At 60.9% G+C, this 44,670-nt stretch carries 42 protein-coding genes; 23 read left to right on the top strand and 19 right to left on the bottom strand.

Annotation, left to right across the window (positions count from 1 at the left end; genetic code table 11):
- Positions 1 to 18 precede the first annotated feature (18 nt).
- On the top strand, positions 19 to 1,266 hold the full coding sequence (locus tag ACMKFF_RS03630; RefSeq protein ID WP_419496065.1) for an AAA family ATPase: 1,248 nt from the start codon (positions 19 to 21) through the stop codon (positions 1,264 to 1,266).
- A gap of 15 nt (positions 1,267 to 1,281) precedes the next feature.
- Complete coding sequence (locus ACMKFF_RS03625; protein ID WP_419496064.1) at positions 1,282 to 1,986, top strand: HEPN domain-containing protein; 705 nt, start codon at positions 1,282 to 1,284, stop codon at positions 1,984 to 1,986.
- Between the two features lie 193 nt (positions 1,987 to 2,179).
- On the opposite strand, the gene ACMKFF_RS03620 is transcribed toward ACMKFF_RS03625, so the two are convergent.
- The 6 genes from ACMKFF_RS03620 to ACMKFF_RS03595 form a co-directional block, all read right to left on the bottom strand.
- A complete protein-coding gene (locus ACMKFF_RS03620) occupies positions 2,180 to 3,409 on the bottom strand; it encodes a hypothetical protein (RefSeq protein WP_419496063.1) in 1,230 nt (409 codons plus the stop codon).
- Positions 3,410 to 3,534: 125 nt separating this feature from the next.
- The gene (locus ACMKFF_RS03615) at positions 3,535 to 4,704 is read right to left on the bottom strand and encodes an AraC family transcriptional regulator (protein WP_418464666.1); all 1,170 of its coding nucleotides are present in this window, start codon (positions 4,702 to 4,704) and stop codon (positions 3,535 to 3,537) included.
- A 30-nt stretch (positions 4,705 to 4,734) separates the two neighbouring features.
- Complete coding sequence (locus tag ACMKFF_RS03610; protein ID WP_349136343.1) at positions 4,735 to 5,646, bottom strand: nucleotidyltransferase family protein; 912 nt, start codon at positions 5,644 to 5,646, stop codon at positions 4,735 to 4,737.
- A 255-nt stretch (positions 5,647 to 5,901) separates the two neighbouring features.
- Positions 5,902 to 9,765: an S-layer homology domain-containing protein gene (locus ACMKFF_RS03605; RefSeq protein ID WP_419496062.1), complete on the bottom strand. Its 3,864-nt coding sequence runs from the start codon at positions 9,763 to 9,765 to the stop codon at positions 5,902 to 5,904.
- A gap of 73 nt (positions 9,766 to 9,838) precedes the next feature.
- Entirely contained in the window at positions 9,839 to 10,807 is a 969-nt protein-coding gene (locus ACMKFF_RS03600) for an S-layer homology domain-containing protein (RefSeq protein ID WP_419496061.1), read from the bottom strand.
- A gap of 19 nt (positions 10,808 to 10,826) precedes the next feature.
- Positions 10,827 to 14,585 (bottom strand): S8 family serine peptidase, encoded by a 3,759-nt coding sequence (locus ACMKFF_RS03595; protein ID WP_419496060.1) that lies wholly within the window; start codon positions 14,583 to 14,585, stop codon positions 10,827 to 10,829.
- Between the two features lie 441 nt (positions 14,586 to 15,026).
- Here ACMKFF_RS03595 and ACMKFF_RS03590 point away from each other — a divergent pair, with 441 nt between their 5' ends.
- Positions 15,027 to 16,643 carry a putative manganese-dependent inorganic diphosphatase gene (locus ACMKFF_RS03590; protein ID WP_349136335.1) on the top strand — a complete coding sequence of 539 codons (1,617 nt, stop codon included), beginning with the start codon at positions 15,027 to 15,029 and terminating at the stop codon, positions 16,641 to 16,643.
- 105 nt (positions 16,644 to 16,748) lie between these two features.
- On the opposite strand, the gene ACMKFF_RS03585 is transcribed toward ACMKFF_RS03590, so the two are convergent.
- From ACMKFF_RS03585 to ACMKFF_RS03570, 4 genes are all read right to left on the bottom strand, one after another.
- Complete coding sequence (locus ACMKFF_RS03585) at positions 16,749 to 17,321, bottom strand: NUDIX hydrolase (protein ID WP_419496059.1); 573 nt, start codon at positions 17,319 to 17,321, stop codon at positions 16,749 to 16,751.
- A gap of 62 nt (positions 17,322 to 17,383) precedes the next feature.
- The gene (locus ACMKFF_RS03580; RefSeq protein ID WP_367926541.1) at positions 17,384 to 18,172 is read right to left on the bottom strand and encodes an N-acetylmuramoyl-L-alanine amidase family protein; all 789 of its coding nucleotides are present in this window, start codon (positions 18,170 to 18,172) and stop codon (positions 17,384 to 17,386) included.
- Positions 18,169 to 18,348 carry a hypothetical protein gene (locus ACMKFF_RS03575; protein ID WP_349136330.1) on the bottom strand — a complete coding sequence of 60 codons (180 nt, stop codon included), beginning with the start codon at positions 18,346 to 18,348 and terminating at the stop codon, positions 18,169 to 18,171. The genes ACMKFF_RS03580 and ACMKFF_RS03575 overlap by 4 nt, the downstream gene beginning before the upstream one ends.
- Positions 18,345 to 18,566, bottom strand: coding sequence for a hypothetical protein (locus ACMKFF_RS03570; RefSeq protein ID WP_417324021.1), 222 nt, complete (start codon positions 18,564 to 18,566; stop codon positions 18,345 to 18,347). The genes ACMKFF_RS03575 and ACMKFF_RS03570 overlap by 4 nt, the downstream gene beginning before the upstream one ends.
- Before the next feature lie 175 nt (positions 18,567 to 18,741).
- Between ACMKFF_RS03570 and ACMKFF_RS03565 the strand changes: the two genes are divergently transcribed.
- The 4 genes from ACMKFF_RS03565 to ACMKFF_RS03550 all read left to right on the top strand — a co-directional run bounded on the left by ACMKFF_RS03565 (position 18,742) and on the right by ACMKFF_RS03550 (position 21,732).
- Complete coding sequence (locus tag ACMKFF_RS03565; protein ID WP_418464660.1) at positions 18,742 to 19,311, top strand: TetR/AcrR family transcriptional regulator; 570 nt, start codon at positions 18,742 to 18,744, stop codon at positions 19,309 to 19,311.
- A 132-nt stretch (positions 19,312 to 19,443) separates the two neighbouring features.
- The gene (locus ACMKFF_RS03560; RefSeq protein WP_419496058.1) at positions 19,444 to 20,160 is read left to right on the top strand and encodes a flavodoxin family protein; all 717 of its coding nucleotides are present in this window, start codon (positions 19,444 to 19,446) and stop codon (positions 20,158 to 20,160) included.
- The gene (locus ACMKFF_RS03555; RefSeq protein WP_419496057.1) at positions 20,157 to 20,765 is read left to right on the top strand and encodes a DUF308 domain-containing protein; all 609 of its coding nucleotides are present in this window, start codon (positions 20,157 to 20,159) and stop codon (positions 20,763 to 20,765) included. Before ACMKFF_RS03560 ends, ACMKFF_RS03555 begins: the two co-directional genes overlap by 4 nt.
- Positions 20,746 to 21,732 (top strand): phosphate acyltransferase, encoded by a 987-nt coding sequence (locus ACMKFF_RS03550; RefSeq protein WP_419496056.1) that lies wholly within the window; start codon positions 20,746 to 20,748, stop codon positions 21,730 to 21,732. The genes ACMKFF_RS03555 and ACMKFF_RS03550 overlap by 20 nt, the downstream gene beginning before the upstream one ends.
- A gap of 534 nt (positions 21,733 to 22,266) precedes the next feature.
- Here ACMKFF_RS03550 and ACMKFF_RS03545 read toward each other — a convergent pair.
- The 3 genes from ACMKFF_RS03545 to ACMKFF_RS03535 form a co-directional block, all read right to left on the bottom strand.
- Positions 22,267 to 23,439, bottom strand: a complete 1,173-nt coding sequence (locus ACMKFF_RS03545) for a cation:proton antiporter (protein WP_419496055.1) — start codon at positions 23,437 to 23,439, stop codon at positions 22,267 to 22,269.
- Positions 23,436 to 23,780, bottom strand: coding sequence for a P-II family nitrogen regulator (locus ACMKFF_RS03540; RefSeq protein ID WP_417325057.1), 345 nt, complete (start codon positions 23,778 to 23,780; stop codon positions 23,436 to 23,438). Before ACMKFF_RS03540 ends, ACMKFF_RS03545 begins: the two co-directional genes overlap by 4 nt.
- Before the next feature lie 85 nt (positions 23,781 to 23,865).
- Positions 23,866 to 24,915, bottom strand: a complete 1,050-nt coding sequence (locus tag ACMKFF_RS03535; RefSeq protein WP_419496054.1) for a hypothetical protein — start codon at positions 24,913 to 24,915, stop codon at positions 23,866 to 23,868.
- Between the two features lie 188 nt (positions 24,916 to 25,103).
- On the opposite strand from ACMKFF_RS03535, the gene ACMKFF_RS03530 reads away from it, so the two are divergent.
- The 3 genes from ACMKFF_RS03530 to ACMKFF_RS03520 all read left to right on the top strand — a co-directional run bounded on the left by ACMKFF_RS03530 (position 25,104) and on the right by ACMKFF_RS03520 (position 28,031).
- The gene (locus tag ACMKFF_RS03530; RefSeq protein ID WP_419496053.1) at positions 25,104 to 26,807 is read left to right on the top strand and encodes an S-layer homology domain-containing protein; all 1,704 of its coding nucleotides are present in this window, start codon (positions 25,104 to 25,106) and stop codon (positions 26,805 to 26,807) included.
- 85 nt (positions 26,808 to 26,892) lie between these two features.
- Positions 26,893 to 27,468, top strand: a complete 576-nt coding sequence (locus tag ACMKFF_RS03525; RefSeq protein WP_349134853.1) for a chromate transporter — start codon at positions 26,893 to 26,895, stop codon at positions 27,466 to 27,468.
- 23 nt (positions 27,469 to 27,491) lie between these two features.
- The gene (locus tag ACMKFF_RS03520; protein WP_419496067.1) at positions 27,492 to 28,031 is read left to right on the top strand and encodes a chromate transporter; all 540 of its coding nucleotides are present in this window, start codon (positions 27,492 to 27,494) and stop codon (positions 28,029 to 28,031) included.
- A 331-nt stretch (positions 28,032 to 28,362) separates the two neighbouring features.
- Here ACMKFF_RS03520 and upp read toward each other — a convergent pair whose 3' ends face one another.
- Genes upp through tsaE form a run of 3 tightly spaced genes read right to left on the bottom strand, consistent with a single transcriptional unit; the run spans position 28,363 to position 30,128 of the window.
- A complete protein-coding gene (gene upp / locus ACMKFF_RS03515) occupies positions 28,363 to 28,995 on the bottom strand; it encodes a uracil phosphoribosyltransferase (protein ID WP_349134855.1) in 633 nt (210 codons plus the stop codon).
- Positions 28,988 to 29,710 carry a tRNA (adenosine(37)-N6)-threonylcarbamoyltransferase complex dimerization subunit type 1 TsaB gene (gene tsaB, locus ACMKFF_RS03510; protein ID WP_367928023.1) on the bottom strand — a complete coding sequence of 241 codons (723 nt, stop codon included), beginning with the start codon at positions 29,708 to 29,710 and terminating at the stop codon, positions 28,988 to 28,990. Before tsaB ends, upp begins: the two co-directional genes overlap by 8 nt.
- Complete coding sequence (tsaE, locus tag ACMKFF_RS03505) at positions 29,691 to 30,128, bottom strand: tRNA (adenosine(37)-N6)-threonylcarbamoyltransferase complex ATPase subunit type 1 TsaE (protein ID WP_419496066.1); 438 nt, start codon at positions 30,126 to 30,128, stop codon at positions 29,691 to 29,693. The genes tsaB and tsaE overlap by 20 nt, the downstream gene beginning before the upstream one ends.
- 150 nt (positions 30,129 to 30,278) lie before the next feature.
- On the opposite strand from tsaE, the gene ACMKFF_RS03500 reads away from it, so the two are divergent.
- The 7 genes from ACMKFF_RS03500 to ACMKFF_RS03470 all read left to right on the top strand — a co-directional run bounded on the left by ACMKFF_RS03500 (position 30,279) and on the right by ACMKFF_RS03470 (position 37,659).
- Positions 30,279 to 31,430 carry an FtsW/RodA/SpoVE family cell cycle protein gene (locus ACMKFF_RS03500; protein ID WP_349134857.1) on the top strand — a complete coding sequence of 384 codons (1,152 nt, stop codon included), beginning with the start codon at positions 30,279 to 30,281 and terminating at the stop codon, positions 31,428 to 31,430.
- Between the two features lie 297 nt (positions 31,431 to 31,727).
- A complete protein-coding gene (locus tag ACMKFF_RS03495; protein WP_419496052.1) occupies positions 31,728 to 32,903 on the top strand; it encodes an Ig-like domain-containing protein in 1,176 nt (391 codons plus the stop codon).
- Positions 32,904 to 33,089: 186 nt separating this feature from the next.
- The gene (locus tag ACMKFF_RS03490; protein WP_419496051.1) at positions 33,090 to 33,626 is read left to right on the top strand and encodes an N-acetyltransferase family protein; all 537 of its coding nucleotides are present in this window, start codon (positions 33,090 to 33,092) and stop codon (positions 33,624 to 33,626) included.
- Between the two features lie 2 nt (positions 33,627 to 33,628).
- On the top strand, positions 33,629 to 34,447 hold the full coding sequence (gene nudC, locus ACMKFF_RS03485; RefSeq protein WP_349134860.1) for an NAD(+) diphosphatase: 819 nt from the start codon (positions 33,629 to 33,631) through the stop codon (positions 34,445 to 34,447).
- Between the two features lie 125 nt (positions 34,448 to 34,572).
- Positions 34,573 to 35,655, top strand: coding sequence for a PfkB family carbohydrate kinase (locus tag ACMKFF_RS03480; RefSeq protein WP_419496050.1), 1,083 nt, complete (start codon positions 34,573 to 34,575; stop codon positions 35,653 to 35,655).
- A 41-nt stretch (positions 35,656 to 35,696) separates the two neighbouring features.
- Positions 35,697 to 36,617: a pseudouridine-5'-phosphate glycosidase gene (locus ACMKFF_RS03475; RefSeq protein ID WP_367928029.1), complete on the top strand. Its 921-nt coding sequence runs from the start codon at positions 35,697 to 35,699 to the stop codon at positions 36,615 to 36,617.
- Positions 36,618 to 36,738: 121 nt separating this feature from the next.
- Positions 36,739 to 37,659 carry an arsenic efflux protein gene (locus ACMKFF_RS03470; RefSeq protein WP_419496049.1) on the top strand — a complete coding sequence of 307 codons (921 nt, stop codon included), beginning with the start codon at positions 36,739 to 36,741 and terminating at the stop codon, positions 37,657 to 37,659.
- Between the two features lie 54 nt (positions 37,660 to 37,713).
- Here ACMKFF_RS03470 and ACMKFF_RS03465 read toward each other — a convergent pair whose 3' ends face one another.
- Both ACMKFF_RS03465 and ACMKFF_RS03460 read right to left on the bottom strand, forming a co-directional pair.
- Positions 37,714 to 38,250, bottom strand: a complete 537-nt coding sequence (locus tag ACMKFF_RS03465) for a hypothetical protein (protein WP_419496048.1) — start codon at positions 38,248 to 38,250, stop codon at positions 37,714 to 37,716.
- The gene (locus ACMKFF_RS03460; protein ID WP_419496047.1) at positions 38,243 to 39,709 is read right to left on the bottom strand and encodes a nicotinate phosphoribosyltransferase; all 1,467 of its coding nucleotides are present in this window, start codon (positions 39,707 to 39,709) and stop codon (positions 38,243 to 38,245) included. The genes ACMKFF_RS03465 and ACMKFF_RS03460 overlap by 8 nt, the downstream gene beginning before the upstream one ends.
- Before the next feature lie 232 nt (positions 39,710 to 39,941).
- Here ACMKFF_RS03460 and ACMKFF_RS03455 point away from each other — a divergent pair, with 232 nt between their 5' ends.
- From ACMKFF_RS03455 to ACMKFF_RS03430, 6 genes are read left to right on the top strand one after another with little or no spacing between them, the layout of a single operon-like run.
- Complete coding sequence (locus tag ACMKFF_RS03455; RefSeq protein ID WP_349135846.1) at positions 39,942 to 40,328, top strand: thioesterase family protein; 387 nt, start codon at positions 39,942 to 39,944, stop codon at positions 40,326 to 40,328.
- 13 nt (positions 40,329 to 40,341) lie between these two features.
- Positions 40,342 to 40,842 carry a ribosome maturation factor RimM gene (rimM, locus tag ACMKFF_RS03450; protein WP_349135847.1) on the top strand — a complete coding sequence of 167 codons (501 nt, stop codon included), beginning with the start codon at positions 40,342 to 40,344 and terminating at the stop codon, positions 40,840 to 40,842.
- Positions 40,832 to 41,605, top strand: coding sequence for a tRNA (guanosine(37)-N1)-methyltransferase TrmD (gene trmD, locus ACMKFF_RS03445; protein WP_349135849.1), 774 nt, complete (start codon positions 40,832 to 40,834; stop codon positions 41,603 to 41,605). Before rimM ends, trmD begins: the two co-directional genes overlap by 11 nt.
- Positions 41,559 to 42,275 carry an NAD-dependent protein deacylase gene (locus ACMKFF_RS03440; protein WP_419496046.1) on the top strand — a complete coding sequence of 239 codons (717 nt, stop codon included), beginning with the start codon at positions 41,559 to 41,561 and terminating at the stop codon, positions 42,273 to 42,275. The genes trmD and ACMKFF_RS03440 overlap by 47 nt, the downstream gene beginning before the upstream one ends.
- A 10-nt stretch (positions 42,276 to 42,285) precedes the next feature.
- On the top strand, positions 42,286 to 43,005 hold the full coding sequence (gene tsaA, locus ACMKFF_RS03435) for a tRNA (N6-threonylcarbamoyladenosine(37)-N6)-methyltransferase TrmO (RefSeq protein ID WP_349135852.1): 720 nt from the start codon (positions 42,286 to 42,288) through the stop codon (positions 43,003 to 43,005).
- On the top strand, positions 43,002 to 43,457 hold the full coding sequence (locus tag ACMKFF_RS03430; protein ID WP_367928035.1) for a low molecular weight protein-tyrosine-phosphatase: 456 nt from the start codon (positions 43,002 to 43,004) through the stop codon (positions 43,455 to 43,457). The genes tsaA and ACMKFF_RS03430 overlap by 4 nt, the downstream gene beginning before the upstream one ends.
- A 40-nt stretch (positions 43,458 to 43,497) precedes the next feature.
- Here the strand turns inward: ACMKFF_RS03430 and ACMKFF_RS03425 are convergent, their stop codons facing one another.
- Positions 43,498 to 44,571: a 6-phosphofructokinase gene (locus ACMKFF_RS03425; protein WP_419496045.1), complete on the bottom strand. Its 1,074-nt coding sequence runs from the start codon at positions 44,569 to 44,571 to the stop codon at positions 43,498 to 43,500.
- Between the last annotated feature and the right edge of the window lie 99 nt (positions 44,572 to 44,670).

Here is a 44,670-nt window from a genome sequence, read left to right as displayed (position 1 = left end):
AGTGAAAGGAGAAACACTATGCTGCTTGAATTTGCCTGCTCAAATCACAAGTCCATTCGAAATGAAGTATTATTTTCTGCCATGGCTGGTAAAGATAATACTTTTGAAGAAAAAACGAAAGAAATTCCCGGTGGAAGAGTTTTAAAGTCTGCTATTATTTATGGCGCTAATGGTGCCGGAAAAAGCAATCTTATCGATGCAATCTCTTTTGTTAAAAATCTTGTAGTAAACAGCATCAACCATCAGCCTGGCCAAGGAATACGTCAAATTCCACATAAATTAGATGGTTTCAGTGCAGATAGCACCTACAGAATTCAATTCGTTACCCAAAATATCCGATATGTTTTTGGGTTCTCGCTGCGCAATATGCTTGTATCTGATGAGTACCTCTATTATTTTCCTAATAATCGGCAAACTAAAATATATGAACGAACCGCTAAAAGTTTTAGCGCTGGCTATAAATTCCGTGGGAAATTTAGCGCATGTAAAGATGTTCTTAAACCCAACCGTCTTTTGCTCTCTTGTGCAGCTAATTTTAGCGCCGTGAAAGAAATTGCTGATGCATATAACTTCTTTGGAAACGAGCTTGTTGTGTACCATCCCGCAAATCAGTCCAACTGGATGAACTATTCTCTTTATCAAATGAATACAAACCCAAAGATGAAATCAGCTGTCCTAAATTTCCTATCAGAGCTCGGAACCGGTATTAAAGATATTCATGTCACGGTTGATGAGAAAATGCTAGAATCATCAGAACTTCCGCCATTCCTTTCAGACGAATTTAAAGCGCTACTGCTTCAAAATAGCGTTAATGCAATCACAGCTCGTGTCAATTATGATAAATTTGATATTGACTTGATACAAGAAGAGTCCACTGGAACTCAAAAACTATTTGCAATTTTGTGTCCCATAATAGATATTATGATGAACGGCAAGGTGCTTATCTGTGACGAGTTGGAATCCAGTCTACACGAGTCGCTCGTTTTTGGCTTAGTTAAGCTGTTTATAAATACGCAAACAAATAAGTTTGCGCAAATGTTTTTAACTACTCACGAAACAGGGCTACTAAATCTTGATCTGTTTAGGCGAGACCAGATTTGGTTTGCAGAAATGCGCAAAGAGGATCGTTCAACTGATCTCTATTCTCTCGCTGAGATAAAGAATGTTCGGAAAGAGGATAATTTTGGTAGAGGATATATTTCTGGAAAATATGGTGCAGTTCCTATGCTGAATCTTAATTTTGCAGATATAGTTTCTGAAATGTGAATGAGGGCTAGAGATATGCAAGAGAGAGATTTGTCCCTTACACCCCGAAAAGAAGAATTGCGTAACGCGAGGCCCATCGTGATCCCTATCCAGTTTAGCCTAACCGAAATCAAACAACATTTTGAAAATAGTTTAGAGGCTATAAAAAAGCAATACGAAGTTGCAGACTCGTTAAACAACAGCGGAGATGTTGACGGCTGCAAAATAATCTGGCGTTCTCAAGTGGTTCTAGCCGAAGGTCTGCTGGATTTCTATATTCACGAAATGAGTAAATTCTGTCTTTTTCGGATGTTCACAGGAGAATGGGCATCTTCTGAAAAATACACCTCATTTACGGTCCCAATGGGGAAAGTTGAGGAAGCACTCTCTGCTGCTGAATCCAAAGATTGGTTTTTCTCCTATTTGAACGATCGTTTTAGCAGAGATGTGTTTCTTTCGCAAGAAAGCATGAGAGAGCAGTTAAATCTTATCGGAATCGAATTCGTTGCAACTATGGTGAAAGCTTTCCCACGTGATAAAGAAGAAACCTCAAAAAAGGACGGCGCAAAAATAGTTGCCGAACTGTTTCAGCGGCGCAATATTATTGCCCACCAAAATGATCGAAGTCACGCTTCAGCTGAGCAAAACGACATTACAAAAGAATTTGTTGAGGATTACATATCAAAGATTGAAGCCATTGTAAATGCTATCCATTCATTAGCCGAGGATAAAGAACAATAACAGCAATTCATGAGGGCAGAGTGTACCTTGATCAAGGCATCACTCTGCCTTTCTTTTCAATTATATATTGTACTACGTCAAGTTTTTCGCCATAATCATATTATCACGTCACAATTCTATAGTATAGTTTGTATATTGTTCAATCATTTTTCTATCGATTTCTAATTGTACCTCCATACCCTCTTTGGAATGCTTAAACAGCGTCATAAACCCGGCGGGCCGTCACGGCCGGATTTCCGGCCAGATACTCGCGCTCAAGCAGGTCGAGATAGGCGCCCGGCGTCTTGAGCCCGAGCATGACCGTGCGGCCGATGTCCGTTTTCTCCAGCAGCTTGTTCGTCAGGGAGACGCAGTTGATCGTCGGAATAAAGTACGTTGCATACGGCCCGCGCTGCACGCGCCAGAACCGCACGCCGCCGAGCCTGCGAAGCCGCCCGGCAAAGCAGTCCTCCGGCAGAGCTTCCGGCTGCCAGGGTGACAGCGTCTGCCGGAAGCGCTCCAGCTCCGCGCGCAGCTGCGCGGCCTGTGCAGGCGGCAGGTGGAGGCTGTAGCTGATGACGCGGCGGTGATGCGTGCCGATGCACCACCGGAGATACGGCTCGCGTGGGGCGGAAAAGACGATTCCGGCGCCCGCCGTACGGAGCAGGCGCTGATGGACCGGATCATAGGCGCCGTAGGTCAGCGTCCGGCCGTCAAAGCAGAGCTCGCAGTGGCCGACCAGGCCGATGCCGTGCGCGGACGTCTGGAACAGGAGCTCAAACTCCTCCGTCCCCTGCTGCGGGACCGGGCCCAGCGGAGCGCGCGGCAGCACGTCCGCCGTCCGCTGCGGCAAAAACAGGCTCATCAGATCCGGCAGCGCCACACGGATCGAGCCGAGCACCCGCCGGACGCGATGGCTGCGGATCATCAGGGCAAGGACATCGCAGACAAGCCCCGTGCCGAACACCGTCAGCAGCAGCGCGGCCGTATAGCGAAGCGCAGCGTCCCGCAGCGCCAGAACGAACACGATGAGCACAAACAGGCCCGTGCCGCCCACAGCGGCTGCCATCGCCGGAAAAAAAGCGCCCCAGCGGCGCATTCTGCCATAGAGGATCGCATTGACTGCCTCGACCGTGACCAGCAGCGTCAGATACACCGCAACGACCACGGCAAACAGCCGCACCGACAGCTGCGGCAGGAGCAGCAGGCCCGCGCCCAGCAGCAGCTCGACAGCCGCCAGCAGCACGGACATCCGGCCGGGACGGTTGCCGCGCCGCCGCGCGAGCAGCAGGTACATAAGGCCGCGCAGCGGCAGGAGCAGGCCCGACAGCAGCAGCACGACATGCGCCGCTCCGGCGCGTCCGGCCATCAGCGCGGGGCCGAGGCCGAGCATGCCGATGCCGGACAGCATGGGAAGCAGCAGCAGATACAGCAGAGTCATCATGAGGGTCCTTCCTCCCGGCAGGCGCTGCGCGCGTCAGCTTGTCAAAAAAGGCCTTTCGGGCTTCTTCGCCAAGCTGCTTTCAGAATTGCAAAATCAGTTTTTGACAGTCTGACGCGCTGCGCACGTTACTCCGACTGGATCGACTTTGCGTATTCCGAGGGAGACATGCCGAATTTATCCTTGAATTGGCGGGAAAAATGGTGGATCGTGGAATAATTGAGCTGCGCGGCGATCTGGGAGAAATTCATCGTTCCCTCCCGGATGAGGCGCTTGCTCTCCTCCAGCTTGACCCGGCGGATATACTCGCCGGGCGAAATATTCATCTGCCGGTGGAACAGCGCCGTCAGATGCGACGCGCTCACACCGACCTCGCGCGAAACGATCTCCACGGAGAGCTTATCGCACACATGATCGGCCACATACTGCAGCGTGCGGCTGACGATCTCGTTTTCGTGGTTCAGCGCCACCGGCGTTTTCAGGCGTTTTTTTTCGCTGCCCGTGTCGCGCAGAACGGACAGAAGCAGCAGCTTGAGATAGCTGCGGATAAAATCGCCGCTGTAGGCATCCATATTTTCGGACTCGCGGACGATCTGGCGCAGCTGGGCCGCCTCGGCGGACGACAGGTCGAACACCCGGTCCGGCAGCCGCGCGGCAAACTCGCTCTCCAGATCAAAGCTGACCGTGAGGAAGCGGGCCGTCATGTCCAGGTCCGTATACTGCATATGCCATTGCTGCGGGCCGAACACCATGAGCTGGCCCTGATGCAGCTCGACGCCGTTGCCGTCCACAACGCAGTGCAGCGAGCCGCGGTCGACGTACGTCAGCTCGAACATGGAGTGCTGCTCGCCCTTGAACAGGAAGCCGCTCTCCACCTCGCGATAAAACAGCGTATAGATCTCGCCGACGCGCAGGCGGTCGCCGAGCTTGAGATTCTCGGCCGCCGTCACGGGCTCGAGCACCTCGAGCTGCGCACCCGCAGGCTGTGCCAGCCGGACGGAGCACTCCGTCTGATACGGCAGGATGGCAAACTCCCGCCCCGCAGGCAGGCAGACCGGCTTATCGAGATAAAAATACGCCGTCTCCCCTTCCCTGCGCACGGCAAGCACCGTCATGCCCAGCTCGAAATCCAGATAGACCGGTCCGGCACTCTGGCGGTAAAAGCACAGGCCCTCCGCCGAGAAATACTGCACGGACTCCTGCCACTGTGCCCCGGACGGAAAGCCGCGGTTCGGCAGGCTGTCGCGCAGCACGCGGCCGTAGCCGGAAAAGGTCAGCTTGTTCAGATTTTCAACCAAGGCGGGTCCCCCCTCCCGTTCCGCCGGCTGTTATTCGAACAGCACGGGCGGATAGATACCGGCCGCATGCATGGCGGCCACGGACTCCTGCACGGAGGCAAGGTCCTCGCGATAGGTCACGCCGTGCCAGCTCTCGTCCGTGTGGAGAACGCGCACCGTGGCGCGGTTGGCGGCAAGCTGGTTGTTGGCGACCGTCGGCAGATAGAACTCCGCCTTCAACGGGTTAACGGACACGGACTCCTGCAGGAAGCGTGGGAACTCGGCCGCCAGCTCGTCAAGGATGCGCGGCGTGAAGCCCCAGAAGTTCATGGAGACGGTCGTATCGCCGGACAGCGGGGTGAAATGCTCGCCATCCTCCGTAAAGGCCGCGTCGTCGCCGCGCTTTTCGATGTGCGTGCGCTCCGTGATTCCGGTAAGGTAGCCGTCGCGCAGCTCGCAGACGCCGCGGGCCACGGAGCCGTGCTCCGTCATGGCGTTGTGCAGGCGGTAGCCGACCATGGCATAGGCATTATCGGCATGCTGCCCGGTCAGGAAGCCGCCGATGGCCGTGAACGCGCCGCGGCCGTAAAAATCGTCGGAGTTGATGACGGCGAACGGCCCGTCGATCACGCCGCGCGCGCACAGCACGGCGTGGCCCGTGCCCCAGGGCTTCGTGCGGCCCTCCGGCACGGTAAAGCCCTGCGGCAGGCAGGACGTCAGCTCCTGAAAGACATAGGAGACATCAAAATACGGCTCAACGCCGCGGCCGACCTTCTCGCGGAAGTCGTGCTCGATCTCGTGCTTGATGATAAAAACGACCTTGTCGAACCCGGCAAGGCGCGCGTCATACAGAGAATACTGGATGATGCTGTTGCCCTGCGGATCAATGGGCGTCATCTGCTTCAGGCCGCCGAACCGGCTGCCCATGCCCGCCGCCATCACGACCAGCGTCGGCTTTTTCATGGAAATACTTCCCTTCTGCTGCGTTATTTCGGTTTTCTGCGCGGCATCCGCCGCGGGGCAGGCCGCAGCGCGGCCCGCTCAGTGCGCACTATTATAACAGCTCTTTTCCAAAAGCTCAATGGTTTTTGCAAAAAACGGCGCATATTTCGGCAAATATTTTGCACGTTGGCTTGCATGCGCGGAAGGATCTGGTAAATCTGCACGCAAAAGCGCCCCGGCCGAAGCCGGGGCGCGCGGGGATGTAATGGAGAGTAATCACTCTGCCTTGGCAATGCAGATGGCGTTGTTCTCGGTATCAAGGTAGAACGTCGCCTTCGGATTGGCCGATTTGACCATGGCCAGATCAGCCTCGGTGAGCTTGTATTCGTCCGTGCCGACGACGAGCGGCATGCCCTTAGCCGGGACGCGATTATCCGCGATATACACGGAGATCGTATGTGTCAGGGCGCTGTCGACGACGATGCGGCTCATGAAGACCTTGGCGCTGGAGGGCGTCAGGTACACGTTCAGGTCCGCAGAGAGCTTGTGCACATAGACATTGGAGCCGAGCTTCTGGGAAACGTCGCGCAGATAGATGCCCTCATAGTTCTTGCCGGCTGCAGTCGTGTTGTTGGCAAACGTGCCGCCGTAGAAGTGCAGTGCACCCGGAGACTTCAGGCGGGCGATGGAGCCGGAGCCGTAGGACGTGCTGCTCAGCAGGCAGGCATTGTCCGTGAACGTGCCGCCGTAGACGTTGATCGCAGAGGCGTTGCCCGCATTCGACTGATCCATCAGGAAGATCGCACCGCAGCCCTTGACGGAGTTGTTCGTAAACGTCGCATTCTCGATGTTGATCGTGTGCGTACCGCCGCCGTTCACATGGACCAGCCGGGCCTGATTGTTCGTGAACGTGCCGTTCTTCAGGTTCAGAACGCTGCTGCCGCTCTGACCGTACATGGCGAAAACGGCAGCGCCGCCGGTCTCGCTGTTGCTGGAGCTGTAGGTCTGGCAGTTCGTGACCGTCACGTCCTCGACGTTGACCGTGTTCGTCTTGCCTGCACGGCTGAACGACCACACAAAGACCTGCGAGGAACCACGCATGTTGCGCACGACCGTACCGGCCTTAACGTTCAGCGTGCCGCCTTCATCCACACGGACAAAGGCGCTCGTTGAGCGCGTCTGCGGGGTATACATGCACAGGCCGTCGAGCGTGATATTCTCGAGCGTCAGTTCACCCTCGACCCAGACGGCCGAGCCGGTGCTGCCGTTGAGATAGCGCGAAAGCATGGCGTTCGGAATGCCCTCGAGGGACCAGACCTCACTCGTGCCCGCTTCCAGCGTGCCGCCGTTCATAATGTAGATGATGTTGTCGCCCTTCTCCTTGGCGTTGGCCTTCAGAATCTCCTTGGCGCGGGCGAAGGTGGCGACCGGCGTCTGCGGCGTCAGGCCGTCGTTGGCATCATTGCCGGGGTTCGTGGACATCGTGCTGTCGTTCATGTAGACCTCGGCGCCGATAACCTGCGCGGAAACAACGCAGTAACGGTTGTTCGCTGCGTCGATCTCCGCCTTGTAATACGGGTCGAGAGAGTTGACCAGCTGATAGGCCTTCGTATCCTCGGCTGTGAGCTTATAGGTGCCGTAGCCGATGGCCAGAACGATATCCGTGCCCATGTAGTCGAGGGTCACGCGGACGCCGCCGCCCGTCACATTGCTCAGGGGCTTGGCGATGGCGACCGGGAGCGCTCCTCTCTCGGTGTTCAGATACAGACCGGAGAACGTCAGGGCATCCTTTTCGGCGCCAAAGACGACCTGAGACTTTTCAAGCATGGCGACCTGATCATCGGGGTAGCCTGCACCCGGCGTGTTGTTCTCGATCGTACCGCCGTTGAGGTACCACGTCGAGCTGCCGGAGTTACCGTAGGCAACAAGAGCCGCATAGGTGCCGGAGACGTTGTTGCGGATGATACCGCCGTTGAGATAGCCGACCGCATGCTGGGCAAGGCTGACGGCACAGCCCGTCAGGGATTTGTTGTTCTCGATGATGCCGCCGTTGATCGTCAGGATGCCGGGAGCGTTGGCTTCGCCGCTGCTCACGCCAACGGCGGAGCCGCGGTGCGGGAGGGTCGTGCCGGTGTTCGTTGCCTTGTTGCCGGAGATGAGGCCGCCGTTGATCGTAATATGCGCACCGGCGGAACCGGCGATCGCAGACATATAGCCGCCGTAGTTATTGATGATCTTGGCGCCCTCGTTCATCTCTACCGTGCCGCAGTTAAAGCCGCTGCCGGTGACATAGATCGCGCCGCCGACCATACGGGACGATGCCGCGGAGTTCTGCACCGTCGCGCCGCTGTTCAGGACAAGGCGGCCGCCGGCCTCGATATCGAGGATGTACCAGACCATATTCTGCGTCAGCAGCTCCGGCCACATGGTCGCACCGCCGTCAAGCGTGATGTTCTCGAGCGTCAGCGTTGCGGAAGCGTCCTCGGCCTCCGGCTCGATGACGATCATGCGCTTCGTGAAGGAGCCTGCACGCATGACCTTGCCGCCCTCAAGATCGGCCATGGTCCACGTCGTGTCCTGCGTAATGGTCACGGTGCCGCAGATCAGGATGACGGGGTTCTTGCTCTCTGCGAGCAGCGACTTTGCACGCTCGAAGGTCTTGACGGCGCTCTCCTCGGTCGTGCCGTCGTTCGCATCATCGCCGTCCGTGCCGTCGAGGTAGATATAGTCGGAGCGATCGTCCTCACGCCACTTGGCGTACAGGCTCATATCGCCGCGGCAGCGGTCGATGAAGTCGAACATCTGCGTCAGCTCGGGATCCTTGAACCAGCCGGTGAACAGGTAGCCTTCCTTGCTCGGAGAAGTCGGACGGTCGATGACGGAGCCGTAGCTGTATTCCTGCGTGTAGAGCACGTTTTCGCCGTCATAGTATGTCACAACGTACATGCGAACCTTCCAGGTCGCATAGAGTGTCACGTCCTCACGAACGGGCTGGGTGAAGTCAAACGGTGTGCCGTCCTCCGTCGTCCAGCTGACGAACGTATAGCCGCTGCGCTCCGCCGTGGCGGGCTCAACGGTCTGGCCCCAGGGCACCTGCACCTTTTCGGGTGTGACCGTGGCGACCTGCTTGGAGACGAACGTCACGGTGACGATCATGCCGGTCGTCGTAAACGTGACGGTCACATCCTCGGTGATGTCGCGGAGGATGAACTCGGAGCGCACGCGCTGCAGCGTGCCGGAGGAGGCGGCGACCTGATCGAGATCAAAGCCCTCGCTGTGATCACCGTAGAGGTTGAAGTTCAGCCAGTTCACGCCCGGCTCAAGCGTCACGGACGTGACCTTCTCGCCGTTGACCTTGGCATAGCCGCCCTCGCCCTTGAACGTAACGGTGAAGCCGGTCTCCGGCTCCGTCGGCTCAGTGGGATCGGTCGGCTCCGCAGTCGGTTCCTGCGTCGGCTCCTCGGAGGGCTCCGTCGGCTCGACAGAAGGCTCCGTCGGCTCGGGCTGCTCCGAATAGTCCAGCAGCACGCAGAAGACCTTTGCAGCCTGCGCGCGGGTGGCGGTCTCCTGCGGGCGGAGCGTTCCGTCCTCAAAGCCGCCGAACAGGCCTGCGCCGGCAGCCCAGATCATGCCCTCAACGGCCCAGTCCGAAAGCGCGGAGGCATCGGAGAAGGCGTCGAGCTTGCCGTCCTGCGGGCACTTGTTCCCGAGGAAGCACATGGCGCGATACAGCAGGGCTGCCATCTGCTCGCGGGTCACGGGATCGTTCGGAGCGAACGTCACAGCGCTCGTGCCGTTGACGATGCCGTTAGCCGCAGCCCAGGCAACGGCGCCGGTGTAATACTGCCCGGCGGGGACATCCGTGAACGCCGTTTCAGCATTGTTGTCCGTTTCTGCCTTGGCATAGCGCGCCAGGATCGTTACGAACATGGCGCGGGTGATCGTCTCTTCCGGAGCGAACGTCGTGTCAGAGGTGCCGACCATGAGGCCCTGCTCCGCGACGCGCGCAATATAATCGCTGGCCCAATGCCCGGACGGCACATCCTGATAGACCTCCGCCGCGGCAGCGCCGACAGGCAGAACGCCAAGCAGCATGACCAGAACCAGAAGCAGGGACAGGGCGCGTTTGCGAATACTCATAGATTCTGTCCTTTCTGTTGTGAGTTACAACACGGGATCCGGAGCGGGGGCCGCAGCCCCCGCATGGGGATCATCAAACCTTGGCAGCCAGCCAGACAAGAAGCGTTGCGGCCTCGGCGCGCGTCAGTGTGCCGTTCGGCTGCAGCGTATTGTCGGGGTAACCCTTCATCAGGCCGGAGCCGACGGCCCAGCGCATCGCGGTGATCGCGTAGGCATTGATCTTCGTGCTGTCGGTGAAGCGGCCGAGCTCGGCACGCTCATCCGTCCGGATGCCTGCGATCTTCACGGCGTAGCGATAGAGCATTGTCACGGCCTGCTGGCGCGTCACGCGGGTGTCCGGCTCGAACTTGCCGCCGCCCATGCCGTTGGCAACGCCCTTCTGCATGGCCCAGATGACAGCCTTCTCATAGTAGCTGCCTGCGGGAACGTCGGAATACGGGTTCTCGCCCGTCACGGCCGGAGAGCCGGACATGCGGTACAGCGTCGTGATGAGCATGGCGCGGGTCATGCTGTCGTTCGGGGCAAAGAGATCGGAGGACTCGCCGACCATGAGGCCGCGGCCGTATGCGTCATAGACCGCGTTGAAGAACCAGTCGTCAGCGGAAACGTCGCGGAACACGCCGGGGATCTCGACCGAGACGGAGACCGTCTCCTTCGTCTCCGGAAGGGAAAGCTGCAGCGCATAGACGCCGGGCTTTCCCGTGAGCTTCAGCTCAAGCGCAGCGGTATCCTTCTTCAGGTCCGCATAGCAGGCCCAGGCAAAGCGCAGGGACGTTTTCGTGCTAGACAGGTCGGCAATGCCTTCGCTGCCCAGCAGGGAGCGGGCGCTTGCCAGCGTCAGGCCGGCAGGCATCGTCGCAGTCACGCGGCCGTGGGACGAGCCGCTGCCCGCCTTGACCGTGAGGACGACCGTCGCAGAGCCCTGCGCATTGGCCGTTACGGCTGCAGTCGCGGTGGGAGAGCCTGCAGCTGCCAGCGCTGCCGGGCAGAGCCCGAGCAGCAGGAAGCAGACGAGCAGGCAGGAAATGATTCGTTTCATCATGACTTGCCTCATCCTTTCTTCAGCGTGCCGTCACGGGAAGCGCCTCGATCTGCGCCTCCTGCAGTGCAGGCAGGGAGTCAGTGCTTTCCATGGCGGAGGAGGTGGATGCGGAGGTGACGATCGTCACGCGGTCCGTTCTCAGGCCGACAACGGGCCAGACGTCCGCGTTGAAGCTGCCGAGGTCGGCAGCCGCGCCGGTCTTGAGGTCGAGGACGGCCAGCTCGGACTGCGAGCCGTTCAGGATCGTGGCATAGAGGTAAGCGCCGTCCGTCGCGATGGAGCAGAAGAAGGCTCTGCTTGCCTCGATGCCGAGGTCGGCAACGAGCTGCGGCAGCGTGCAGTGCAGGTTGTCGCCGTCGCCGTAGAAGCCCATGGCCCAGACCTTGCCATCTGCGTCAAGCACCAGACAGTTGTCAGTCACGCCATTCGTCGTGTCGTTGACGGTGTTGAGATAGGTGATGCCGACGAGGTTCGCGGAGAAGAGTGTGGAGAGATTCCAGCCCGCAGTGTAAGCACCGGTTGCGGTGTCGACCGTGACGATGCTTTTGCCACAGGTTGCAAGCATCGTGCCGCCATTGAGCTTCTCGGCGAACGTCATATCGGTATAGCCAACTTCGGAATCGCCGATCTTCGTCAGGCTGTAATCCTTTCCGACCTGATAGAGAGTCGAGTAAAGATTGCCGTCCTTTTCTTCATAGGAGGCGGCGTAAGTAATACCGGCGGTATCGGTCGCTGCGGCCATGATCTGCTGGCGGCTGGCCTGCTCGGTCAGCTTCTTGTAATTCGGGATCGTCTTCGTGTTGAACGTGCTGAACCAGGACTGACTGTCCGCATCCCAGATGACGGCACTGAGGTCATGATCGACCTCCTTGACCGTCACGGTGCAGGTATCCGTGACACTCGGGTCCAGAACGGAGGCTGCCTTGATGGTGCAGGTGCCTGCGCCGACGGCCTTGACGACGCCGTTTTCCACCTTGGCGACGGTCTCATCGGAGCTTGTCCAGGTGCAGTCACGGTTCACGACCGTCCACGGCTTCGCGGAGACCTCCAGCGTGGCGCTGCTGCCCTTGATGAGGTCGAGGCTCTCTTGGCTCAGTGAGATCTCCTGAACTTTTTCGGACGGGCCGAACATGGAGCCGCTCTTGCGCGGGATGAACAGGCCGCACAGCTCTGCCTGATAGAGCTCATCGAGCACGGTAGCTTCGCCGGTCGTCAGGTCATAGGAAATGAAGGTGGTGTAGTACGTCTTCGCGCCGTAGTTGGCGTGATAGAGCTTGCCGGTGTTATGGTCGTAGGTCATGGACTGCAGGAATGCGACCTTCATGCCCGTCGTCTTCGGGAACGGCGTGACCGTGAAGCCCTCGTCCGTCAGGACGAACTTATACAGGCGGGAGTTATAGTCGCTGTAGGTCGCGGCATAGAACGTGCCGTCTGTCGCGCAGGCCAGCGTCATGAAGCTCAGGCCGGCGGACATCGGGATGGTACCGACCATCTCCAGTGTGCCCATAAGCGGGTCGATGGTGAAGTCAAAGGTATACTCGCCCGTGCGGTCGGGATCGTCGCCGAGGTTGACCTTGACCTTGCCGTCGGTCACATCCTTGCTGTCCGTCAGCAGATAGGCCGGGGTCGTCACGGCATGATAGACGTTTGCAAAGCCGGAGCCCTGCTTTCTGGGCGAATATTCCACGCCGTTATCCTGCTTCAGCGGGCTGGACGTGGACATGAGCAGTGCCTGCGACAGGGCGCGAACCGTCATGCCCTCCTGCTCGGCAAGGCCGGTCTCGCGCAGATACTGCGCAACGACTGCCGCCATGCCGGTCACGCTCGGCGCGGACATGGACGTACCGGACATGGAGCCGTAGGTGCCATCCGTCAGGGTGGACCAGATGTTGCCGCCGGGGGCGGTGATCTCAGGCTTCAGGTCGAGGTTGCCGGGAACGCCCCAGGAGGAGAAGTCGCTCGGCACAAAGCCGCCGGGGACATCTGTCACGGTGCGGACCTGATTGGCAACGACCATCTTTCCGCCGTACAGGCCGGTCGTCTCGTCCTTCTCGGAGGCGGCGAGAATGCTCTCGGCGCTGATCATCGGGATGAGGACGGCAGGGTTCTTGTACTCATAGCCCGTCAGGTTCATGTTGAGATTGTTGGCGCTGTCATTATTATAAATGACGGTAGCGGCCGCACCGGCCTTCACGGCATTGTTCGCCTTGACATAGAACGAAACACCGCCGCCGCGGGAGATCAGGACGATCTTGCCGGTGAGGTCGAGGCCCTCAAAGCTCTCGTCCGCGCCGAAGATATCCTCGCCCGTCGTCGGGTCGCCAAGGAAGACGTAGTCATACGTCGTGCCGGACTTGTCCGCCGAGGTATCGAGCGTCGTGAACGCATAGGCGCCGTAGTTCTCGGAGGTATCATTGTAGGACGTGCCGACGCCGTTGAACACCGGCATCACGCCCGTCAGACCGGAGTTGTCAGTCGAGGCAATGGTGAACGCATTGCCGAACGAGCCGGGAGAGCCGACCGTGTCGATCACGGTGTCCTGCGTGAGCTGCATCTTCGTGCCGGTATTGTTGTACTGCGCATAGCTGAACTTGTTGCCGGCGGAGATGGTCACGACGGTGTCCGTGTCCTGGAGGCTGGCAAACAGCTCGTCGTTATCGCTGAACGTATGGCCGGAGACGGACGAGCCGAGCGACAGGTTGACCGTGTCGCAGTCGAGCAGCAGGGCGTCCTCGAGGGCCGCCATATAGTCCGAATCATACGCGCCGCCGCCCTTGCCGAAGACCTTCATCGGCAGGACCTGCGCATCCGGCGCCACACCGGCCACGCCGTTTTTCTGGCGGGCCGCGTGCAGATCGCCGTCGGCGTCCTTCGTCCAGACATAGGTATTCGCGGTGGCGATACCGGCAACGTGCGTGCCGTGGTCGCCCTGCGCGTCGTTGTCATGGGTGACGTCCAGATCCTCATCGATATAGTTGAACGCATAGGGGATCTTGGCCGTGCGGTAGAGCTCATCGGCCGTCAGGCCGCTCATGCGCTCCGATGCATGCAGACGGGGCAGGACCTTCGTGATGTCCTCTTCCGTCATCAGATCATAATCGGAGACCTGCTTGCCGAAGCGGGCCGCGGAGCGCTCGAGGCCATAAAGGAACGCGCTCTCGTCAAAGCTCGGGTGGTCGATATCCAGGCCGGTATCGATGATGGCGACCCGGCTGCCTGCGCCGGTATAGCCGTCGGCCCAGGCGTTATAGGAGCCGATCATCGTGCCCGCCGTAGCCGTGTTGGGCTCGTCGACATCCGGCTCGTACTGATTTTCCACATAGACGCTCTCAACGCCGTCCATGGCGCGGATCGCCTCCACCTCGCCGTAGGGCACACTCGTGGCAACGCCGTTCACGCCGATGGTGAACTGGTAGCGCACGGGAAGCGTCACGCCGAGCTCCGCCGAAATGGCCTTGATCTGCGTGCGCTGCTTCTTCTGCAGGCGGTCACTGTAGGCCAGTGCCGCAGCGTTGCTGCCGAGGTCGCGGGTCGAATAGCCGTGCTCGGTCAGGGAATCGCTGCGGAAGCGGATGATCACACGCACCGTTTCCTCCGGCGCGGGCTCGTCCGCTGCGTCCGTTTCCACATTCTCATTTTCAGGAGAGATGGAAACAGGCGTCTGCTGCAGCTCCAGCTCCTTCGTCTGGTCTGCTGCAAACACTGCGGGAACGCAGCCGAGCAGCAGGCAGAGCGTCAGGAGGACAGCCAATAGCTGCCGAAGCTTCTGTTTTCTCATCGAATCAACCTTCCTTTCTTTTGTTATGACAATACGCCCGGCTTGCCGAAAAGGTCCCGCAGGCCCTTTTCGATAAACCGGACGTTAGGCCATACTTTATTGTAGCAGTGCCGCAAAGTGCAGTCAAAATAAAAATGCGCTAAAATTTGAATACATTTCCTTATGTTTTTTGCTCGTCGTGCATACTTGCAGGAATTCTTTCACAGTTTCCCGCATGATTATCCTTTCACGCGCCGTAATATCAGCATAACCTGCATGATTTCATGCAAGACTGCCATGTGTACTGCTTGCCTACATTTTGCAAATGTTTTCATCATATTCAGACCATCGAAACGGGAAAAAGCCGCATTCCGACATTGACAGAACGCCGAAATCGGGGTAGGATAATACTATAATAGAAAATGAACGGCGGCGCAGCTGCGCTGCCGAAGGAGGCTGCCCATGGATCCCATTTACGTCACCGGCCATCGGAATCCGGATACCGACTCCATCGTCTCCGCCATGGCCTACGCCGCGCTGCGCAATGCACTCGGCGACCGGGAGTACCGCGCCGCCCGTCTCGGCCACGTCAGCGACGAGACGCAGCTCGTGCTCGACCGCTTCGGCTTCCCTGCCCCGGTCTGGATCAAGACCATGCGCACGCAGGTGCGCGACCTCGACTATGACACACCGCCTGCGCTTTCCTCCGGCGTGACCATCAGCCGCGCGTGGGCTGCTCTGTCGACGGACACGTCCATCGCCGCCCTGCCCATCACAAATGAGGACGGCACACTGTTCGGCATGCTCTCCTCCGGCGACATCGCCGCCAGCGACATGCAGTCCATCGAGCATCCGCACATCGACGCCGTTCCGCTGTTCAATGTGCTCAGCGTGCTCGAGGGCCGTATCCTGAACGAAGCGGGCGATCTTGTGGATTCCATCAGCGGCGACGTGTGCATCGCCCTGCCGCAGAGCTGTGACAATCTGCTGTTCTCCGGCAGCGGCAGCATCATCGTCTGCGGCCACCAGCCGGACATGGTGCGTCGCGCCATTGAGCAGCACGCCCGCTGCGTCATCGTCTGTCAGGCCGAGCTGGACGAGCAGCTCCGCAATGCGCCGACGGACACCGTCATCATCTCCACGCCGTTCGATGCCTACCGCGCCGTCCGCCTGCTGTATCAGTCGCTGCCCATCAGCCGCATCTGCCGCACGAAGGACCTCGAGTGCTTCCATCTCGACGACTTTGTCGACGACGTCCGCGAGGGTATGCTGAAAAGCCGCTACCGCTGCTATCCCATTCTGGATGAAAACGACCGCGTCGTCGGCACGCTCTCCCGTTACCATCTGATCCGCCCGAAGCGCAAGCGTGTCGTGCTCGTCGATCACAACGAGGCGGCCCAGTCCGTGCCCGGCCTCGATCAGGCGGAAATTCTGGAGATCATCGATCATCACCGCCTTGCGGACATCCAGACGGGCAATCCCATCTATTTCCGCAACGAGCCGGTCGGCAGCACCACGACCATCATCGCCACGATGTATCAGGAAAAGGGCCTCATGCCCTCGGAAAAGCTCGCAGGCATGATGGCAGCCGCCATCGTCTCGGATACCGTCATGTTCAAGTCCCCCACCTGCACCCAGCGCGACCGCAGTATGGCCGAGCGCATGGCGCGCATCGCCAACGTCTCGCTCGAGGAGCTGGGCCAGCAGATCTTCTCCGCCTCGTGGTCGGATGACAAGACGCCGGAGGAGCTGCTGTTCACGGACTTCAAGGATTTCCACATCGCGGGCCACGATCTCGGCGTCGGCCAGATCACCTGCGTGAATTCCGCGCACATCCTCGAGCGCAAGCAGGAATTTCTGGAAATCATGGGCCAGACCATGCAGGAGCGGCACTACAGCCTGATGCTGCTCATGCTCACGGATGTCCTGCTCGAAGGCACGCAGCTCATCTATCTCGGCGACGAGGAGACGATCCAGCAGGCCTTCTCCAGCGAGGCCAAGAACAACGTCGTGTTTCTGCCGGGCGTCATGTCCCGTAAAAAGCAGATCATTCCCACGCTCTCCGCAATGTGGGGCTAAACCGCACCCGAACGGGGATCGCCGTGCCGCTCGGCAGGCTGTAAGTCACAGAAGCATAAAAAACCGGCAGGGGCCTTTTCGCCTCTGCCGCATTGTTTTCCGTATTTATTTGGGCCAGCCCGCGCAGAGCTTGGCATTGAGCTTGGAATAGATGCGCTCGCGGAACCACGGCTCCGACGAGGCCGCCACGGCCTCATCCAGGCCGAACCAGCCCACGCGGCTGTTCTCATCCGGCTTGCAGCGGATGGGCAGCGCCGGGTCCGCCTCCAGCAGATATGTCACGTTCAGGTGCAGGTGAGACGGCACATAGTGCCCGCGCTTTTCGTGCCCGTCCACAGTCAGGATCTCCACGGAGAATAGCTCCGGGCTGACGGCGCGCACGGTGGAAAGTCCGCTCTCCTCCTGTGCCTCCCGCAGAGCGACAGCCAGAAGATCATGGTCGCCATCGGCATGGCCGCCGAGCCAGGACCAGGAGTCATAGAGATTGTGATAGGCCATGAGCACGCGGCTGCGCTCCGGGCTGACGATCCAGCCGGAGGCCGTCAGGTGGGCCGAGCGGTTCTCCCGCGTCCACAGGTCCTCCCCCTGCCCGAGCCGCCGCAGCAGCTCCGCGCAGTCCGCCTCCTCCTGCTCGTTCCACGGGCGATAGGCCAGCAGCTGTTCCATGATCCGATCCATGCAGTTTCCTCCGCTTTCTGTCTGTTTTCTGCTTCTGATTTTACAGCGGCTTTGGCCCGCTGTCAACTCCCGAACGCACCTGCGCGGTCCAGCAGAACAAGAAGCCGGACGCTGTCCTCCGTCAGATCCAGCACCCGCTCCTCTCCCGTTCCGCTGCGGCCGCGCAGGATGTCCGCCGCGATCAGCTTGTCCAGCACGGTGCGGTAATCGCCCTGCGGCACGTCGGAGAGCAGATGATAGCACACCGTCTCCGCCCGCTGCGGCTCGTCTGCGGTCTTTTTCAGGCCGTAGTGCTCCGCAAGAACAGCTGCCTCCGCAGCTGCCAGCCGTTTGAGATTTTCGTCGTCCAGCAGCCAAGTCGTCATGCGCGTGTTCGTGTGGAAGCTGTGCTCTAGGATCATCCCTGTCACGCCGAAGGCCGCCGTGAAGCGGATGACCCCGTAATAATCGGCGTTGTGCGCGCTGTTCCAGCGGACGCGCGTCTGCGCGGGCTGCAGCGTTCCCATCGTCTTATGGATGCACTCCGCCAGCTCGGCAGCCAGGCCGATTCCCTTCCCGCTGACCGGATAAAAGACGACGGGATAATCCACGCTTTCGCAGACCCCGTTTCCCGCTGCGTTGCTGTGCAGGCTGAGGAACAGATCGCAGTCCTTCGCCGCCAGCGCGCGGGTATAGAGCGGTGGGTCGTCCTGCCGCGCGGCGCGCGTGCAGACCACGGTCACGCCGTAGGCCTCCAGCTCCTGCTGCAGCAGGCGCTGCAGCGTAAACATCCGGTCGCCCTCAAAGTAGCCGCACCGTGCGGGGCTTTGATTCTGGCCGGTCCCATGGCCGGCATCGAGACAAATTTTCATGCTGCATTGCTCCTTTCATGCTGTGTTCCGAAATAAAAGCTGATGACGACCGTAAACACGGTCAGAAATTCCTGCGCCGAGACACACCGCTGCAGCGCAAGCGCGGCAAAGACCCCCGTCAGCGTCACCGTGACGAGCGACTTGACCGTCAGCAAAGCGGATAACCGATCCTTCATGTCTTCCCTCCTTCCAGGCAGTCCATTCTGTGCGAGATCGCCGTGACCCGATCCTCCAGGACCGGGATGCGCTCTCCGAAGCCGTTGTGACGGTCCACTTTTTTCTCGAGCTGCTCGATCCGATAATTTGTCAGCCGGGCCGAGGTCAGGATCCCGCCGAGGGTGCCTGTCAGCGTTCCGGCCAGCGACAGCAGCGCAATGAGAACGTCGTGTTCCATATTGCCGTATACCTCCTTTCACCCATACCGCGCAGCCGGTGAATTCTTAACGGAAAATGTTGTTTTTTCCTGCCGAAGTTGAAAAATTTTAATTCATGTGCTACACTGAATGCTGTCGAATGCAGAAACTTGCCGTCGCAGCCCGAAGCCGCGCGGCACGGAAAGGAGAGTCCCGATGAAACAGCAGATCACAAAACGCGCCATCACCGAGTCGTTCCGGGCGCTTCTGGCCGTCAAGCCGCTGGATAAGATCACCGTCCGCGACATCGTCGAGGACTGCGGGCTGACGCGCAATACCTTTTATTATCATTACGAAGACGTCTACGATCTGCTGAGCGACGTGCTGGAGTCCGAGATCGAGCGGGCGCTGTCCGTCCCCGCAGGCGGGGCCTCATGGGAGACCATGCTGCTCGATATGCTCAGCTTCCTCATCGATTCGCCGCAGATCGGCCGTCATATTTTCCAGTCGAAATGTCAGGATGCCATGCGCGTCTACCTCAGCAAGGTCATCTCTGAGCTGTCGGACCGCTATATCGAGCAAAACGTCCGCGATCTGGACTACAGCCAGCAGGACCGCAAGCTCATCTGCGACATCTGCTGCCACGCCCTCTACGGCCTGCTGGAGGAATGGCTGACAGGCCGCTCCGACGTCGCGCTCGAGGCAGAGCTTCGCCGCGTCGCCCAGCTGTTCGAGGGCACGGTGCGCCATGCGCTGGAATTCAGCGCCGCTCATCCGCGCACCTGAATGCCATACAAATATGCCGGAGTGTATGAATTTTGCACATCGCCCCGGGAATGAATGATGACTTGCAGAGGCTGACCCGCTATGCTATAGGAGTGTTTTTTTGAGCCTCGCAAAACACAGGAGGAGATCAACATGCAGGCTCTGCTGCTCAATGGCAGCCCGCGCGGCGCTGCCAGCAATACGCTGCGACTTTCCCGCGCCTTTCTGCAGGGTACAGGCTGGCCGTTTGAGACGTTTTCTCTGACAGAAAACCGCATCGAGCCCTGCCGGGGCTGCATGGCCTGCTGGCGCAGCGGCGCCCCCTGCACGATCGCGGACGATTTCTCTGCTTTTGTCGGGCAGTTCCGCCGGGCAGACGTGCTGATTGCGAGCTTCCCCCTGTATTATTTTGGTCTTCCCGCTCAGCTCAAAGCCCTGCTGGATCGGACGATCAGCCTGATGGAGCCATACCACGGCCAGACGCCGGAGGGCGGGCACTGTTCGTTCCAGACGCTGCGGGACCCGGCGCTGCGGCGCAAGAAGCTCGTTGTCATCTCTTCATGCGGCTATACGGAGGCCGCGCCCATGTATGAAGCGCTGCTGGCCCAGCTCGACCGGCTGTGCAGCGGCCGGAATTATACGCCCCTGTTTTTCCCGCAGGGCGAGCTGCTCCCGGTAGAAAAGCTGAACGGGCCGCGGGCCCGCCGTCTGCAGGCCTTCGAGGCGGCAGGCCGGGAATATGCCGAAACGGGAACGCTCTCGGAGCAGACGCTTGCCGGGGTGCAGCGGCCGATGGTCGATCCCCGTGTCTATGAAATTCTCGCCCGCGCGCAGTGGCGCGGCGGTGCGGAAAGGAACAAACAGCCATGAAGCAAAACGACAATCTGGTCAAGCTGGCCAAAATCACCAATACGGCCGCCTCGTTTCTGATCTTTCTGGCGGGCCTGATGCTGATCTTCCTGCCCAGCACGGAGGTCACATTCCTGCAGCGGACAGTGCTTGCCGTTTTATTTCTGCTGACCGGCGCCGCCAAAATGATCGGCTACTACTCCAATGATCTCTACCGCCTCGCCTTTCAGTTTGACTTTGCCATTGGCATCCTGTGCGCCCTGCTGGCAGGGCTTCTGGCCTTCCTGCCGCAGCGCGTTCTGCCGACACTTCCGGTGCTGCTGAGCGTCTATGTTATTCTGGATGCCCTGCTGAAGCTGCAGATCGCGATGGATGCCCGCCGCTTCGGCATGGAGAGCTGGATCGCCATTCTCTGCTCCTCCCTGCTGCTCGGCTTCGGCGGCCTGTTCGCCCTTTCGGCGCTGTATTCCAGCTTCCTCACGCCGTCCGTCGCCATCGGCATCGCGCTGGGGCTCGACGGTCTGCAGAATGCCTGGATCACCATGCACACGGTGCGCGTCCGCGCCCGCAAAAAAAATCTTTCCGAAAAGTTTGGACTGGAGAATCATGAAGAAGATCCTGATTGACGTATTCGGCAGCGACCATCCCGAGCAGCTGCTCGAGGGCTGCGCCCGCTGCACGCTGGAGGTCCCGGACGTCATGCTCGTCCTGCCCGGCGAGGAGGCTATGCTCCGTGCGGAGCTGGAAAAATATCCCTGCAATTGGGATGCGCTGGAATTCATGCCCGCATCCGAGATTATCACAAATCACGACGATCCCATCGACGCCGTCATGCACAAGCGCGACTCCACGCTCGTCAAGGGCATGCAGCGCCTGAAGCGCGACCCGGAGCTTGCCGGCATGCTCACCGCCGGGAGCACCGGCGCCGCCCTCGCAGGCGGCGTGGCCTATGCCGGGCGCGTCCGCGGCGTGCGCACGCCCGCACTTGCCACATTCCTGCCGTCCGTCCCCGGCCGCAGGCTGTGCCTTGCCGACTGCGGCGCAAACGTGGACTGCAAGCCCGAGCGCATGGAGCAATTTGCCCTGATGGCCACGGCTCTCATGCAGAGCTGCGGCGTGGAGGAGCCGCGCGTCGGTCTTCTGTCCGTCGGCGTGGAGGAGAGCAAGGGCAGCCACTTTATCCGCGAGGTCTATGACCTGCTCGAGCGCCTGCCGATCCGCTTCACCGGCATGATGGAGGCGCGCGACGCCCTGTCCGGCGAGTACGACGTCATTGTAGCCGAAGGCTTCTCCGGCAATGTGCTGCTGAAGACCGTTGAGGGCACGGGCCTGTTCACGGCCGACCGGCTGCGCGCCAGCACCGATCCCGCCGTCCGCGCCGCGGGCGACACCATTGCCGCCGAGCTGGACTTTGCCTCAAACGGCGCGTCCATGCTGCTCGGCCTGCCAAAGCCCTTCCTGAAGGCACACGGCAGCGCAAACGCCGCCACGATCCCAAACGCCGTCCGCCAGCTCCTGCAGCTGAGCGAGCTGGACTTTCCCGAGCGCCTGCAGGCTCTGCTCGCCCGCACGGCCGAGCTGCAGAAGACCTGAAAATACAGCAAAAGCCCGAGGCTTTCGCCCCGGGCTTTTTGCCCATCGGGGAACCCCTTCGGGCTTTCCCGACGATTGGATCACAGTCCGCTGCGCGCACGGATCATCCGCCGTTGGCAGACGATCCGCACACTGGCGGACTGAGCGGTATTTTCTCCGACGTACACGCCGCCGGAGAAAATGATCTCACTTTCTTCGCCGCCTGCGGGCGGCGAACTCTGCGAGGCTTTTAACGAAACGCCGAATGGCTCTTAGGCGAAAGGTGAAAGCAGAAGCCCGGGGCTTCCGCCCCGGGCTAAGACTGTCGAAAAACCTGCCCAGCCGAAAGTTTCGGAGGGAAGGATCGTGTGAAAGGAAACCGTCAGGGTGTCCTTTCGCGTTCAATAACCCGCCGCAGCGGCAAAATTGCAAAATCATGCTGCATAATTTGATTTTGCAATTCTGAAAGCAGCTTGGCGAAAAAGGCCCGAAGGGACTTTTTTGACAAGCTGAGCCCGGGGCTTCCGCCCCGGGCTTTTGCTGTACCATATTGCTTTAGTTTGTCGTGATCTCTCCGGCCTTTTTGAGCGAGAGCTTCGTCACGGCCGGGCCGATAAGCTCATAGATGAGCGTACCGCAGAGGATAACCGCGCGGATCTGCGGTGCAAAATGCGGCACGATCTTACCGGCTGCCAGCGACAGACCGATGGCCACACCAGCCTGCGGCAGCAGGCACGGGCCAAGGTACTTTTTCACGTTCTTGTCACACTTGCACACGATGCCGCCAAGCGAAGCGCCGAAGGCCTTGCCGGCCACTCGCAGCACGATGTAGATCACGCCGATGAGGCCGACTGTCGGCAGCACAGACAGCTTGAGGTCCGCGCCGGACGCGACGAAGAACAGCAGAAAGATCGGCGGCGTCACACCGTCGCAGATGTCCATGATCTGCGTGACATCCGGAGAGAAGTTCGCCACGACCGCGCCCATGGCCATGCACAGCAGCAGGGATGACAAATCAAACAGGGTAGCGATGCCGATGCCCGCAAACACGAACGCCACGATAAGTGACAGGCGGTTGCCAGCTTTCTTGAAGAAGCGCAGCGGCAGCAGGAAAATAAAGCCGAGCGCTGCCCCCACCACGATTGCGCCACCGATCTCGCGCAGCGGCGACAGCAGGGACGCGCCGAACGACGCGCCCGCGTCCGTCAGGCCCTGCGCCACGGCGACGGCGAGCGAGAACAGGATAAGGGCTGTCGCATCGTCGATGGCGACGACGGACAGCAGCGTCTCCGTCACGGGGCCCTTCGCGCGGTACTGCTTGATGACCATGATGGTCGCAGCCGGAGCCGTGGCTGCCGCGATCGCGCCCAGCACAAGCGAGAACGGCAGCGGCTGTCCCGCGATCAGCAGGCCGAGCACCACAAATACGACCGCAAACAGCGATTCGAGGCACGCGATGACGATCGGCGCAACACCGACACGCTTGAAATAGGACATTTTGAACTCATTGCCGATGGAGAAAGCAATGAAGCCCAGCGCCACATCGGAAATGATATTGATCGTCGTGAGAAAATCCTCCGACAGCAGACCGAAGACGCTCGGCCCGATGAGAAGACCCGCCACAAGATAGCCTGTCACGTTCGGCAGATGCACATGCTTTGCCATGCGCCCGCAGAACATGCCCGCAAAGATCATGATGGCCAGGTCCAGCAGGGTATTGAGATTCATTGGTATTTGCCCAGTCCTTCCACATACGAGATCGGCACCGTGAAGAGGATGCCGCTGTCCGGCTGATCCAGTCCTCCTGTTACCTCATTGACGACGCGGCTGACCGTGCGCACCTTCTCACCGTCCAGCACCATAAAGATCATCTTGTTTTCCTTGTGCGCCGGGTTCATCAGCATCCGCAGGGAGCCGAGGAACCGAAGCTCGTCGTGCCCCTCGAGCTGCTGCGCCATGCCGCGGCTGTCCAGAATGGTCGCGCCGGGGATATGTTCCTTCTCCAGCGCCGTGAGAAGCTTATCCAGACATTCCAGCTTGTTCAGAACGATCACCAATAGCTGCATCATGTTCGCCTCCTGAAATTTTTCCGGACACTATCTTAGCACTGTCTCTCCGAAAAAACAACAGGAAATCACGGATTTTTTCGTTTTTTTACGCCGGAAACAGCTCGTGCAGCGTCCGCTCCGTCAGCGCATCTGCCGCTGCGAAGTCCACATAGGGGCGGCACAGGGCCTCCAGCTCATCATGGATGCGCTTTGCCTCGCGCACATGCTCCGCTGCCTTCCGCAGGAGCGTTCCCGCCGTGTCCCGCGCAAAGTGCAGCGTGTCGCGCGCCGCGGGCGGCAGCGTGCCGTCCAGCTCCAGCGTGCAGCAGCGCTCGCCCGCATAGGGGAAGTCCGGACTGCTCGCCACAAAGGCCGCCCCTGCCCCCGGCACAAGCAGGTGCGCGGGCGCGCCGTCCGGCTGCAGCGGCGTGTAGCAGACAAGGCACGTCTGCCCGAGCTGCAGGGCCTGTTCCAGCACGCGCTGCAGCAGAGCCGGGGCAAGGCCGTAGCTGTCCTCCAGCACATAGACCCGCCCGCACACAGCCGCAGCCGTCTCCGTGCAGAACGACAGCCCCTCCGGCGTTACGGCACTGAGGAACCGCCGCCGGACCTTCCCCTGCCGCCCGGACGGCCGAAGGGCCGTCAGCGCCAGGCAGCCCGCCAGCTCCTCGAGATCACGGCGGCAGCGCGGCTCCTCCCACATGGCCCGCGCCGGAGCCAGCATGCGGTCCGCAGCGGCGAGGCACGCCGTCACGAGCGGATACTGCGCGGCGTTCTCCCGCTTCCGGCGGCGCAGCTCCGGCTCGACGCGTGCGATGCCCGCACGGTCATAAAACGCGCCGAAGTCCACATAGCCCTCCCGCCCGGCGCACAGCGTCGGCTCGAGCACATGGGGCGCCGTGGCATCGACCCAGCCGCGCCCGAGCGACGGCAGCACGACGGCATCAAGGGACTGCGGATCGGACGAGCACAGAAACCGCCATACCTCCAGCCCCCGTGCGGCGGCCTCATCGGCAATGCGCCGGAGAAAGGTCGACTTGCCGCAGCCGGAGCCGCCCTTGATGTAATCCACCGCGCCGCACTCCTCCGCCAGCTCCGAGGCAAAGGTGGAAAAACCCCGCGGTGTGCACGAACCCAGAAAAAATGTTGCCTGCATCAACAGCACCTGCCTTTCTCCCAGATATCTATGCGCGGCGGAGCGAAAATGTTCCTTCCCCAAATTTAGGCTTTATTTCTATATGCAAACATTGACAGGATACATATTTTGTGCTAAAATACCATAAAAATGTGGAAGATCATCGCTTCCCGCATTTTCAGCATCACAGGAAAGAAAGGAAGATCACCATGAAAAAACGTTGTCTCAGCCTGCTGCTCACCCTGTGCCTGCTGGCCGCGCTGGCCGTTCCTGCCTTCGCGCAGGAAGCGGAAAAGCAGCCGACACTGCAGCCCGCCTCGGAGCATCCGTCCGTTCTTCTGAATACCCCGGCCGTTGAGATCCCGGCCGTCCGCGCCGAGATCGAGCCCATGTGCGTGCCGCACGCCAGCATGCGCAGCCTGTCCATCGCCAGGGGCTATGAGGGTTATCTCTATTACAGCCTCTACCGCGGCACCTACTCCGGGACCTACGGTTATTCCATTGAAGTCTACCGCGGCACCAGCATCACGGAAGCCAATTACGTCGGCGGCTATGCCGATGGCTATACCTCCGCAGAGCCGCAGCTGCTTGAGCTCTCGCTGGACAGCGCGCTCACGTCCACGCTCTCTGCCGGTACTTACACCGTTGTGAGCACGGTCCTCGTCGCCGTCAACGGCGAGGCCCGCCCCGTGAGCGGCACGGAGACCAAAACGCAGATCCAGGTCGTCAACAATCCCATCCCGCTGCAGGGCGTGTACATGGAGAGCGTCAAGGACGTCATGTACCTCGATCCCGGTCAGGAGATCACGACGCGCGTGGCCTTCAGCCCCGCCAACACGACGGCCCGCCGCAACTACGAGCTGAGCATCAGCAACGAATCCGTCTTCAGCGCTCTGGATTTCGGCAACGACATCACCATCCGCGCCGAGCAGCCGGGCAGCACGACGTTCTATGTCCTGCTTGGCGGCTACATGGGCGGCTTCCGCCTGATCGTCCGCGGCTACACCGCCTCCATGGCCCAGAAGGAGCAGACTCTGCACGAGGGCTCCTCTGCAAAGCTTTCCTTTACGGTCTCGCCGGATGACGGCCAGACGAAGGCTGTCTGGAGCTCAAACGATCCGCAGATCGTCAGCGTTGCGCAGGACGGCATCATCACCGCACTGCGTGAAGGCTCTACCATTGTAAACGCTTCCCTCACCTTCCCGGACGGCCGCACCGGTCTTGCATCCTGCGCCGTGACCGTCACGCCGCACACCGGCGACGTCCTCTCCGAGCAGGCCCCCACTGCCAGCCGCGACGGCTGGCAGCAGATCAACTGCACCGTCTGCGGTCATGAGGCGACGCACATTCTCTCCCGCCGTTTTCTCGACCTCGACGGCACGCAGTGGTATGCCGACGGCGTGGACGACATCGTCGACCGCGGCCTGATGAACGGCACCGGCCCCGTGACGTTCGAGCCGGACTCCACCATGACCCGCGCCATGCTCGTCACGGTGCTGTGGCGCAGCGCCGGTTCTCCGAACGAGGGCACGAACGGCTTCACGGACGTTCCCGCCGATCAGTGGTACACGCAGGCCGTCGCATGGGCTGCGCAGAACGGCATCGTCAACGGTGTTGGCAACAACAAGTTTGACCCGGACGCCAAGATCACCCGCGAGCAGCTGGCCGCCGTCCTGTACCGCTATGCCGGGAAGGTCGGTATGGACGTCACCGCGCGCGCCGATCTCAAGCTCTTCCCGGATGCCGGCAGCGTCAGCGCCTATGCCACGGACGCCCTGAGCTGGTGCGTAGCCAACGGCATCGTCAACGGCACGCTGGAGCACGGCACGGCCTATCTGGACCCGCAGGGCTCCGCCACACGCGCCCAGGTCGCCACGCTCATGTCCCGCTATCTCAAGCTCACGGAAGCATAACCGAAAAATCACTGAGGCCGTCCAATCGGGCGGCCTCTTGCTTTTTCTGCTGCAATGCCCTATACTGATGCCGGAGGTGGTTCACATGAAAAGCAGGCGGCTTTCCCTGTTTCTGACGTTTCTGAAAATCGGCGCGTTCACGTTCGGTGGTGGCTATGCCATGATCGCGCTGCTGGAGCACGAGCTCATCGAGAAAAAGGGCTGGATCGGGCACGACGAATTTCTCGATATGGCAGCCATTGCGGAATCGACGCCCGGCCCCGTCGCCGTGAATGCAGCGACGTATGTCGGCTTCCATGTTGCCGGGGTGTCCGGCGCGGCGCTTGCCACACTGGCCGTGTGCCTGCCGTCGTTCCTGATCATTTTTGCGATTTCCCAATTCTTTGACCGCTTTCTTGCACTGACCACCGTCGGCTATGCCTTCCGCGGCATTCAGGTCTGCGTTGTCTATCTCATCGCATCCGCCGGATGGAAAATGGTCCGGAAGCTGCCGCACCGTCCGCTGGATAACGTGATCCTCGCCATCGTTCTGCTGGCCATGCTGGCCTGCTCCATGCTTGCCGTCTCGTTCTCCTCCATCTATTTCATTCTGCTCAGCGGCACGGCCGGGCTCTGCGTCTACGGCGTGCGGCAGCTGCGGAGAGGCGGTGGGAAGCCGTGATCCGGCTGTTCTGGAATTTTCTTATGATCGGCGCGCTGTCCTTCGGCGGCGGCTACGGCATGATCTCCCTTGTGCGGGAGACCGTTCTGTCCAACGGCTGGCTGACGGAATCGGAGTTTCTGAGCTTTATCGCCGTCTCGGAGTCGACGCCCGGCCCGCTGGCCGTGAATATGGCCACATTCGTCGGTTCGTCGCAGGGGGGCTTCTGGGGCGCGCTGGTCGCGACGCTCGGCGTCGTGCTGCCGTCGTTTCTGCTCCTGCTGCTTATTGCCGCCGTGCTGCGGAACCTCATGAAATACCACGGCGTTGAGGCCTTTCTCTCCGGCGTGCGGCCGTGCGTCGTGGCGCTCATTTTTGCCACGGCCGTGACCATGGGCCTGACGCGCCTGCTCGGCTTTACGCACCTCGGCGATGTCCCTGCGCCGGATATCCGCTCGCTTCTTGTGCTGGCGGTCCTTGCCGCCGTCCATTTCCTGTGGAAAAGGCTGCGCGGCAAAGTGCCCTCCCCCATTGCCATGATCGGCCTGTCCGCCGTCCTCGGTATCCTGCTCTGGAGCATTTAGGCAGCTTGCGTCTGTAGCGGCGTTCCCTGAGCGCCTTGCAGGCTGCAGGTTTGGTGGCACTCCGCCGACCGCATCTGCCGTTGTAGGGGAGCGGACAGCCGGGCCCGGCGACGCACTTGCAGTCCGTACAAACCGCCGTCAAAATGGCAAACGCTCCCGAATTGTCATTGCGAGGAGGCCGCAGGCCGACGTGGCAATCTCGCAGTACCCTGTTGGATAATCGGGCAGCCCCGGCGAATTCGCAAGCTGCTGCAATCCCTTTAGAGAGAGCATCGTTTTTTTACGAAAAAACAGCCGCTGCACTGCGCAGCGGCTGCCGTTTTATTCTGTTTTACTTCGTGCCGAAGATACGGTCGCCCGCATCGCCGAGGCCGGGCACGATATAAGCATGCTCGTTCAGATGGTCATCGACAGCAGCGACATAGAGGTCGACATCGGGATGCGCCTCCGTCACGGCCTTCACGCCCTCGGGCGCAGCGATAATATCCATCAGGGTGAGATACCTGCAGCCGTATTCCTTCTTCAGGATGTCCAGCGCAGCAACGGCGCTGCCGCCGGTGGCCAGCATCGGATCGACCACGAAGACCTGACGCTCCGAGATATCGGGCGGCATCTTGCAGTAATACTTGACCGGCTCATGGGTCTCCGGATCACGGAACAGACCGATATGACCGACCTTCGCAGAGGGGATCAGCTCGATCATGGAGTCGACCATGCCCAGACCTGCGCGCAGGATGGGAACGATCGCCAGCTTTTTGCCGGAAAGGACCTTCGTCTTTGCCATGGCGACCGGCGTCTCGATCTCGACTTCTTCCGTCGGAAGATTTCTGGTCGCTTCATAACACATCAGCGCTGCGATCTCGCCGACGATCTCGCGGAATTCCTTCACGCCCGTGTTCTTGTCACGGAGGATCGAGAGCTTGTGCTGCAGCAGCGGATGATCCAAAACCTGTACTTTACCCATTGACACTCTCCTTCGATGTGCGCAGGCGCTCCGCACGTTCCCGCTCTGCCTGAGACAGACGCAGATAATTCGGCGCGAGCGCCGCGCCGCTGCAATCCGCCCCTTCACTGAGGAGCCGCCGCGCAGCGAGCGCCACACCTGAAGCGCGCTGCATTCTCCTATGCTCCGGCGCAAGCATGCAGCCGGAGATTTCCGTACCGAACGTATTATAGCACAACTGTGCGCCATCGCCAACCATTATTTTCGGTTTTTCGCAATTTTCCAGTGCGAGCCGCACCTCGTCGAGTGAAACGGCGCAGTCGGGGCACAGGCGTGTCAGTGTGCCGTTCTCTGCGAGGAAGCGCGCGTGATACACCTGGGAGCGCCGCGCGTCCATGGCGCAGCACACGATGCCGGAAAATTCCGATGCCTGCCATGCCATGGCCTCCAGCGTCGAAACGCCGCAGCACGGGATATCCCGCCCCCATGCAAAGCCCTTGGCGGCCGCCACGCCGATGCGCACGCCGGTAAAGCTGCCCGGCCCCGCCGCGCAGGCGACGGCGTCGATGTCCTTTGCCGTCAGCTCCGTGATCTCCAGAAGACGCTGCGCCGATTCCAGCAGCGTCCGGCTGTGCGTCAGGCCGCAGTTCAGATAGAGCTCGCCAAGCAGCATGTCGCCCTCCAGCAGAGCGACGGATGCCGCCTTTGCCGAGGTCTCAAATGCCAGGATCCGCATCCAGCCCGCCTCCTTCGATGATGATCGTGCGCTGCTCGTCCGAATCGCGGCCGATGCGCACCGAGATCGCGCCCTGCATGGCGTCCGCGACGTTTTCGCTCCACTCCACCGCGCACACGCCGCCGCGCTGCAGATAGTCCTCCCAGCCGATGTCAAACAGCTCGTCGCTCGAGCCGAGCCGGTACATGTCAAAATGGAACAGCGGCAGACGGCCGCCCGTATATTCGTTGACGATGGTATAGGTCGGGCTGGTCACACGCATCGGGATCCCGAGTCCGCGCGCAAGTCCGCGGGTGAACGCCGTTTTTCCCGCGCCGAGATCGCCCGTAAAGGCGATGATCTCGCCGCCGTGCAGCGTTTTGGCCAGCCTTTCGCCCAGCGCCTCGGTCTCGTCGACGCTGTGGGTCACAAACCGCATCGTTCTCACGTTCCTTTCTCTCCGGCTGCATTCCGCAGCTGCTTTTGTTTATTTTACCATATCCGCGCGTTTTTTGCAAAACATACTTTTGGGTTTACAGAATGCCGGATCGATGATAGAATAAGAAGAACGAAATCGGGAGGTGACGGCATGCGAAAATTCGGGGCAAAACTGCTGGAGGTCCTGCGCAAGGGGGATATGGTCCTGCTGGCGCTGTGCGTGCTGACCTCCGTGTTCGGCATCGTGATGGTCGCGGCCTCCACGGCCTATGACGGCAGCAGCCGCTACGTTATCATCCAGACGGGCGCGCTGATCACGGGCATTCTGCTGTATCTTGCGCTCACCGCGTTCGACATCGATATTCTCGCCGGGCAGCGGACGCTGCTGTTCCTGTTCAATACCGCCTTTCTGGCCATGCTGCTCGTCTGGGGCGTCGAGGGTACGTCCGGCAACAAAAGCTGGCTGCACTTCCCCTTCCTGCCGTTCAACATTCAGCCCGCCGAGGTCTGCAAGATCACCTATATCATCATTCTGGCCAAGACCATGAGCCTGAACCGCAACCGCATCTCCTCGCTGCGCTCCGTCGGCACGCTCACGTTCCACATGCTCTGGATCGTCGCCCTGATCGTCGTCATTTCGCACGATACCGGCGTTGCGCTGATCTTCATGTTTCTGTTTGTCGTCATGGCCTATGTCGGCGGCGTGAGCGGCTGGTGGTTCCTCGGCGGCGCGGGCGCCGTCGCGGCCGTCTCGCCCTATCTCTGGAAATACTTTATCCGCGACGATCAGAAGCAGCGCATTCTTGCCCTGATCGACCCGTCCATAGACCCGGACGGCCTCGGCGTGCTGTGGCAGACGAACAAAAGCCTTGAGGCCCTGCGCAACGGCGGGCTGACGGGGCAGGGTCTGTTCCACGGCGACCTGACGAGCATCGGCTACCTGCCCGCCCAGCACACGGACTCCATCTTCTCGTCCATTGGCGAGCAGCTCGGCATGCTCGGCTGCCTTGCCGCCCTGTTCCTGCTGCTGGCCATCGTCCTGCGCTGCATTCAGGTCGGCATGAAATCCCCGGATTATATGAACCGCCTCATCTGCATCGGCATCGCCTCGATGCTGCTGTTCCAGATCCTCATCAACGTCGGCGTCTGCCTTGGCCTGTTTCCGGTCGTCGGCCTGGCCCTGCCGTTTTTGAGCTACGGCGGCAGCTCCATCCTGACGTCGTTCCTCGCCATGGGTATCGTCTCCGGCATCAAAATGCGCCCCGCCCCCGATATGAGCGCACACTATATCCGGCCCTATTGACGCGTATTTTCAGGCAGCACCGTGTTCTCAGTTCCACTGCTTGACTTTCGGAAAACTGCCGCCCTGAAGGTTTCGGAGGGAAGGAAAGTGTGAAAGGAACCATTAAGGTGTCCTTTCGCGTTCAATAACCATCCGCAGCAGAAACATTGTAAAATGATACTGCAAAGTTTAATTTGCAGTTCTGAAAGCAGCTTGTCGAAAAAGCCCTTTTGGCCTTTTCAACAAGCTGCCGCTTTTTGCATAATCTGGAGAAATCGGTGTATCCTACCCGCGATGACTTTTTTAGGAGGGAACACCATGAAACGAACGCTGCTTCTTCTGCTGGCGCTTCTGTGCATGCTCCCGGCCGCGCACGCGGCCGGGCCGGAGACGCTTTACCCCATCGCCTACTGCTTCCGCGAGACGGATTTTCGCGCGGACACGCTCTCGGACCTGAACGGCATCTTCGTCACGTCCGTGCCAGCGGCCGACGTGGCGACGGTCTGCCTCGGTGAGCGCGTCATCCGTGCAGGCGACGTGCTGCCCGTGTCCGTGCTGGGCGAGCTGGAGCTTCTGCCGGTCAGCACCGGCGGGCAGGAGGCCGCTCTGTGCTACTGCCCCATCCGCGGCACGGCGCTCGGCGAACCGGCGCAGGTCACGATCCGCATCCGCTCGGCCAAGGATGCCGCGCCGAAGGCCGACGACGCGGAATTGGAGACGTACAAAAACATTCCGAACGACGGCCGGCTCACCGGCTCCGACCCGGAGGACACAAACCTGACCTTTCAGCTCGCCGAGGAGCCGAAGCGCGGCAAGGTCGAGCTGCAGGAAAACGGCAGCTTCGTCTACACCCCCGCCAAGAATAAGGTCGGCGAGGACAGCTTCACCTTTACGGTCACGGATGCCGCCGGAAACGTCTCCCACCCTGCAACGGTCCGCATCACGGTCAAAAAGCCGTCGGAATGCCGCGCGTTTGCCGATCTCACGGGCAGTCTGGACCAGTTTGAGGCCATGTGGACGGCCACTGCCGGTCTGACCGGCGGCCGCAGCATCGGGGGCACGCTGTGCTATCTGCCGCAGGAGACGGTCTCGCGTGCGGAATTCCTCGTGATGGCCATGGAGCTGCTTGACGTCCCCGTGGACGATACGCTCCGGGTCTCCGGCTTTGCGGATGCCGACGACGCGCCCGCGTGGCTCCAGCCCTATCTCGCCTCAGCCATGCGCCGCGGCATCGTCAACGGCATGGTCTCCGAGCGCGGCCTCGTCTTCCGCCCGAATGAGCCGGTCACGGCCGGGCAGGCCGCCGTCATGCTGCAGAACATGCTGGAGCTCCCCGTCTCCGCAGCCGTCTCCCAGACGGACGCGCCGTATTGGGCGGCCTCGTCTATGCAGGCCCTGCAGGAAGCAGGGATCCCGCTGGCCGCCGCGGACACGAGCGTCAGCCGCATCGAAGCGGCGCGCATGCTCTACCGCGTCAGCCGTCTGCCGAAATAACGCGCCTTGCCCGCCTTCGAAAAGAGGCGGGCAGTTTTTTGCAAAAAAGTTCTGTACTTTTTCAAAATTCGTGCTACCATAGGAACCGAAAACAAGGGCAGCTCCGTACAATTCAGCAAGAGCCTTCGGCGAAAAAGGTCCGCCAAAGGGGAATGATGCGGTATTGCCCGATATCGAGGTGATCCCATGTCCATTCGAGGAGCCGTTCCTGCCGACGTACCTGCCATGCTCGCCATCTACGCGGAATACGTTACACAGACGGCCGTCAGCTTTGAATATGAAGTCCCGTCCGAGGCGGAATTTACCCGCCGCCTGACGGAGCACACCGCCGTCTATCCCTGGCTCGTCTGGGAGGAGGACGGCCGCGTGCTCGGCTACTGCTACGCCGGGCGCGCCTTTGAGCGCGCTGCCTACGCGTGGAACGCCGAAATTTCCTGCTATCTCGCCCACGAGGCGCAGCACCGCGGCATCGGGCGGCAGCTCTATGCCCGCGTGGAGGAGCTGCTGTGCAGGCAGGGCTGCCGGAAGGTCTTCGCCGTCGTCACATCCGCAAACGAGCTGTCCCTCGCTTTCCACCGCTCCATCGGCTACCGCGATGCCGCCCATTTCCGGCAGGTCGGCTATAAATTCGGCCGGTGGTACGATGTGACCTGGCTGGAAAAGTTCCTGTGCCCGCCGGGCGAACCGTCCGAATTTCCGATCTCATGGAAGGAGGTCCTGTGACCATGCTGCAGGATATCGCGCCTCATACATATCACGTTGAATTCACACCGGCAGAGCCGCAGCCCGCGGACCTGCTGCTCATCTACGGCCCACAGGGCGTGCTGAGCGCTGCGGATGCCCTGCGTCTGCCGGTGCGCGCTGATTTTCCGGACATCGCCGTACATTTTGCCTTTCGCCTCGACGACCGTGCCGTATTTCTGGCGCGGGAGCCGGTCGAAGCGCCGGAGGGCTGGCGCTATGTCCCCTCCGTCACCTACCGCGACGCCGAGCCGCGCGAAACGGCCTTCGCCTGCGCCACCGGTGAGAGTCTGCAGCGCTGGTATGCCGCAAACCGCTTCTGCGGCCGCTGCGGCGCACTCATGACGGAAAACCCGGCCGAACGCGCCATGACCTGCCCGGTCTGCCATAAGAACGTCTACCCGCGCATCAACCCCGCCGTCATCGTCGCCGTGCTGGATCACGGCCGCCTGCTCATGACAAAATACGCCAACCGCCCCCTCATCCGCCGCTACGCCCTGATCGCAGGCTTCTGCGAGATCGGCGAATCGTTCGAGGACACCGTCCGCCGCGAGGTCATGGAGGAGGTCGGCCTGCGCGTCAAAAATCTGCGGTTCTACAAATCGCAGCCGTGGGTCCTGACGGACAGCCTGCTGCTCGGCTTCTTCTGCGACGTCGACGGCGACCCGACGCCCGTCCTGCGTGACGGCGAGCTTGCGCTGGCCGAGTGGCATACGCCGGAGGACGTCCCTGCGGACTACTCCCGCATCAGCCTGACCGGCGAGATGATCGACCGCTTCCGCGAGGGCCGCATTCCGAAATAAAACCTTGGGGCTGTCTCCCGGTGAGACAGCCCCAAAATATTTTTCACGGCGGCTTGACATTCCGAAAATCCGTGTTATACTAAGCAATAGATTAGAAAATAAAACTTCGCTTAGGAGGCGCGCCCATGACACAGCGTGAACGCCAGATCCTGCAGTGGATCGAGGCCGACCCCATGATCTCGCAGGAAGCCCTTGCGGAACGCGCGGGCATCACCCGCTCCTCTGTCGCAGTCCATATCTCCAACCTGATGAAAAAGGGCTACATCGCCGGGAAGGGCTATGTGCTCCGCTCCGGCACCTATGCCGCCGTCGTCGGCGGCGTGAACGTCGATATCGGCGGCCAGTCCTATGCGCCGCTCGTCGCGCGGGATTCCAACCCCGGCCGCGTGCGCATCAGTCTCGGCGGCGTCGGACGAAATATTGCCCACAACATGAGCCTGCTCGGCGTGGATGTCCGCCTGCTGACCGCCTTCGGCGACGACCTGCATGCACAGCGCGTTGCGGCCTCCTGCGGCGAGCTCGGCATCGACATCAGCCACGCGCTGCAGGTGCCCGGCGGCACGACGTCCACCTACCTTTTCCTGAACGACGTCGACGGCGATATGGCGCTCGGCCTTTCCGACATGGATATCTGCGAGCGCATCACCCCCGCCTATCTCGCGTCCAACCTGTCCCTGCTGAACAACGCGCAGGTCATCGTCGCCGATACGAACATTCCGGCAGAGTCCCTGCAGTACCTTGTCACGCACTGTACCCCCCCTGTATTCGTCGATCCCGTCTCCACGGCGAAGGCGCGCAAGGTTCAGCCCGTGCTCGGCAGGGTCCACACGCTTAAGCCGAACCGCATCGAAGCCGAACTTCTCTCCGGCGTGCAGATCACGGACGACGCCAGTCTGCGTCTTGCGGCTTCCAGACTGCTCGAGACCGGTCTGCACCGCGTGTTCATCTCCCTTGGCACGCAGGGCGTGTTCGCCGCCGACCAGAAGGAAATGCTGATGCAGCCCTGCATCCCCGCGCAGATGCGCAACGCCACCGGTGCCGGCGATGCCTTCATGGCCGCGCTGGCCTGGGCCTATCTCGAGGGCACGGCGCTGGCCGAAACGGCGCGCGCCGCCGCGGCAGCCGCCGCTATCGCCATCGAGGGCGAAGAAACCATCAACCCTGCCATGTCTGCCGACGCAGTCCGCAGCCGCATGGCCGCAGAATAAATTTGTAAGTTTTCAATTCTTGATACAGGAGGATCTTTATCATGCAGCTCAACAAGTTTCTTGACGTAAAGCCCGAGGTCGCCGAGGCCATTGCCGCCGGTAAGCCCGTCGTCGCTCTGGAATCCACCATCATCTCCCACGGCATGCCCTATCCGCAGAATGTGCAGACCGCTCTGGAGGTCGAGCGCATCATCCGCGAGAACGGCGCCGTCCCCGCTACCATCGCCATCATCGGCGGCCGCCTGAAGGCCGGTCTGACCGCAGAGGAGATCGAGTACTTCGGCAAGAAGGGCACCGCCATCGCCAAGGCCTCCCGCCGCGATCTGGCTGTTCTGTGCGCCCGCGGCGAAGACGGCGCAACGACCGTCACCACCACGATGATCATCGCTCATATGGCCGGCATCAAGGTGTTCGCCACCGGCGGCATCGGCGGCGTGCATCGCGGTGCCGAGACGACCATGGACATCTCTGCCGACCTTGAAGAGCTGGCCTCCACGCCCGTTATGGTCGTCTGCGCCGGTGCAAAGTCCATTCTGGACCTCGGCCTGACGCTCGAGTACCTCGAGACCCACGGCGTGCCCGTCATCGGCTATGGCACGAAGGAGCTGCCCGCCTTCTACACCCGCAAGTCCGGCTTCTCCGTCGACTATGAGATCGACACCCCGGAAGATCTGGCCAAGGCCTTCAAGACGCAGCATGAGCTGGGCCTGCGCGGCGGCATGCTCGTGACGAACCCGATCCCCGAGGAGTACTCCATGGATCCGGACGTCATCAACAAGGCCATCGACGAGGCCATCGAGGAAGCCAAGGCCGCCGGTATCCATGGCAAGGCCACGACACCGTTCCTGCTCGCGAAGGTCAAGGACCTGACCGGCGGCAACAGCCTCGCCTCCAACATCCAGCTCGTCTACAACAACGCCCGTCTGGCCGCGAAGACCGCCGCTGCCTACTGCGCGCTGTAAGCGAAGCAAGTTCTTCTTCCCCGGATGCAAATGCGTCCGGGGATTTTTGCAAAATCGATTGCTTTTTTTCGGCCGTTCCGGTATAATGGTAGCCGATTTTCCACACAAAGGAGCCACGAACTTGACGCCACTGTTTCTGCACGGGGCCGCCTCCGCCGATATGACCGGCTGGAGCGCCGTTCTCTCCGCCCTGCTGGACGGCCTGAAGGACGGCCTGCTGAGCATCCCCATTTTATTCCTCGCCTATCTCCTCATGGAGCTGCTCGAGCGCAGCAGCCGCCTGAACGAGGGCCTGCTGCGCCGCTATTCCCGCCGGGCCGGTCCCGCGCTGGGCGGCCTGCTCGGCATTGTGCCGCAGTGCGGCATCTCCGGAGCGGCCGCCACGCTGTTTTCCACCGGCTCCATCACCGTCGGCACCATGCTGGCCGTGTTCTTTGCCACATCGGACGAGATGCTGCCCATCTTCCTCTCCTCGCTGACGGAGAGCAGCGGCATCTCGTGGAAGACCATCGTTCTCATCACGCTCTCGAAGGCCGCGCTCGGCATCCTGCTCGGCTATCTGGCGGATCTGCTGTTCGGCCGTTGGTTCCGCGCGCAGAAGAGCATCCACAGCTTCTGCGAACGCGAGCACTGCGACTGCGACGAAGAAGAGGGCAGCGTGTTCCTCGCCGCCCTGCGCCACACGCTGAAGATCGCCGCCATGCTCATCGCGGTGAACTTCGCGCTGAATCTGCTGTTCCATTATATCGGCGTGGAGCGCCTGTCCGGCACGGTGCTGAACCGCCCCGTCCTTGGAGAGCTCATCCTCGCCCTGTTCGGCCTCATCCCGAACTGCTCCGTTTCCGTCGTCGTGACGGAGTCCTACCTGAGCGGCGTGCTCGGCCTTGGCGGCCTGTTCGCCGGTCTGCTGTCCAATGCCGGGATCGGCCTGCTCGTGCTGCTGCGCACGAACCGGAACTGGAAGGAAAACGCCGCCGTCGTTGCCATTCTCTATGGCTTCAGTGTGCTGGCGGGCATCGCCGTCACGCTGCTGGTCGGCTGAAAAAAATCGAGGGAGACTGTGCAGCCGCACAGTCTCCCATTTTTACACGTTTATTCACAGATGCAGCTTCGGGCGCAGGCGGACGTGATAATAGATCTCCAGCCGCGCGATAAGCACGTCATAGATCACGAACGTCACGTTTGCCAGCACAAGGAGCACGGCCAGCATGGCCTTTCCCATGCCCTCAAAGTCCTCCATGACAGCTGTCAGATGGAAGACATAGAGCATCAGGCCATAGGCCGCAAAGACCGCCGCATTGACATACACGAGCTTGACCACCCACGCAGCCGCGCGCACGCGCAGCCTGCCGATGAGCTTTCGCAGCATGGGATAGTAGCCGAAGAACACGAACAGCACGGCCGCTTCCTTCTCCGGCGCCAGCAGCGCGGCCAGAGCGGCCACGGCGGCGTACCACAGCAGGCCCCATTTCCAGCCGCACTCGCAGTAGACCGGGATGAGCACGAGCGAAGCCAGCACCGGGCAGGCGATGGAGGCAAACGGCACCGTTCCGCCGAGGAACATCAGCGCAACCGCCAGTGCGGCAAGCACACCGCACAGGGCCATCCGAGCCGCCGCGCCGCGCTTACGCATGGTGCTCTCCGCAGGCGTTGTCCTTCAGCAGACGGTATTTGATCTCCCAGAGCTTCTGAGAGAGGTCCACATAGTAGGTATGCGGGTTATCAAATCGCTTGACCTCGTCCCAGAGCGTGTCGACCTGCTCGCGGCAGTAGGAGCGAATTTCGTCGAGTGTCGGAAGCTGGAAGACGAGCTCGCCGTTCCGGAACACGGGGACCTGCAGCTCGCGGGCATGGAAGTTATAGACCTTTTTGCGCTTCCAAGTCGCCTCCGGGTCGAAAATTTCCAGATCCTCGCCGTCGTTCACGGTCTCGTCGTGCAGGCAGAGATAGTCCGCAATGGCCTTGCCCGTGTCCGCGCCGTAGAAACGGTAGAGCTTTTTGAAATGCGGATTCGTGATCTTGCCGACGTTCTCGGAGATCTTGATCTTCGGCTCAATCGTCCCGTCCGGGCGCTCGACAGCCACGAGCTTATATACGCCGCCGAACACCGGCTCGCTCTTGGCCGTGATGAGGCGCTCACCGACGCCGAACATGTCGATCTGTGCGCCCTGCCGCAGCAGGTCCTGAATGAGGTATTCGTCCAGCGAATTCGACACGGAAATCTCGCACTCCGGCCAGCCGGCCTCATCGAGCATTTTGCGGGCCTTCTTCGTCAGGTACGTCATGTCGCCAGAGTCGAGGCGGATGCCGCACTTGCGGATGCCGAGCGGACGCAGCACCTCGTTGAACGCGCGGATGGCGTTCGGCACACCGCTCTTGAGCGTGTTGTAGGTGTCGACGAGCAGAACGGCATTCGTCGGGTACAGCTCGCAGTAGCGCTTGAAGGCCTCATATTCGCTGTCGAACATCTGCACCCACGAATGGGCCATCGTGCCGCCCGCGAATACGCCGTAGAGCTGATCGGAGATCGTGCAGGCCGTTCCGTCGCAGCCGCCGATGTAGGCAGCGCGCGCGCCGAGGATGGCAGCCTGCGCGCCCTGCGCCCGGCGGGAGCCGAATTCCAGCACGCGGCGGCCCTCCGCCGCGCGGACGACGCGGTTGGCCTTTGTGGCAATGAGGCTCTGGTGGTTCAGCGCAAGCAAAATATACGTTTCAACGAGCTGCGCCTCGATGGCCGGGGCGCGGACCGTCAGGATCGGCTCGCGCGGGAAGACCGGCGTGCCCTCCGGCACGGCGTAGATATCGCCCGTGAAGTGGAAATTCTCCAGATAGTGCAGGAAGCCCTCGTCAAAGATGCCGCGGCCGCGGAGATAGGCGAGGTCGTCCTCAGAAAAATGCAGATCGCGGATATACTCGACCACCTGCTCCAGACCTGCCGCAATGGCAAAGCCGCCGCCGTCCGGAACATTGCGGAAGAAGACGTCAAAATAGCAGATCTGGTCCGCCTTCCCGTCCACAAAGTAGCCGTTGCCCATGGTCAGCTCGTAAAAATCGCAGAGCATGGTCAGATTGAGTTTTTCATTCGTTTTCATACTGCACCTCTCATGCATATGTTATTACCCAGATTATAGCCCGGAATCGCCAAAATGGCAATCTTTATTTTTGTTTTGCATTGACCTGACCCTGCAAATTTGGTACTATAATACGTGAGAAATCAGGCTGGCACCGCACAATTCCGCAAGAGCATTCGGTAAAAAATATCCGGCGAAGGCCGAAGGTGCAAGGATGCGGTGCTGCCTCAGGTCCATTTGGAGGATTATGACTATGGCAATTGAAATTGGACTGCAGGGCCACAGCGAGACGCTCGTCGAGCAGGAGGACACTGCAAAGTCCGTCGGCTCCGGCGATCTGCTCGTCTATGCAACGCCTTGCATGGCCGCCCTGATGGAGGGCGCCGCCTGCGAGAGCATCGCGCCGTATCTGGCAGAGGGCGAGACGTCCGTCGGCGTTTCCCTGCAGCTTTTCCACACAGCCGCCACGCCCGTCGGCATGGAAGTCCGCGCAGAATCCGTCGTCACGGCGGTCGACGGCAAAAAGATCACGTTCACCGTCACGGCCTACGACGAGGCAGGCGAGATCGGCCATGCACAGCACGAGCGCGTGATCGTCAAGGCCGAGCGTTTTCTGGAAAAGACCTATGACAAGCTCTGAGCAGGAGGACAGCATGCAGAAAAAATATCTGGAGGCGGGCGAGATCGTCAGCACCCACGGCGTGCAGGGAGAGGTCAAGATCCTGCCGTGGGCGGACGGCCCCGAATTCCTGCTGCAATTTGATACGTTCTATCTGGACGGCCGCCCCTATGCCGTCCGCTCCGCCCGTGTGCACAAGACGTGCGTGCTGGCAAGCCTTGAGGGCATCGACACGCCGGAGCAGGGCATGGCTCTGCGCGGCAAGCGCGTCTGCATCGACCGGGACGAGGCAAAGCTGCCGGAGGGCAGCGTTTTCATTGCCGATCTCATTGGATGCCGCGCGCTGGACGAGGACGGCGCAGAACTTGGCCGCATTGAGGACGTGCTGACCATGCCGTCGAGCGATGTCTATGTCATCGCGGGTGAGAAGCGCTACATGGTCCCGGCCGTCAGGGAATTCGTCCGCGAAATTCGCGTTGACGAGGGCTATGTGCGCCTGCACCTGATCGAAGGAATGGCAATCGATGAGAATTGATATCATGACGCTCTTCCCGGACACCGTCGGCGACGTGCTGAGCGAGTCTATCCTCGGCCGCGCGCAGGAGCGCGGCATTCTCCGCATCGAAACGCACCAGATCCGGGATTACACTGCGAACCGGCAGAATCAGGTGGACGACTACCCCTACGGCGGCGGCCATGGTGCCGTGCTGCAGGCAGATCCGCTCTACCGCTGCTGGTGCCATGTCTGCGATGAGGCAGGTGCGCCCGTCCACACGATCTACCTCTCCCCCGCCGGGCATGTGTTTGACCAGAGCGACGCCCGCCGTCTGGCAAAAATGGACAATCTTGTTTTTGTCTGCGGGCATTACGAAGGCATCGACCAGCGCTTCATCGACGAGTGCGTCGACGAGGAGCTTTCCATCGGCGATTTCGTCGTCACCGGCGGTGAGATCCCGGCCATGGCCATTACGGACGCCGTCTGCCGCCTTGTGCCGGGCGTGTTGTCCGATGCGGCCTGCTTTGAGGACGAGAGCCACTGGGCGGGCACATTGGAATATCCCCAATACAGCCGCCCCGCCGAGTGGCACGGCCTGCGCGTGCCGGATATCCTGCTCTCCGGCGACCACGCCAAGGTCGCGCGCTGGCGCAGGAAGCAGTCCATCCTCCGCACGCGGGAGCGCCGTCCCGACCTGTATGCCGCCCTGCGGCTCGACAGCAAGGAGGACAAAAAAATTCTGAGGGAGATCGCAGATGAAGACGAAGATCGAGCAGCTGCGCAGCTGGATCGCAGAGAGTAAGCGCATGGTGTTTTTCGGCGGCGCAGGCGTCAGCACGGAAAGCGGCATTCCCGATTTCCGCAGCGTAGACGGCCTGTACCACCAGAAATTCGACTACCCGCCCGAGACGATCATCAGCCACAGCTTCTTTCTGAAAAATCCGGAGTATTTTTACCGGTTCTATCGCGAAAAAATGCTCCCGCTCGGCTTTGAGCCGAACGTCACGCACCGCGTGCTCGCCCGGCTGGAGCAGGAGGGACATCTGGCCGCCGTCGTCACGCAGAACATCGACGGCCTGCACCAGAAGGCCGGGAGCAAGCGCGTCTATGAGCTGCACGGCAGCGTTCTGCGCAATTACTGCATGAAGTGCGGCAAATTCTATCCCGGCGAATTCATCCGCGACGCAAAGGGCATCCCCCGCTGCACCTGCGGCGGCATTGTGAAGCCCGACGTCGTGCTCTATGAGGAAGCGCTCGACGAAAAGACGCTGGCCGGAGCCATTTCCGCCATCCGGCAGGCCGATGTGCTGATCGTCGGCGGAACGAGCCTCACCGTCTATCCGGCCGCAGGCCTGCTCGGCTACTACCGCGGTGACCGTCTCGCCCTCATCAACCGCGACGAGACGCCCTATGACGACATGGCCGGGCTTGTGCTGCACGCCTCGCTCGGCGACGTGTTCTCGCAGCTGTAAGGGGGCAAGTATGGAAGAGACCTGTGTTCTCCGTCCCATTGCGCATGTGCACAGCGAATTCCCCGGGAAATTCGGCATCCCGCGCCAGAGCGGCGTCGTGCCGGAGCTGCGCTCGGAGCTGATCTTCACGCCGGAATTCCGCAATCCGGACGCCCTGCGCGGCATCGAGGGCTTTGACCGCCTGTGGCTCATCTGGGAGTTTTCCGCCAACCGCCGCGCCTCGTGGTCGCCAACGGTCCGCCCGCCGCGCCTTGGCGGCAATACGCGCCTCGGCGTGTTCGCCACGCGCTCGCCGTTCCGGCCGAACCCGCTCGGCATGTCCTGCGTCGTCCTGACCGGCGTCCGGCAGGATGCAAAGCTCGGGCCTGTTCTGTGCCTGTCAGGGGCTGACCTCATGGACGGCACGCCCGTGTTCGATATCAAGCCCTATCTTCCCTATTCCGACTGCTTTCCCGACGCCCGCGCGGGCTTCACGGCCCTTGCGCCCGACCTGCTGCTGGACGTCGATTTCCCGCCGGAGCTGCTCGCACACATCCCCGAGGCGCACCGCAGCGCCCTGCTCGGCGTGCTGTCGCACGATCCCCGGCCGTCCTATCAGGACGATCCCGCGCGCCGCTACGGCATGGGCTTCGCGGGCTTTGACATTCATTTTACCGTCTCCGAGGGCCGGCTGACCGTGGTCGACGTCGTGCCGATGGAGCCGTCTGAGAAAGGATCCGCAAGCCAATGATTCGAATCATGTTCGTCTGCACCGGAAATATCTGCCGCAGCCCCATGGCCGAGCTGGTCATGAAGCAGCTCGTGCGCAAGGAGGGGCTTGACTGGGTCATCTCGTCCGCCGCCAACACCGGCGACGAGGTCGGCAATCCCGTCTATCCGCCCGTCCGCGCCCTGCTTGAGGCCCGCGGTATCTCCTGCAAGGGGAAATACTCCGTGCAGCTCCGCCGCGAGGATTACCCGAACTACGACTATTTCATCGGCATGGACGCACGCAACCGCCGCGATATGCTGCGCATCTTCGGCGGTGACCCCGAAAATAAGGTCCATCTGCTGCTGGACTACACGGATCATCCGCATGAGATCGCCGATCCGTGGTACACGCGTGACTTCCGCAAGGCCGAGGCCGAGATCAACGAGGGCTGCGCCGCCCTGCTGCGCACGCTCCGGGCACGAGATAATTAATAAATGGGTCAGCGGCGTTTTTTGCCGCTGACCCATTTCTTTAATCTCCCATACAGAGGCCAAGCTCCCGCGCCGCATGGACGAGCTCGCCGTCCACCGGGACGGTCTTGAGCCGTCCGGCAACTTCCTTGAGCGGCACCGGCACGATGCGGTCGTTCTGCACGGCAACCATGTTGCCGAACTTTCCCTCGCGGATGAGCTCCGCCGCCGCCACGCCGAGGCGCGTGCACAGCAGGCGGTCTGCCGCACAGGGCGCGCCGCCGCGCTGGAAGTGGCCGGGGATCGTCACGCGGATTTCCTGACTTGTGATCTTCTGCAGCTCATCCGCCAGGCGGTAGGAAATGGACGGATACGGCATGGCCGCCCGGGCGGCCTTGAAGTCCTTCTTGCTCATGGCAGCCTCCTCGCGGCTGATGGCGCCCTCCGCCACCGCGACGATGGAGAAGCGCTTGCCCTCGCGGGCGCGCTGCTGGATGGCAGCCGCAATGGCCCGCGCGTCATAGGGGATCTCCGGGATAACGATGACGTCCGCGCCGGAGGCAATGCCCGCATGCAGTGTCAGCCAGCCTGCCTTATGTCCCATGATCTCCACGATAAACACGCGGCTGTGCGAGAACGCCGTGGAATGGATGGAATCGATGACCTCCACGGCGATGTTCATGGCCGACTGGAAGCCGAACGTCACCTGCGTGCCCCACAGGTCATTGTCGATGGTCTTCGGCAGCGTCACAACGGGAATGCCGTGCTCCGAAAGCAGGTTTGCCGTCTTGTGCGTGCCGTTGCCGCCAAGGATGACCAGGCAGTCAAAGCGGGCACGGCGGCAGGTATCGAGCATTTTCTCGAGCTTTGTCGCCTCGTTCTCTTCTGCCTGCTGCATGGTCTTGAACGGCTGGCGCGACGTGCCGAGGATCGTGCCGCCGCGCGTGAGGATATCGGAAAAATCCTGCGGCTCCATGGGGTGATAGTCGCCCTCGATGAGGCCGCGGTAGCCGTCGCGGATGCCATAGATGGTCACGGCGGTCCCGAATTCCTGATACAGCGCCTTTGCCACGCCTCGCAGGGCTGCATTCAGGCCCTGACAGTCGCCGCCGGATGTCAGCATACCGATTTTCATGGTTTCGTCCCTCCTGTAATTCTTCAGCTTGTCAAAAAAGTCCCTTTGGGCTTTTTCGCCAAGCTGATTCCAGAATTGCAAAATAGAATTTTGTATTAT

The organism is Faecousia sp. (assembly GCF_048519415.1).
Classification (GTDB): Bacteria; Bacillota; Clostridia; order Oscillospirales; family Oscillospiraceae; genus JAZOXB01.
Note: the sequence above shows the minus strand (reverse complement) of the source record. Positions and strands in the feature narration are given on the sequence as shown.

Bases quoted from the DNA above. Each gene is read 5' to 3' on its own strand.
- ACMKFF_RS03475 (WP_367928029.1), top strand. From the start codon at position 35,697: ATGCAGCTCAACAAGTTTCTTGACGTAAAGCCCGAGGTCGCCGAGGCC.
- ACMKFF_RS03575 (WP_349136330.1), bottom strand. From the start codon at position 18,348: ATGAAGGATCGGTTATCCGCTTTGCTGACGGTCAAGTCGCTCGTCACG.
- ACMKFF_RS03555 (WP_419496057.1), top strand. From the start codon at position 20,157: ATGAAGCAAAACGACAATCTGGTCAAGCTGGCCAAAATCACCAATACG.
- ACMKFF_RS03565 (WP_418464660.1), top strand. From the start codon at position 18,742: ATGAAACAGCAGATCACAAAACGCGCCATCACCGAGTCGTTCCGGGCG.
- ACMKFF_RS03550 (WP_419496056.1), top strand. From the start codon at position 20,746: ATGAAGAAGATCCTGATTGACGTATTCGGCAGCGACCATCCCGAGCAG.
- ACMKFF_RS03620 (WP_419496063.1), bottom strand. From the start codon at position 3,409: ATGATGACTCTGCTGTATCTGCTGCTGCTTCCCATGCTGTCCGGCATC.
- trmD (WP_349135849.1), top strand. From the start codon at position 40,832: ATGAGAATTGATATCATGACGCTCTTCCCGGACACCGTCGGCGACGTG.
- ACMKFF_RS03480 (WP_419496050.1), top strand. From the start codon at position 34,573: ATGACACAGCGTGAACGCCAGATCCTGCAGTGGATCGAGGCCGACCCC.
- ACMKFF_RS03520 (WP_419496067.1), top strand. From the start codon at position 27,492: ATGATCGGCGCGCTGTCCTTCGGCGGCGGCTACGGCATGATCTCCCTT.
- ACMKFF_RS03560 (WP_419496058.1), top strand. From the start codon at position 19,444: ATGCAGGCTCTGCTGCTCAATGGCAGCCCGCGCGGCGCTGCCAGCAAT.
- ACMKFF_RS03490 (WP_419496051.1), top strand. From the start codon at position 33,090: ATGTCCATTCGAGGAGCCGTTCCTGCCGACGTACCTGCCATGCTCGCC.
- ACMKFF_RS03630 (WP_419496065.1), top strand. From the start codon at position 19: ATGCTGCTTGAATTTGCCTGCTCAAATCACAAGTCCATTCGAAATGAA.
- ACMKFF_RS03525 (WP_349134853.1), top strand. From the start codon at position 26,893: ATGAAAAGCAGGCGGCTTTCCCTGTTTCTGACGTTTCTGAAAATCGGC.
- ACMKFF_RS03540 (WP_417325057.1), bottom strand. From the start codon at position 23,780: ATGATGCAGCTATTGGTGATCGTTCTGAACAAGCTGGAATGTCTGGAT.
- ACMKFF_RS03530 (WP_419496053.1), top strand. From the start codon at position 25,104: ATGAAAAAACGTTGTCTCAGCCTGCTGCTCACCCTGTGCCTGCTGGCC.
- ACMKFF_RS03590 (WP_349136335.1), top strand. From the start codon at position 15,027: ATGGATCCCATTTACGTCACCGGCCATCGGAATCCGGATACCGACTCC.
- ACMKFF_RS03595 (WP_419496060.1), bottom strand. From the start codon at position 14,585: ATGAGAAAACAGAAGCTTCGGCAGCTATTGGCTGTCCTCCTGACGCTC.
- ACMKFF_RS03465 (WP_419496048.1), bottom strand. From the start codon at position 38,250: ATGCGTAAGCGCGGCGCGGCGGCTCGGATGGCCCTGTGCGGTGTGCTT.
- ACMKFF_RS03455 (WP_349135846.1), top strand. From the start codon at position 39,942: ATGGCAATTGAAATTGGACTGCAGGGCCACAGCGAGACGCTCGTCGAG.
- upp (WP_349134855.1), bottom strand. From the start codon at position 28,995: ATGGGTAAAGTACAGGTTTTGGATCATCCGCTGCTGCAGCACAAGCTC.
- ACMKFF_RS03605 (WP_419496062.1), bottom strand. From the start codon at position 9,765: ATGAGTATTCGCAAACGCGCCCTGTCCCTGCTTCTGGTTCTGGTCATG.
- tsaB (WP_367928023.1), bottom strand. From the start codon at position 29,710: ATGCGGATCCTGGCATTTGAGACCTCGGCAAAGGCGGCATCCGTCGCT.
- ACMKFF_RS03535 (WP_419496054.1), bottom strand. From the start codon at position 24,915: ATGCAGGCAACATTTTTTCTGGGTTCGTGCACACCGCGGGGTTTTTCC.
- ACMKFF_RS03580 (WP_367926541.1), bottom strand. From the start codon at position 18,172: ATGAAAATTTGTCTCGATGCCGGCCATGGGACCGGCCAGAATCAAAGC.
- ACMKFF_RS03570 (WP_417324021.1), bottom strand. From the start codon at position 18,566: ATGGAACACGACGTTCTCATTGCGCTGCTGTCGCTGGCCGGAACGCTG.
- ACMKFF_RS03625 (WP_419496064.1), top strand. From the start codon at position 1,282: ATGCAAGAGAGAGATTTGTCCCTTACACCCCGAAAAGAAGAATTGCGT.
- ACMKFF_RS03600 (WP_419496061.1), bottom strand. From the start codon at position 10,807: ATGATGAAACGAATCATTTCCTGCCTGCTCGTCTGCTTCCTGCTGCTC.
- ACMKFF_RS03460 (WP_419496047.1), bottom strand. From the start codon at position 39,709: ATGAAAACGAATGAAAAACTCAATCTGACCATGCTCTGCGATTTTTAC.
- ACMKFF_RS03440 (WP_419496046.1), top strand. From the start codon at position 41,559: ATGAAGACGAAGATCGAGCAGCTGCGCAGCTGGATCGCAGAGAGTAAG.
- ACMKFF_RS03495 (WP_419496052.1), top strand. From the start codon at position 31,728: ATGAAACGAACGCTGCTTCTTCTGCTGGCGCTTCTGTGCATGCTCCCG.
- tsaA (WP_349135852.1), top strand. From the start codon at position 42,286: ATGGAAGAGACCTGTGTTCTCCGTCCCATTGCGCATGTGCACAGCGAA.
- nudC (WP_349134860.1), top strand. From the start codon at position 33,629: ATGCTGCAGGATATCGCGCCTCATACATATCACGTTGAATTCACACCG.
- tsaE (WP_419496066.1), bottom strand. From the start codon at position 30,128: ATGCGGTTTGTGACCCACAGCGTCGACGAGACCGAGGCGCTGGGCGAA.
- ACMKFF_RS03430 (WP_367928035.1), top strand. From the start codon at position 43,002: ATGATTCGAATCATGTTCGTCTGCACCGGAAATATCTGCCGCAGCCCC.
- rimM (WP_349135847.1), top strand. From the start codon at position 40,342: ATGCAGAAAAAATATCTGGAGGCGGGCGAGATCGTCAGCACCCACGGC.
- ACMKFF_RS03545 (WP_419496055.1), bottom strand. From the start codon at position 23,439: ATGAATCTCAATACCCTGCTGGACCTGGCCATCATGATCTTTGCGGGC.
- ACMKFF_RS03425 (WP_419496045.1), bottom strand. From the start codon at position 44,571: ATGAAAATCGGTATGCTGACATCCGGCGGCGACTGTCAGGGCCTGAAT.
- ACMKFF_RS03500 (WP_349134857.1), top strand. From the start codon at position 30,279: ATGCGAAAATTCGGGGCAAAACTGCTGGAGGTCCTGCGCAAGGGGGAT.
- ACMKFF_RS03585 (WP_419496059.1), bottom strand. From the start codon at position 17,321: ATGGATCGGATCATGGAACAGCTGCTGGCCTATCGCCCGTGGAACGAG.
- ACMKFF_RS03610 (WP_349136343.1), bottom strand. From the start codon at position 5,646: ATGAAAAAGCCGACGCTGGTCGTGATGGCGGCGGGCATGGGCAGCCGG.